Annotated in this window: 50 protein-coding genes; 26 read left to right on the top strand and 24 right to left on the bottom strand. The window is 70.3% G+C overall.

What is annotated here, in order from left to right; translation table 11 throughout:
- The first annotated feature begins 89 nt into the window (after positions 1 to 89).
- The 3 genes from VNE60_04155 to VNE60_04145 all read left to right on the top strand — a co-directional run bounded on the left by VNE60_04155 (position 90) and on the right by VNE60_04145 (position 3468).
- Positions 90 to 953 (top strand): sensor domain-containing diguanylate cyclase, encoded by an 864-nt coding sequence (locus VNE60_04155; protein ID HVB30703.1) that lies wholly within the window; start codon positions 90 to 92, stop codon positions 951 to 953.
- A 68-nt stretch (positions 954 to 1021) separates the two neighbouring features.
- Positions 1022 to 2623 (top strand): hypothetical protein, encoded by a 1602-nt coding sequence (locus tag VNE60_04150; GenBank protein ID HVB30702.1) that lies wholly within the window; start codon positions 1022 to 1024, stop codon positions 2621 to 2623.
- 5 nt (positions 2624 to 2628) lie between these two features.
- Positions 2629 to 3468, top strand: coding sequence for a sugar phosphate isomerase/epimerase (locus VNE60_04145; protein ID HVB30701.1), 840 nt, complete (start codon positions 2629 to 2631; stop codon positions 3466 to 3468).
- 30 nt (positions 3469 to 3498) lie between these two features.
- Here VNE60_04145 and VNE60_04140 read toward each other — a convergent pair whose 3' ends face one another.
- A complete protein-coding gene (locus VNE60_04140; protein HVB30700.1) occupies positions 3499 to 4314 on the bottom strand; it encodes a copper homeostasis protein CutC in 816 nt (271 codons plus the stop codon).
- Between the two features lie 158 nt (positions 4315 to 4472).
- Between VNE60_04140 and VNE60_04135 the strand changes: the two genes are divergently transcribed.
- Both VNE60_04135 and VNE60_04130 read left to right on the top strand, forming a co-directional pair.
- On the top strand, positions 4473 to 5726 hold the full coding sequence (locus VNE60_04135) for a nucleoside permease (protein ID HVB30699.1): 1254 nt from the start codon (positions 4473 to 4475) through the stop codon (positions 5724 to 5726).
- 18 nt (positions 5727 to 5744) lie between these two features.
- A complete protein-coding gene (locus tag VNE60_04130; protein HVB30698.1) occupies positions 5745 to 6725 on the top strand; it encodes an amidohydrolase family protein in 981 nt (326 codons plus the stop codon).
- Here VNE60_04130 and VNE60_04125 read toward each other — a convergent pair.
- The 7 genes from VNE60_04125 to VNE60_04095 are packed head-to-tail and all read right to left on the bottom strand — an operon-like array spanning position 6722 to position 15387.
- Complete coding sequence (locus VNE60_04125; protein ID HVB30697.1) at positions 6722 to 7825, bottom strand: serine hydrolase domain-containing protein; 1104 nt, start codon at positions 7823 to 7825, stop codon at positions 6722 to 6724. The genes VNE60_04130 and VNE60_04125 overlap by 4 nt on opposite strands.
- Before the next feature lie 19 nt (positions 7826 to 7844).
- Positions 7845 to 9086 carry a Gfo/Idh/MocA family oxidoreductase gene (locus VNE60_04120; protein ID HVB30696.1) on the bottom strand — a complete coding sequence of 414 codons (1242 nt, stop codon included), beginning with the start codon at positions 9084 to 9086 and terminating at the stop codon, positions 7845 to 7847.
- Positions 9087 to 9088: 2 nt separating this feature from the next.
- On the bottom strand, positions 9089 to 9694 hold the full coding sequence (locus VNE60_04115; protein HVB30695.1) for a gluconate 2-dehydrogenase subunit 3 family protein: 606 nt from the start codon (positions 9692 to 9694) through the stop codon (positions 9089 to 9091).
- Positions 9691 to 11385: a GMC family oxidoreductase gene (locus VNE60_04110; GenBank protein HVB30694.1), complete on the bottom strand. Its 1695-nt coding sequence runs from the start codon at positions 11383 to 11385 to the stop codon at positions 9691 to 9693. The genes VNE60_04115 and VNE60_04110 overlap by 4 nt, the downstream gene beginning before the upstream one ends.
- A 2-nt stretch (positions 11386 to 11387) precedes the next feature.
- A complete protein-coding gene (locus VNE60_04105; GenBank protein HVB30693.1) occupies positions 11388 to 12233 on the bottom strand; it encodes a DUF1080 domain-containing protein in 846 nt (281 codons plus the stop codon).
- A 45-nt stretch (positions 12234 to 12278) separates the two neighbouring features.
- A complete protein-coding gene (locus VNE60_04100) occupies positions 12279 to 13232 on the bottom strand; it encodes an EamA family transporter (protein HVB30692.1) in 954 nt (317 codons plus the stop codon).
- 31 nt (positions 13233 to 13263) lie between these two features.
- Entirely contained in the window at positions 13264 to 15387 is a 2124-nt protein-coding gene (locus VNE60_04095) for a TonB-dependent receptor (GenBank protein HVB30691.1), read from the bottom strand.
- Between the two features lie 131 nt (positions 15388 to 15518).
- On the opposite strand from VNE60_04095, the gene VNE60_04090 reads away from it, so the two are divergent.
- Entirely contained in the window at positions 15519 to 16121 is a 603-nt protein-coding gene (locus VNE60_04090; GenBank protein ID HVB30690.1) for a sigma-70 family RNA polymerase sigma factor, read from the top strand.
- Complete coding sequence (locus VNE60_04085; protein HVB30689.1) at positions 16118 to 16384, top strand: zf-HC2 domain-containing protein; 267 nt, start codon at positions 16118 to 16120, stop codon at positions 16382 to 16384. The genes VNE60_04090 and VNE60_04085 overlap by 4 nt, the downstream gene beginning before the upstream one ends.
- A gap of 18 nt (positions 16385 to 16402) precedes the next feature.
- On the opposite strand, the gene VNE60_04080 is transcribed toward VNE60_04085, so the two are convergent.
- Together VNE60_04080 and VNE60_04075 are read right to left on the bottom strand one after the other, a co-directional pair.
- Positions 16403 to 16861 (bottom strand): OsmC family protein, encoded by a 459-nt coding sequence (locus tag VNE60_04080; protein ID HVB30688.1) that lies wholly within the window; start codon positions 16859 to 16861, stop codon positions 16403 to 16405.
- Between the two features lie 7 nt (positions 16862 to 16868).
- Positions 16869 to 17201: a tRNA-binding protein gene (locus tag VNE60_04075; protein HVB30687.1), complete on the bottom strand. Its 333-nt coding sequence runs from the start codon at positions 17199 to 17201 to the stop codon at positions 16869 to 16871.
- Between the two features lie 65 nt (positions 17202 to 17266).
- On the opposite strand from VNE60_04075, the gene VNE60_04070 reads away from it, so the two are divergent.
- The 3 genes from VNE60_04070 to VNE60_04060 all read left to right on the top strand — a co-directional run bounded on the left by VNE60_04070 (position 17267) and on the right by VNE60_04060 (position 18437).
- Entirely contained in the window at positions 17267 to 17626 is a 360-nt protein-coding gene (locus VNE60_04070; GenBank protein HVB30686.1) for a (2Fe-2S) ferredoxin domain-containing protein, read from the top strand.
- A gap of 55 nt (positions 17627 to 17681) precedes the next feature.
- Positions 17682 to 17963, top strand: a complete 282-nt coding sequence (locus tag VNE60_04065) for a hypothetical protein (GenBank protein ID HVB30685.1) — start codon at positions 17682 to 17684, stop codon at positions 17961 to 17963.
- A gap of 189 nt (positions 17964 to 18152) precedes the next feature.
- Positions 18153 to 18437, top strand: a complete 285-nt coding sequence (locus VNE60_04060) for a hypothetical protein (GenBank protein HVB30684.1) — start codon at positions 18153 to 18155, stop codon at positions 18435 to 18437.
- A gap of 41 nt (positions 18438 to 18478) precedes the next feature.
- Here VNE60_04060 and VNE60_04055 read toward each other — a convergent pair whose 3' ends face one another.
- A complete protein-coding gene (locus VNE60_04055; GenBank protein ID HVB30683.1) occupies positions 18479 to 19414 on the bottom strand; it encodes a TerC family protein in 936 nt (311 codons plus the stop codon).
- 80 nt (positions 19415 to 19494) lie between these two features.
- Here VNE60_04055 and VNE60_04050 point away from each other — a divergent pair, with 80 nt between their 5' ends.
- Positions 19495 to 19722, top strand: coding sequence for a hypothetical protein (locus VNE60_04050; protein HVB30682.1), 228 nt, complete (start codon positions 19495 to 19497; stop codon positions 19720 to 19722).
- 63 nt (positions 19723 to 19785) lie between these two features.
- Here the strand turns inward: VNE60_04050 and VNE60_04045 are convergent, their stop codons facing one another.
- Together VNE60_04045 and VNE60_04040 are read right to left on the bottom strand one after the other, a co-directional pair.
- Complete coding sequence (locus tag VNE60_04045) at positions 19786 to 24705, bottom strand: Ig-like domain-containing protein (protein ID HVB30681.1); 4920 nt, start codon at positions 24703 to 24705, stop codon at positions 19786 to 19788.
- A gap of 231 nt (positions 24706 to 24936) precedes the next feature.
- A complete protein-coding gene (locus VNE60_04040) occupies positions 24937 to 27048 on the bottom strand; it encodes a dehydrogenase E1 component subunit alpha/beta (GenBank protein ID HVB30680.1) in 2112 nt (703 codons plus the stop codon).
- 519 nt (positions 27049 to 27567) lie between these two features.
- On the opposite strand from VNE60_04040, the gene VNE60_04035 reads away from it, so the two are divergent.
- Positions 27568 to 27858 (top strand): HNH endonuclease, encoded by a 291-nt coding sequence (locus VNE60_04035; GenBank protein HVB30679.1) that lies wholly within the window; start codon positions 27568 to 27570, stop codon positions 27856 to 27858.
- A gap of 20 nt (positions 27859 to 27878) precedes the next feature.
- On the opposite strand, the gene VNE60_04030 is transcribed toward VNE60_04035, so the two are convergent.
- A complete protein-coding gene (locus VNE60_04030; protein HVB30678.1) occupies positions 27879 to 29714 on the bottom strand; it encodes an NAD+ synthase in 1836 nt (611 codons plus the stop codon).
- A gap of 101 nt (positions 29715 to 29815) precedes the next feature.
- On the opposite strand from VNE60_04030, the gene VNE60_04025 reads away from it, so the two are divergent.
- Positions 29816 to 31858, top strand: a complete 2043-nt coding sequence (locus VNE60_04025) for a PBP1A family penicillin-binding protein (GenBank protein HVB30677.1) — start codon at positions 29816 to 29818, stop codon at positions 31856 to 31858.
- Between the two features lie 28 nt (positions 31859 to 31886).
- On the opposite strand, the gene lon is transcribed toward VNE60_04025, so the two are convergent.
- On the bottom strand, positions 31887 to 34451 hold the full coding sequence (gene lon / locus VNE60_04020; protein ID HVB30676.1) for an endopeptidase La: 2565 nt from the start codon (positions 34449 to 34451) through the stop codon (positions 31887 to 31889).
- A gap of 363 nt (positions 34452 to 34814) precedes the next feature.
- On the opposite strand from lon, the gene VNE60_04015 reads away from it, so the two are divergent.
- Both VNE60_04015 and VNE60_04010 read left to right on the top strand, forming a co-directional pair.
- Complete coding sequence (locus VNE60_04015) at positions 34815 to 36758, top strand: serine/threonine-protein kinase (GenBank protein ID HVB30675.1); 1944 nt, start codon at positions 34815 to 34817, stop codon at positions 36756 to 36758.
- A complete protein-coding gene (locus tag VNE60_04010) occupies positions 36755 to 38707 on the top strand; it encodes a protein kinase (protein HVB30674.1) in 1953 nt (650 codons plus the stop codon). The genes VNE60_04015 and VNE60_04010 overlap by 4 nt, the downstream gene beginning before the upstream one ends.
- Positions 38708 to 38726: 19 nt before the next feature.
- Here the strand turns inward: VNE60_04010 and VNE60_04005 are convergent, their stop codons facing one another.
- Positions 38727 to 39548 carry an alpha/beta fold hydrolase gene (locus tag VNE60_04005; GenBank protein HVB30673.1) on the bottom strand — a complete coding sequence of 274 codons (822 nt, stop codon included), beginning with the start codon at positions 39546 to 39548 and terminating at the stop codon, positions 38727 to 38729.
- Positions 39549 to 39693: 145 nt separating this feature from the next.
- Positions 39694 to 40083: a hypothetical protein gene (locus VNE60_04000; GenBank protein ID HVB30672.1), complete on the bottom strand. Its 390-nt coding sequence runs from the start codon at positions 40081 to 40083 to the stop codon at positions 39694 to 39696.
- 254 nt (positions 40084 to 40337) lie between these two features.
- Between VNE60_04000 and VNE60_03995 the strand changes: the two genes are divergently transcribed.
- The 3 genes from VNE60_03995 to VNE60_03985 all read left to right on the top strand — a co-directional run bounded on the left by VNE60_03995 (position 40338) and on the right by VNE60_03985 (position 43578).
- Positions 40338 to 41411, top strand: coding sequence for a hypothetical protein (locus tag VNE60_03995; protein HVB30671.1), 1074 nt, complete (start codon positions 40338 to 40340; stop codon positions 41409 to 41411).
- 128 nt (positions 41412 to 41539) lie between these two features.
- Positions 41540 to 42334 (top strand): alpha/beta fold hydrolase, encoded by a 795-nt coding sequence (locus tag VNE60_03990; GenBank protein HVB30670.1) that lies wholly within the window; start codon positions 41540 to 41542, stop codon positions 42332 to 42334.
- 140 nt (positions 42335 to 42474) lie between these two features.
- The gene (locus VNE60_03985) at positions 42475 to 43578 is read left to right on the top strand and encodes a DEAD/DEAH box helicase (GenBank protein HVB30669.1); all 1104 of its coding nucleotides are present in this window, start codon (positions 42475 to 42477) and stop codon (positions 43576 to 43578) included.
- A gap of 7 nt (positions 43579 to 43585) precedes the next feature.
- On the opposite strand, the gene VNE60_03980 is transcribed toward VNE60_03985, so the two are convergent.
- From VNE60_03980 to VNE60_03960, 5 genes are all read right to left on the bottom strand, one after another.
- Complete coding sequence (locus VNE60_03980; protein ID HVB30668.1) at positions 43586 to 44788, bottom strand: glycogen-binding domain-containing protein; 1203 nt, start codon at positions 44786 to 44788, stop codon at positions 43586 to 43588.
- Between the two features lie 36 nt (positions 44789 to 44824).
- Positions 44825 to 45448: a hypothetical protein gene (locus VNE60_03975; GenBank protein ID HVB30667.1), complete on the bottom strand. Its 624-nt coding sequence runs from the start codon at positions 45446 to 45448 to the stop codon at positions 44825 to 44827.
- Entirely contained in the window at positions 45445 to 46053 is a 609-nt protein-coding gene (locus VNE60_03970) for an isoamylase early set domain-containing protein (GenBank protein HVB30666.1), read from the bottom strand. Before VNE60_03970 ends, VNE60_03975 begins: the two co-directional genes overlap by 4 nt.
- Positions 46046 to 46588, bottom strand: a complete 543-nt coding sequence (locus tag VNE60_03965; protein HVB30665.1) for an RNA polymerase sigma factor — start codon at positions 46586 to 46588, stop codon at positions 46046 to 46048. Before VNE60_03965 ends, VNE60_03970 begins: the two co-directional genes overlap by 8 nt.
- 184 nt (positions 46589 to 46772) lie before the next feature.
- Positions 46773 to 47198 carry a GspH/FimT family pseudopilin gene (locus tag VNE60_03960; protein ID HVB30664.1) on the bottom strand — a complete coding sequence of 142 codons (426 nt, stop codon included), beginning with the start codon at positions 47196 to 47198 and terminating at the stop codon, positions 46773 to 46775.
- A 137-nt stretch (positions 47199 to 47335) separates the two neighbouring features.
- Here VNE60_03960 and VNE60_03955 point away from each other — a divergent pair, with 137 nt between their 5' ends.
- The 4 genes from VNE60_03955 to VNE60_03940 all read left to right on the top strand — a co-directional run bounded on the left by VNE60_03955 (position 47336) and on the right by VNE60_03940 (position 52037).
- Positions 47336 to 47587, top strand: coding sequence for a hypothetical protein (locus VNE60_03955; GenBank protein ID HVB30663.1), 252 nt, complete (start codon positions 47336 to 47338; stop codon positions 47585 to 47587).
- A gap of 13 nt (positions 47588 to 47600) precedes the next feature.
- On the top strand, positions 47601 to 48683 hold the full coding sequence (locus VNE60_03950) for an ATP-dependent 6-phosphofructokinase (protein HVB30662.1): 1083 nt from the start codon (positions 47601 to 47603) through the stop codon (positions 48681 to 48683).
- A gap of 185 nt (positions 48684 to 48868) precedes the next feature.
- The gene (locus VNE60_03945) at positions 48869 to 49327 is read left to right on the top strand and encodes a hypothetical protein (protein ID HVB30661.1); all 459 of its coding nucleotides are present in this window, start codon (positions 48869 to 48871) and stop codon (positions 49325 to 49327) included.
- Positions 49328 to 49373: 46 nt separating this feature from the next.
- The gene (locus VNE60_03940; protein HVB30660.1) at positions 49374 to 52037 is read left to right on the top strand and encodes a DEAD/DEAH box helicase; all 2664 of its coding nucleotides are present in this window, start codon (positions 49374 to 49376) and stop codon (positions 52035 to 52037) included.
- A 21-nt stretch (positions 52038 to 52058) separates the two neighbouring features.
- On the opposite strand, the gene VNE60_03935 is transcribed toward VNE60_03940, so the two are convergent.
- Complete coding sequence (locus VNE60_03935) at positions 52059 to 52715, bottom strand: CGNR zinc finger domain-containing protein (protein HVB30659.1); 657 nt, start codon at positions 52713 to 52715, stop codon at positions 52059 to 52061.
- A 167-nt stretch (positions 52716 to 52882) separates the two neighbouring features.
- On the opposite strand from VNE60_03935, the gene yjjX reads away from it, so the two are divergent.
- A complete protein-coding gene (gene yjjX, locus VNE60_03930) occupies positions 52883 to 53431 on the top strand; it encodes an inosine/xanthosine triphosphatase (GenBank protein ID HVB30658.1) in 549 nt (182 codons plus the stop codon).
- A 27-nt stretch (positions 53432 to 53458) separates the two neighbouring features.
- Here the strand turns inward: yjjX and sthA are convergent, their stop codons facing one another.
- Positions 53459 to 54913, bottom strand: coding sequence for a Si-specific NAD(P)(+) transhydrogenase (gene sthA, locus VNE60_03925; GenBank protein HVB30657.1), 1455 nt, complete (start codon positions 54911 to 54913; stop codon positions 53459 to 53461).
- Between the two features lie 86 nt (positions 54914 to 54999).
- On the opposite strand from sthA, the gene VNE60_03920 reads away from it, so the two are divergent.
- The 3 genes from VNE60_03920 to VNE60_03910 form a co-directional block, all read left to right on the top strand.
- Positions 55000 to 56208, top strand: a complete 1209-nt coding sequence (locus VNE60_03920; GenBank protein HVB30656.1) for a 4-hydroxy-3-methylbut-2-enyl diphosphate reductase — start codon at positions 55000 to 55002, stop codon at positions 56206 to 56208.
- A gap of 40 nt (positions 56209 to 56248) precedes the next feature.
- A complete protein-coding gene (locus VNE60_03915) occupies positions 56249 to 57010 on the top strand; it encodes a hypothetical protein (protein HVB30655.1) in 762 nt (253 codons plus the stop codon).
- The coding region (locus tag VNE60_03910) for an XdhC family protein (GenBank protein HVB30654.1) at positions 57007 to 57278 on the top strand (272 nt) is incomplete at its 3' end. The genes VNE60_03915 and VNE60_03910, both read left to right, overlap by 4 nt.

Below are 57278 nucleotides of genomic sequence, written 5' to 3'. Positions count from 1 at the left end.
CAGCACGAAGTCGGTGACGCCGGCCACCGCTGCCAACCGAACAAATTCCGAAGTAGCGCCCCAACCATGCCGTAGGGAAGTTCCTTGGCATGCGGTACAGCTCGCTGTCCGATCCGGAGGCCCTGCTCCAGTTCGCCCGCAACCTTGGCGAAGGGCTCTACATCACGTCCATGGACGGGCAGATCCTGGACGCGAATCCGGCCTTCCTGTCGATGCTCGGCGTCCAATCGCTGGACGAATTGGCGCCGTATCGCGCGGCCGACCTTCTGGTGGACCCGAGGCGGCGCGAGATGCAGCGCGAGATGTTGGCCCGCGACGGCATGGTAAGGAACTTCGAGTTCGACCTCCGCCGGCCCGACGGCCAGGTGCGCACCGTGCTCGACACGAGCTACGTGGTGCGGGATCCGGAATCGGGGCAGATGTACTACCACGGCGTGCTCATCGACATCACGGCGCGCAAGCAACTCGAAGCCGAGCTGGTGGAGATGAGCACGCACGACGCCCTCACCGGGGCGCTCAACCGCCGGTACCTCGACCAACTGGACGACCAGTTCAAGCGCGATCCCGCGGGACGGTGGGGCTGCATCTTCGTGGACATCGACCATTTCAAGCAGTACAACGACGAGTTCGGCCATCAGGCGGGGGACCGGATCCTGGTGCGCATGGCGCGGTTCCTCATGCGGCACGTGCGGGCCGAGGAGGCCGTGGTGCGCGTGGGCGGCGATGAATTCGTGGTCATTCTGGTGGACGCCGACGAGAGCCAGGCCGACGGCGTGGTGGAGCGGCTGCGGCAGTCGGGAGAGCGGTCGGCGCCGGTGCCGTTCTCGCTGGGCTGGGCGGCGCGCCGGCCCAATGAATCGCTCACGCGCATGATCGACCGCGCCGATCACCGGCTGCTGGCGGTGCGCGTGGTGGAGCGGCGATCCGATCCGCGGGGCCGGCAGCACCTGTAGGCGGCGATTGACCCGGGGCGGGCGCCGCGACATGCTTGGTCGGCCCTACCCCGATCGGAGATCGTCTCGTGTCACTGTTCCGTCCCGCGCGCGGCTTGGCCGCGCTCGCCGCCCTGCTGGTTGCCGCCGTCGCGTCCCGCGCCGCGGCGCAGCGGCCCGGCGCCTATTCCATCGCCTACCGGATCGCGATGCCCGTTCCGGCGTCGCATTTGTTCGACATCCAGATCGACGTTGGCGGGCTGGCCGCCGACACGCTCGCGCTGCAGATGCCCGTGTGGTCGCCCGGCCGGTACGCGCCGATGTTCTTTGCCAAGAACGTGCAGGACTTCACCGTCACGACGCCGTCGGGGCAGCCCGTGCGGTGGGAACGCACCGATGGCTCGCGCTGGCGCCTGTCCGTGAAGGGGCTGTCCGCCGTGCGCGTGCGCTACCGCTCGTACGCCGACGCGCCCATGTCGGGCACGTTCAGCGTGCTCGACACCATCCACGCCACCTGGAACGGCCCGTCGCTGTTCATGTACGTGGAGCACCACAAGCCCGACCCCGTGTCGCTGCACGTGGTGCTGCCCGCCGGCTGGCACATCATCAACGGCGACGCGGCGGTGAACGATCAGGTGGACTACCGGTTCGAGAACTACGACCGGCTGGTCGACACGCCCACCGAGGTGTCGCCCACGTTCATGGTGGACAGCTTCCGGGTGGACGGCGTGCTGTACCGCACGATGGTCCATCACAACGGCCCCACCACGCCCGACGAGCGGGCGCGGTTCGTGGGCGACGTGAAGAAGATCGTGACCTATGAGAACTCGGTGTTCGGCCCGCCGCCCATCCGCATGTACACGTTCCTGTTCCACATTGGCTTCCCGGGCGGCGACGGCATGGAGCATCTCTTCTCCACGCAGATCGCCGACCGCCGTCCCTGGGTGGACACGGCCACGGTGCTGTCCGGCGTGGGCACGGCGGCGCACGAGTATTTCCACGTGTGGAACGTGAAGCGGGTGCGGCCGATGCTGCTCGGGCCGTTCGACTACACGCGCGAGCGCTACGAACCGAGCCTCTGGGTGGCCGAGGGGTGGACGCAGTACTACGGGCAGATGGCGCTGCACCGCGCCGGCATCACCGATCAGGCGGAGATGCTCGACGCGGCGGCGGGCATCATCCAGCAGAACCTCACGGCGCCCGGCCGCAAGGAAGTGTCGCCGCGCATGGCGTCGTTCGAGGCGCCGTTCTGGGACGGCGCGGCCACCACGCAGCCGAACAATCGCCAGCAGGTGTTCCTCACGTACTACACCCAGGGCGCGGGCCGCGCGCTCTACCTGGACCTGTTCATCCGCGAGCGGACCCACGATCGGCGCACGCTCGGCGACGCGTTCGACAACCTGCGCAAGCGTTCCTGGGACCAGCCCAACGCGTCGTACTACCTGCAGGGACGCGGGTACACCGAGGACGACGTGGAGCGCGCCGTGAGCGAGGCCGCCGGCGTGAACATGCACGACTGGTTCGACCGGCACGTGGGCGGCACCGACGACGTCGATTTCGACAGCGTGCTGGCCGGCGCCGGGCTCAGGCTGGATCGCGCCGGCGCGCGGTGGACGATCGAGCTCGTGCCCGATCCGACGCCGGAGCAGCTCAGAATTCGCCAGGGATGGCTCACCGGCAACAAGGGGTAGATCGCATGGAACGGCGGGATTTCATTCGCACCGCGCTGGGCGCGGTGGCCGGCGGCGCGCTGCTGCCGGGGTTGGCGGCGGCGGAGTGGCGCGGGCGCGCGGACAGGCTGCGCGCGATCGGGCTCCAGCTCTACACGGTGCGCACCGCGATGGCCGCGGACGTCGAGGGCACCCTCGCCGCCGTGGCGGCGATCGGCTATCGCGAAGTGGAGTTCGCCGGCCTCTTCGGCCGGTCGCCCAGGGACGTGCGCGCGATGCTCGGCCGCCATGGGCTCGTAGCTCCGTCGTCGCACGTGGCCGTGCCGGCGGCGATGGACGAGTGGAAGCGCGACCTCGACGACGCGCTGGTGCTCGGCCAGTCGTACATCGTGTGCCCGTGGATCGACGAGAAGGACCGCACGACCGACGGCCTCAAGCGCGTGGCGGCGCGGTTCAACGCCGCGGGCGCGGCGGCCAAGCAGGCCGGTCTCCAGTTCGCGTACCACAACCACGATTTCGAGTTCACGCCCGTGGACGGCCGGTTGCCCTACGACCTGCTGCTGGCCGAGTGCGACCGTTCGCTGGTGAAGATGGAGATCGACATCTACTGGATGGTGAACGGCGGACAGGATCCGCTCGCGTATCTGGCGCGGGATCCGAGCCGGTTCCCGATGGTGCACGCCAAGGACCGCACCGCCGACGGCAAGATGGCGGACGTGGGCGCGGGTCGGATCGACTTCCCGAAGATCCTCGGCGCGTTCGAGCGCGCCGGGCTCACGCACTGCTTCGTGGAGCGCGACGACGCGCCGCAACCCATGGCGTCGGCGCGGGCGAGCTTCGCGTATCTGGACCGGCTGACCTTCTGACTCGGGGCGGCGTGGCGCGCGCCCGGCGCGTCAGTCGGCGGCGGTCTCGGTGGTGGGCGGCGCGCTCGCTTCGGCGCAGGCCGACACCACCTGCCGGACGAGGTCGGCCGTGGTCACGACGCGCGCGTACTCGTCGGGCACGTACGGCTTGCCCAGCGTGACGCTCTCGCGGCGGAAGCGCATCAGGCTGTCGCGGCGCCGGCTGGCGCGCACGTGCACCTCGGACACGCCGGCCTCGGTCACGATGCGGGCCACGTTGTGGTCGCTGATCCCGCCGGCGGCGGTGATCGTGCCCCGGCCCTCGGAGCGCCAGGCGAGGGCGGCCAGCGTCTCCAGCCCTTCGGCCGCCGTGGGGGCGCCGCCGGAGGTGAGCACGCGGTCCACGCCCAGCGCGACGAGGGTGTCGAGCGCCTCGAACGGGTCGCGCACGAGGTCGAAGGCGCGGTGGAACGTGGTGGACAGCGGGCGCGAGGCCTCGACGAGCAGGCGCGTGCATCGATCGTCCACCGATCCGTCGGGGAAGAGCGCGCCGAGCACGATCCCGTCGACGCCGATCTCCTTGGCGAGCGCGATGTCGCCCAGCATCACCCGCACCTCGTCCTCGTCATAGAGGAAATCGCCGCCGCGCGGGCGAATGAGCACGTGGATCGGAATCCGCACGCGTTCGCGGGCGAGGGCGATGAGCCCGGCGCTCGGGGTGGTGCCGCCTTCGTACAGGTTCTCGCTGAGCTCGATGCGCGACGCGCCCCCGGCTTCCGCCGCGAGGGCGGACTCCACCGAGTCCACGCAGGCTTCCACCAGCACGCCGGAGGCTATGGTCGGGTTCGAGATGGGGGTGACGGACACGGACCTAAGACTTCCTCTTTGATCGCGTTAACGCAAGGTATGGGTAGCGAAACTCCAACCGCGCCTTAATTTAGCCCGGCCCGCCAGTCCGACGTCGTGCATGCGGCCCCGAGCATGGGGCCACCCGCGCCCCGCCCCGTCCGGAGGAAGCAAATCCCGTGAACACCGCCCGCACGAAGCTCTCGGTGATGATGTTCCTCCAGTATTTCATCTGGGGAGCCTGGTTCGTCACCATGGGGACCTACCTCGGTACGACGCTCAAGTTCACCGATTCGCAAATCGGGCTGGCCTACGGGGCCACGGCCATCGCGGCCATCGTGTCCCCGTTCTTCGTGGGAATGGTGGCCGACCGGTTCTTCGCCACCGAGAAGCTGTTGGCCGTTCTGCACCTAGTGGGTGCCGTGGTCATGTGGGAGGTCTCGACCCAGACCACGTTCGGCCATTTCTATCCGCTGCTGATCGTCTACGCGTTGTGCTTCATGCCGACGCTCTCGCTCACCAACTCGATCTCGTTCCACCACGTGCAGGATCCGGCGCGCGACTTTCCGTACATCCGCGTGCTGGGCACGGTGGGGTGGATCGCCGCCGGCATCGTGATCGGCAAGTGGTTGCACGCCGACGCGCTGGCCCTGCCGATGCGCGTGGCGGCGGGGGCATCGGTGGTGATGGGCCTGTTCTCGCTGACGCTGCCGCACACGCCGCCGCGGGCCGCCGGCGCGCCGTTCAGCGCGCGCGATGCGCTCGGGCTCGACGCGCTGGAGCTGCTCAGGGACCGCGACTTCCTGATCTTCGTGCTCGGCTCGTTCCTGCTCTGCATTCCGCTGCAGTTCTACTACACGTTCGCCAATCCCTTCCTCAACGAGATCCGCGCGCCCGAGCCGGCGTTCATCCAGACGTTCGGCCAGTTCTTCGAGGTGCCGTTCCTGCTCATGCTCCCGTTCGTGCTGCGCCGGTTCGGCATCAAGGCGATCATGGTGGGCGGCATGCTCGCCTGGGCGCTGCGCTACTTCGCGTTCGCCAACGGCAACGCGGGCTCGGGGATGTGGCTGATCTATCTGGGCATCGTGATCCACGGCGTGTGCTACGATTTCTTCTTCGTGGCCGGCCAGATCTACACCGACGAGAAGGCGGGGCCGAAGATCCGCGCCGCCGCGCAGGGCTTCATCAACTTCGTGACCAACGGCGTGGGGTACTTCATCGGCGCCTTCGTCTCGGGCGCGGTGACCAATCGCTACGCCACCGTGAATCCGGCCTGCACGGCCGCGGCCGCCGCCGCGCAGCAGTGCACGGCGGTGGTGCACGACTGGCACCGCATCTGGCTCGTGCCGTCGGTGGGCGCCCTCGCCATCGGCATCGTGTTCGCCGTCCTCTTCCGGCCGCGCGTGGCGCCGCCACCCACGGCCGCGGCCTGACCGCCGCCTGGCACCGTCATGATCATCGACTTCCACAATCACTTCTACCCGCCCGAATACCTCGACGCCCTGCGCACCGGCGACAGTGCCGTGCGCGTGACCGACGACGCCGACGGGAACCCCTGCATCCACTATCCCGGCGACTTCAACGTGGCGGTGCGCGGGCACCGCGACATCGCCTATCGCCAGGACGTGCTCGACGCGGCGGGGGTGAGCAAGCAGGTGATCACGCTCACCACGCCGGGCACGCACGTGGAGACGCCGGCCACGGCCGTGAAGTTCGCGCGCCTGGTGAACGACGCCTTCGCGCGCGTCATCCAGGAGCGCGGCGCGCACTTCACGGCGCTGGCCACGCTGCCGCTCAACGATCCCTCGGCGTCGGTGGCCGAGTTGCGCCGGGCGATGACCCAACTGCACTTGCCGGGCGCGATGCTGTTCAGCAACGTGAACGGCGTGGCCCTGGCCGACGAGCGGTTCTGGCCCCTGTACGAAGAGGCCAACCGGCTCAACGCCGTGCTCTACATCCACCCCACCGATCCGGTGGGCGTGGAAGCGATGACGGACTACTGGCTGATGCCGCTCGTCGGGTTCCCGTTCGATACCACGCTGGCGGCCGCGAAGCTCGTATTCAGCGGCGTGGTGGAGCGGTTCCCGAACATCCGCTGGGTGCTCACGCACATGGGGGGTGCCATTCCCTATCTGGCCGAGCGGTTGGACCGCGGGTTCCACGCGTTCCCCGATTGCCGGGCCCACATCGACCGGCCGCCCAGCGAGTACCTGCGCCGGTTCTACTACGACACGGTGAACTTCGATCCCGACGCCATGAAGCTCGCGCTGGCGTTCGCCGGGCCCGCGCACCTGCTAGCCGGCAGCGATTACCCGCACCAGATCGGCAGCATCCCGAAGATGCTCGAGAGCCTGCGGGCGTTGCCCGTGTCCGACGCCGAGCGCGCCGCGATCATGGGCGGCAACGCGGCGGTGCTGCTCCGGTTGGGCTAGGCGGGCCGCGAATCGCTCGCGTCGAGCCGGAGCAGATCGCGGAGGGCGGTCAGCGCGATCCGGTCCAGGGCCGTTGCCGGGCGGAGGCGATCCTCCAGGCCCGGTGCGCGGTTGGCGAGCGCGACGACGCCCAGTCGCAACGCGGGCACGAGGGCCAGGAAGCTCCGATAGCCACCTGTGGACCCGTTGTGCCAGAGCACGAGCCGTCTGGCGCCGACGGTCTCGAAGGCGTGCCACGCGAGGCCGAGGCCCGCCGACAGGCGGCCGTCCGCGTCGCGGGTCTCCACCCGGAGGTGCTGCGCGTCGAGCAGCGCGCTCCGCAGCGGTTCCGGCGCGGCGCCGGCGCTGGCCCGCGCGAAGCGAATCAGATCGGCGGGCGTTGACCGCAAGGCGCCGGCGCCTTGGAGGGCGCCGAATTCCCAGCGCGCCGCGGGCAGCCCGAACACCCCGTGCGGCGCGGCGAACCGCTCGCCCTGATCCCGGGTGAGCGCGATGCGCGTGTCGTTCATGCCGAGCGGCGCGCAGACGTACGCGACCACGGCCGCCTCGTACGAGAGGTTCAGCCGCCGGGCGAGGGCGGCCCCGAGCAGCCCGGCGCCGAGATTCGAATAGCGCACGGGGGTCCGGTGGATGGGCGGGAGGCGGCGCGCCGGGCGATGCCGGCGGAGCGCATCGACGAGCGCGCGCTCCGTGTATCCCGCGTAGGGGTTCAACGGGTGCCGGATCCACGACCGCCCGATCAGGTTTCGCGGCAGGCGTGGCAACCCGGCCGTGTGCGTGGCCAATCTCACGAGCGTGATGTCGTCCGCCAGGCCGCGCAGTTCGGGGAGCAACTCGGCGACCGGCTCGTTCAACGCTGCGCGCCCGTCGAGAACGGTTGCGGCAAGGAGCGCGGCGGTGAACAGCTTGGTCACCGAGCCGATCTCGAACACGGTGGTCTCGCACACGGCCCGGCGATCGAAGGTGCCGAGGGTGCCGAACGGGCGCAGGCACACGTCCGCGCCGGAGATCGCGGCGACGATTCCACCGACTCCGGGACGCGCGTGTCGAATCGTCGTCGCGGCGCGATCGACGATCGCGCCGAGGTCCGATCCCATCATTCCGCGGGCACTCGGCGCGCTACGGCTTCCAAGTTCCTCTGGCCACCTTGGGCACGAACGTGTCGAGGCCGCGCGCCGGGAAGGGCAGGGTGCGCCCCTGTTCGGCGCTCTGGTACGCCGTCATCAGCAACTTCACCGTCTCCACGCCGTCGGTGAAGGTGAGCGACGGCTTCGTCCCCCGTCGGAAGCATTGCACCATGTGGCGGTCCTCGGCCTCGTAGCCGTACGTGGCCGCCTCGTTGGCCACCACCGGCATGAGCCCCATCTCGGCGTTCTGCTTCTCCACGAGATCCTCGCCCACCTTGCCCTTGACCTCGCGGCTGAAGAACAGCTTGAGCCCGCTGTCGAGCGTGTTCCACGACATCGAGTACTCGGGGCCGAGGAGCTCGGCGGACAGCCGCAGTCCGGCGCCGACGAAGCTCCAGGACGTCGTGGCTTCGCCGATCACGGTGAGGCCGTCTTTGGTGCGGAATTCCACGACCACGCTCGCGAAGTCCTCCGCGGGATGGCGCGCGTAATCCACGGCCCTGCCCATCGCCTTCCTGAGCCGCTTGGCGTACTCGGGACGCGACCACTTGAGGCTGGCGATGTGGCCCGTGACGCGCACCGGACGCAGCGAATTGCGCGGCGCGCCGGGCGTGGTGAGCAGGTGCCGCACCACTTCCACCGAGTGGCACATCATGTCGTTGAGCACGCCGCCGCCCTGCAGCCGTCCCTGCCAGAACCAGGGCATGTGCGGACCGCTGTGCTCCTCGGCGGCGCGGGCGAGATAGGGGCGCCCCGTGAGCGCGGCGCCGCGGGCCCAGATGAGCGAGCGGCCGTGCTCCACCTGCGGCGCGAACAGCTGATTCTCCAGATAGCCGGTGTTGAGTCGCACGCGCTTGACGAGGGCCAGCACCTGCTTGGCTTCGGCGACGTTGCGCGCCAGCGGCTTCTCGCAGGCGAGGCCGCGCAGCGTGCCGCGTCCGCGCTCGATGGTGTGGACGATCTCCTCGACGTTCTCGATGCGGGCCTGGTTGGGCCCGCACAGCCAGATGGCGTCGATGTCGGGATCGGCCACCATGGCGGCGATCGAGGGGTAGGGCTTGGCGTCGCCCACGTCGAGGGTGCGCGCCAGGGCGGCCGCGTCGGCGGCGCGCGCCGCGTTGGGGCTCCACACCCCGACGATGTTCGCGTCGCGCACCGCCGTGAACGCCTGGAGGTGGAAGCGGGCGTTGAAACCGCTGCCCACGATGCCGATGCCGAGTGGTTTGCCGCGCATGGTCAGTAGCTCACGCCGAGCTTGGCCAGCGCCGCCGGTGGACACCCGTTCCACGCCGGCAGCATCCGGTTACCCATGTAGCCGATGTCCTCGATGCCCAGCTTGCTCGACCAGAAGCCCGACGAGGTGAGGTCGCGGAAGCGGTTGAAGAACGCCACGCCGTGACTCATCGCGGGGGCGGCCTTGTGCGGCCAGGCCACGGCGTCGAGCAGCGCCGCGCGTTGCGCGGGCGTGCAGTCCACCCAGGCCGCGCCGTGCGCGTCCTGGCACTGGGCGTCCATCCAGGCCAGCCCGCCGCGCATCCACGTCTGGTTGTCCGGCTTGTCGAGCATGATGAAGTCCATGAACTCGGGCACGCCGGCGTCGGTGGCGGCGCCCGAGTGCCCGTCGCGCGGAATGACGTCGTCGACGAGCACGCGCACCGTGCGCCACTCGTGCGCCGTGAAGAACTTCGGCTTGTAGGGAATCCCGCTCGTCCCGGCGTCGGCCGTGGCCCGTTCGGCGGCGCGCAGCGCGCGGTCGAGGACGGGTGGGGCGAGGTTGATGGCGCCGGCCAGCGGCAATGTCGCCAGCAGCCCCAGCGCCTCGCGTCGCGTCATGTCGCTCATAGCGCCCCCTGCTTGCGCAGTTCGGTGATGTAGTCGCTGGTCCGCATGGACAGCGCGAGGATCGTCCACGTGGGGTTCTTGTCGGCCTGCGAGACGAAGGGCCCGCCGTCGGCCACGAACAGGTTCTTCACCTCGTGCGCCTGGCAGTGCGCGTTGACCACCGACGTGCGCGGATCGCTGCCCATGCGCACCCCGCCCACTTCGTGGATGATCTCGCCGCCCGCCGAGATGCCGTACCCCTGCTCGCGCGTGGGCATGGGCGACGACACCACGCCGCCCATCTGCGCGATCAGCGCCCGGAAGGTCTCCTGCATGTGCTTCACCTGGTTGTACTCGTGATCGGTCCACTTCCAGTGGAAGCGGAGCACGGGAATGCCGTACCGGTCCACGACGTTCGGGTCGATCTCGCAATACGTGCCGTCGTTGGGGATCATCTCGCCGCGCCCCGAGAAGCCGATCGAGGACCCGTAGTAGCGGCGATAGTCCGCCTTGAGCGCCTTGCCGTAGCCGCCGCCCGACGGATAGCGCTGGACCCCGCCCATGAACCCGTACGACGGCATCGACATCCCGCCCCACACCTCGATGTGATAGCCGCGCGGGAAATCGAGCGTCTTGTTGTCCAGCCACCAGGGCATGTACACGTGCATGCCGCCCACGCCGTCGCAGTTGTGCCGCACCTGGTCGGTCATCGCCGGGATGAACCCGCCCACGTCGGTGCCCGTGGTGTCGGTGATGTACCGGCCCACGGTGCCGCTGGAGTTGGCCAGGCCGTTCGGGAACCGCGTTGACTTGCTGTTGAGCAGCAGCCGCGACGACTCGAGCGCGCTGGCGGCGAGCACGACGACGCGCGCCCGCACGTGCCGGTCCTGGCCCGTGGTCTTGTCGATGTACGAGACGCCGGTGGCGAGGCCGCGCTCGTCCACCGTGACCTCCCGTCCCATGGCGTTGGTGATCAGGGTCAGGTTTCCGGTGGCCAGCGCCGGCGGGAAGAGCACGTTGGTGGACGAGAAGTTCGACGCCGTCATGCAGCCCCGGTTGCACTGGCCGCAGTAGTGGCAGGGGGCGCGGTTGTTCAGCGGCTGCGTGATGATCGAGAGGCGGGACGGAATGCACGTCACGTGCAGCTGGTCGGCGGCCCGCTTCACGAGCAGCTCGTGGCATCGCGGCCTGGGCGGCGGCATGAAGATGCCGTCGGGGGCGTTGCGCAGCCCCTCGTTGCTGCCGAACACGCCGATCAGCTTGTCCACCTCGTCGTAGTACGGCTTCACGTCGTCGTACGAGATGGGCCAGTCGTCGCCCATGCCGTCCACGCTCCGGTGCCTGAAATCGTCGGGCCCGAAGCGGAGCGAGATGCGGCCCCAGTGGTTGGTGCGCCCGCCGAGCATCCGCGCCCGCCACCAGGAGAACTCGGTGCCCGGCGCCCGCGTGTACGGCTCGCCGTCGATGTCCCATCCGCCGATGCAGCCGTCGAACTCGCCGAACGGCTTCTCCTTGGTGGACGCGCCGCGGCGCGGCGAGTCGTACGGCCACTTGAGCATCGCGCCGTCCTTCACCGGATCCCACATCGCGCCGGCCTCGAGCAGCACCACCTTGGCCCCGGCCTTGGTGAGCATGTACGCCGCCATCCCGCCGCCGGCGCCAGAGCCCACGATGCACACGTCGTACGGCGCGCGTTGTTTCTTGACCTGCATGATTAGCGCTCCTGATCGGGGAGTTCCCGAATCCAGATGTTGCGATAGCGGACGAGGTCGCCGTGGTCCTGCAAGCCCAGCGGCAGCCGGTCCGGCGTCTTCTCGTACGGTGGGCGCACCTTGTTGGCCGTGGGGCCGCTCAGCACCACGTTGTCCTGCACCAGGACGCCGTTCATGAACACCGTGAACCGCGCCGGCGCGGTGACCGCGCCGCTGGCATCGAAGCGCGGCCGATGGAAGATGATGTCGTACGCGTTCCACTGGCCCGGCGGCCGCGCCGGGTTCACGAGCGGCGGAAACTGGCCGTAGATCGACCCCGCCTGCCCGTCGGGATAGGTCGTGCTGTGGTACGAGTCGAGCACCTGCACCTCGTACAGCCCCTGCAGGAACACGCCGCTGTTGCCGCGCTCCTGCCCCTCGCCCCGGGCCGGCGTGGGCGCGCGCCATTCGATGTGCAGCTGCACGTCGCCGAACGCCTGCGCGGTGTGCATCGTGCCCGTGCCCGGCGCCACCTGGAAGTAGCCCTTGCCCAGCGTCCACTTTGCCGGGCCTCCCTTGTCATCGCGCCACTGGGAGAGGTCGTGCCCGTCGAACAGGACGACGGCATCGGCCGGCCGCCCACGCTCGGCCGCATACGGGCCGGGATCGACCACCGGCGGCTGCGGCCGGTCCATGGAATGCTGCGGCCAGCGGGTGTCCACCTGCGCGCCGGCGGGCGGTGTGGCGAGTGCCAGCGCGACGAGCGCGCCGGCCACGAGAAGCGGAACGCGCCCGGCTGCGGCGCGGCGACTGCGCATGCCCACGGAGTTCTCCTGATGCGGACGGAAGATCACGGGCGCAATATGCATCGCGTGTGCGCGTCCGGTAATCCGTCCCGCCGCGGCCGCTCGGGCTCAGTCGCCGATCGCCTCTTCCGCCACCGGCGGCGCCTGGTCGCGCCGCGCCACGGTGATCGTCGCCACACCGGCCACGATCACCGCCGCCGAGGCGAGGGTGCGCGCCGTGACCGGTTCGCCCGCCATCGCCCAGCCCAGGAACACGGCGACGATCGGGTTGACGTACGCGTAGGTCGCCACCTTGGCCGCGGTGGTCGTGCGCAGCAGATAGGCGTACGCCGTGAATCCGATCAACGAGCCGAACACCACGAGATACCCCCATCCGAGCGCCGACTTGAAGGTCACGTGCGCCAGCGACAGATGGGCCGGCTCGCCGGCGATCACCGCGGCCACGAGCAATGAGGCGCCGCCGGTGAGCAGCTGCATCCCCGTGGTGAGCATCGGCGCGCTCGGGTGCGGCGCTCGCTGCGCGATGATCGAGCCGGCGGCCCAGCTCACGGATCCGGCCAGGAGCACCAGCGCGCCGAGCCCATCCACGCCGCCGTGTCCGGTCAACTCGGCCGGACCCACGAGCAGCAATAGGCCCGCGAGTCCGATGGCCAGCCCCGCCAGGACACCGACGCCGGGGTGCGTGCCGCGCGGCCGCCACCAGTCGATGAGGACCATCCACAGCGGCACCGTGGCCACGAGCAGCGCCGCCGTGCCCGACGGCACGCGCTGCTCCGCCCACGCCACGCCGCCGTTGGCTCCCAGCAGCAGTACGCCGACCACGGTGGCGCTGCGCCACTCGCGCCACGACGGTCGGTGGGCGGCGCGGCGCCAGGTCCACGCCATCATCAGCGCGCCCGCCACGACGTGGCGCGCGCCGGCCATGAGGAATGGCGGAATGGTCTCCACGGCGAACCGCATGGCCAGGAACGTGGAGCCCCAGAGCAGGTATACGGCCGCGAACGCGATCGCGATCCGCGCGCGTTGGGCGCGCGCGTGGTCGCCCGTCATCTCGCCGATCATCGCGCGGGAATCTAGCGGGGCGGGGCCGGGGCTACGAACCCACACCCACCGAGAGGCCCACGTACACGTTCCGGCCCGGCGCGGGCTCGTAGTACCGGCCTCGCGACGCGTTGATCACCACCGAGCTCACGTACCGCTGGTCGAACAGGTTGTTCACGGCCACGAACGGGCCCACGCGCGAACCCTGCACCATGCCGTCCCAGCCCACGCGCACTCCCACCGTGGTCCACGGGGCCGTGCGCGTGTCGAGGGTGTCGTCCACGAAGTAGCTCGACGCGTGCTGCAGCTCCACGTCGGCCCACCCGCCGCGCGCCGGCGCCGGGCGCAGGTGCAGCGCGAGGTCGAGCCATTGCGGCGGGATGCCCGGCAGCGACCGGCCGGCGAGATTCCGTGACGCGGCCGTGTACTGCGTGTACCGGAAGTCGGAGTAGGTCCAGGCGGCGGCCAGCGACAGGCCCGGCACCACGCTCAGCTGCGCGCCCAGCTCCACGCCCCGGTGCCGCGACCGCCCGGCGTTGCGGTAGAACGCGCGCCCCGGCGATGCCGGCTCCTCGAACGCGGTCAGCTCGTCGCGCACGTTGGCCTGATACACGGCCACCGAGTACGTCAGCCGCGCCGCGAGCGCGCCGCGCACGCCCACTTCGTAGTTGGTGGCGGTCTGCGGATCGAGCGAGGCATTGAATCCGCCAGCCGTGTCGGGGCGGTTGGCCAGCTCGGTCGTGGTGGGCGTCTCGAACGAGGTGCCGACGTTCGCGTACACGGTCGCCGCGTCGCTGGCCCGAACGGTGAGTCCCGCCGAACCGCTCAGCGCGCGCATCAGCCGGTTGCCGGAGTCGTCGGGATTGGTGGCCGTGACCAGGCGGTCGTGCACGCGGAACTGCAGGTGATCGTAGCGCGCGCCCACGGTGAGCGTGGTGCGCGGATCGAGCCGCACGGCGCTCTGCACGAACGGCCCGAACGACGTGACGTGCTCGAGTTGGTCCAGCGAGCGCGCGCTGGTGGGCGCGCCGCCGCTGTTGCCGAAGTTCACGCGGTCGTCGCGCTGCTCCTGAACGTCGGCGCCGGCGGTCACGGTCTGTCGGAGCGCCCCGATGGTCAGCGGCCGGCTGGCCGAGCCCCGCAGCCCGTAGGCCCGGCGCCGCAGATCGATGTACGCGAAGGTCTGCGGGTTCTGCAGCTCGCGCGTGAGCCCGAACGCCGTGATCGCCGCCTGGCCCCCGCCCGCCCATCGCTTCTGCAGCGTGACGCCCGACTGCGTCTGCGTCACCGACTTGCCCGCCTGCGTGGCGAGATTGATCGCCGCCGCCGAGTCGGGATTGGCGGCCAGTTCGGCCGCGGTGAGCGCGCCGGGATTGTCGGCCCGCGGATCGTCGCCGACTTCGAGCAGCGCCGTGAGCGTCCAGTCGTCGGCCAGCGGCAGCCCGAGCCGGGCGTTGAGATTTCGCAGATCCGCCGTGCTGTGCTGGCGCGCGCCCGTGTACGCCACGCGCGACGCCGTCACCTGGGCCACGCCGCGGCCCACGGCCAGCCGCGTCGTGCTGCGCCACTTGCTCCACGGGTTGCCCAGCCCGGGCCCGTTGCTCCCGCCCGTGAACTGCACCTCCTCGGTGGCGCGCGCCGGCGGCACCGGGTCGCTCCAGATGCTGATCACGCCGCCGGCCGCGTTGCCGAATAGCGCCGACGACGATCCCCGCAGCACCTCGATGCGATCGGTCTCGCCGAGTTCGAGGTTGTTCAGCTGCCCCTGTCCGTCGGGCAGCGTCTGCGGGATGCCGTCCAGCAGGACGGTGATGCCGCGAATGGCAAACGCCGAGCGCGCGCCGAATCCGCGGATCGAGATGCGGTCGTCGAGCGAGAAGTTGTAGCGGTCGGGGGCGTACACGCCGGGCACCTGGGCCAGCGATTCGTCCAGCCCGAGCGTGGCGCGCCCGCGCGAGATCTGGCCGCGGCTCAGTTCCGCGGTGGCGTTGGGCACGCGGTCGCGGGGCATGGCCGACCGCGTGGCCGACACGGTGATCGGCGCCAGCCGCGCCGCGGCCAGCGAGTCCGCCCGCGTCGAGTCGCGCCGCCCCGCCTGCTGGGCGCCCACCGCCGGCGCGGCCAGCGCCAGGAGCAGCGCCAGGAACCCCACGGGCCGCGCTCCGCTTACTTGCACAGGAGATTCCACTGCATATGACGTGTTCCGCGTGTGCCCGGGTTGCATCTGGTGAGGCCTTGTCCACGCCGCTGCCGGCGTGGCGCCCTGGTCGCGGCCAAGATCGCGACGTTAAGTTGGGACGTCAAACCATGATTCCCGCACTCACCCCCGACTCCCCGGCCGGCCGCGACGCGGCCTTCGAGCGCGAAGCGCTGCCCTGGCTCGACGACGTGCATCGCTTTGCGTTGTCGCTCACGCGCGACGCCAGCGACGCCGACGACATCGTGCAGGACACCTACCTGCGGGCGTATCGGTCGTGGCATACCTACGCGCCCGGCAGCGACTGCCGCCGCTGGCTGTTCACCATCTGCCGCAACGCGTTTCTCCGATCCCGCGAGCGCGAGCGCCCCATGGTGGACATCGAGGACGTCGAACGGGACGTGATCGGGGCGGGGCAGGTATACGCCGCGGCGCTGGAGGACGGGTACACGGGGCTCTTCGCGCGGCTCGACATCCGGCCCGCCGTGGAGCGGGCGCTGCTGCAGATTCCGGAGCCCTTCCGGACCGCGATCGTGATCGTGGACGTGGAGGACCAGCCGTACGAAGCCGCGGCGGAGATCCTCGGCGTGCCCATCGGCACCATCCGGTCGCGGCTGTTCCGCGGCCGGCGCCTGCTGCAGGAAATGCTGCTCGTATACGCCCGCGATGCAGGACTCGCGCAGGGTGAACGCCCGCACCAGGAGGACCAATGAGCGGTGGCCAGATCCCTCCACTGCCCCCCGAGTGTCTCGAAGTGCTCAAGCACGTCTGGGACTACCTCGACGAGCGACTCACGGAACAGACCACGGAACGGCTTCGTGCGCACATCGCCGACTGCCACCAGTGCTTTGAATACAAGACGTTCCAGGAGAATTTCCTCGAGGCCGTGGGCACGCTGCAGCGGCGGCCCGGGGCCTCGCCGGATCTGCGGCAGAAGGTGTTGCAGTCGCTGCGCCAGGAAGGCTTCGCCCGCTGACCGCCCGCGGCCCGCGGTTCAGGCGCCGATCGTGGCGTGAACCGGTTCCCCCCGCTCGCCGTTCAGCACCACGGTCGTCCGGATCGTGATGTCCGGCGCCAACGACGACGCCACCGAGCAGTAACGCTCCATGGCCAGCGCCACCGCGCGCTCGGCGTGCACCCGTTCCACCTCGGCGCCGGTGACGTGATACGTGAGGTCGATGGCGACGAACCGCCGCGGCGGCGTCGGCCGCCGCTCGCCCACCACCTCGATCTCCAGCGCCGTCAGCGGCGTCCGTCGCTTGGCGAGGATGTCCACGACGTCGATCCCGCCGCACGCGGCGAGCGCGCTCAGCAGCGCGTCGGTGGGACTCTGGCCGGTGGCGGCGCTGCCGTCCAGCCGCGCCACGGGGTGGCCCGCGCGCCCGGTGTCGAACCGGTGCTCGCCCTGCCAGGTGGCGCGGATCATGCTCACGGGTTTGGTGGGGGTCGTCATGAGGTCCTCAGCCGATGCGCGTGCCGTTGGCCACCGGGTGGTCGAGATTGAGTAGCACGACCTCCGTGGCCGTGGGCATGCCGCCGAGCACGAGCACCTGGCTCTCGAACCCGGCAATGCGGCGCGTGCCGAGGTTCACCGCCGCCACCACCTGCCGGCCCACCAGGTCGGCCGGCGCATAATGTACGGTGAGTTGCGCGCTCGACCGGCGCACGCCGATCTCGGGTCCAAAATCGATCACCAGCTTGATGGCCGGCTTGCGGGCCTCGGGAAACGGCGCCGCTTCGAGCACCGTGCCCACGCGCATGTCGATGGCGAGGAATTCGTCCGGCGTTGCCATGGGCGAAAACTAGCAGCCACGGGCGGCGACGGCAGCCGCGAGTCGGCTATTATCCGGCACCTCCGATGACGCTCACGCCGCAACAGCTCGCGCCGCTCATGGACCCGTATGCCCGCCACGTGCTCGTTTGCACGGGGGCATACTGCTCCCCCGACCGCCGGGGGCTGGCCCTGTATCGCCTGCTCTCCGACCTGCTCCAGCGCGAGGGGCTGCTGTATGGGCCGCGCCGCGTGAAGCGCGGCGAGACCCCGTGCCTGGGCGTCTGCGCCGGCGGCCCGATCGTCGTCGTGTATCCCGAAGGCGTTTGGTACGCCGGGGTCACGCCGGCGCTGCTCGAACGCATCGTGGTCGAACACCTCCGCGATGGCCGCGTGGTGGAGGACGCCGTGTTCCACCGGCTCGGCAGCCCGCCCGCCGGGCCCTGACTGCAGTCGCTTGCGAGTTCCCGGTCGCAACCGCACCTTCTCCACCCCAGCTTCGGTGTCCCCGGCCATGTCCGACGAGATTCTCTACCAGCGTTTTCTGTCGCACGGCCCGGCCGTCCGCATCCGGCGCACCAGCGAGGCGGGCGCGTCGCCCGTGACGGCGGTGCTCGAAGTGGACCGCCGCGCCGGCACGCCGCGCGAGAAGGAGGGCGGCACGGCGCCCCCGCTCATGCACTGCGAGGGCTCCAGCGAGGCCGAGGTCCTGGCGCTGCTCGAACCCTCGGCGCGCGACGACCGGATCATCGCGCAGTTGATGCGCGAGAAGCAGTTGCGCTGAGCGCCGGCATCCGCCGGGCCGGAACGCGGGCAGCCGGCGCCGTGGCCGGGGGCAGGGGGGAGAGGTCCGTCCGCAGGGGCGCCTCCGCCCGCCGATTGCTCCCCCGTGGCCGGACGGCTAAGTTGCCCGCAGGCTGGCCCTTGCTCCGTTGAGATGCCTGACAAACCTATGCAGTCCCGCCGCATGTTGATGGGAGCCGCCAAGCGGCTTCTGGCCACGAGCGGCGCCGATCATCGCCGCGATCCTGACGACGACATTCCCCGACTGACCCTCAGCGCCCTCGAGAAGATCCGTATGTCCCGTTCCCGCGATCGCATCCTGAACAACCTGGACGACATGTACCGTGAGGCGTTCGAGCGTGCCAAGGTCTCCGACGACGCCTCGCAGATGACGACGCTCGATTTCGCGTACCGCCGCGAGCAGCTCTATCTGGAGATCCTGCTCGATATCCGCGACGCGATCGAGCGGCGGTAACGGTCGGCGGCCGGCGGCCGACTCGCCGCCGGCGACCCCCGTCATTCGGCGGCCGGGTGCTTTCTGGGCCAGAGCAGCGACGCCCCCACGGACACCGCCAGCACCGCCAGGATCACCGACAGCGACACGCCCGTGGGCACCGTCACCCAGTGGTCGGCGAGCATCTTCACGCCGATGAAGGTGAGGATCAGCGCCAGCCCGTATTTGAGCAGGTGGAAGCGGTCGATCACGCTCACCAGCAGGAAGAAGAGCGAGCGCAGCCCCAGCACCGCGAAGATGTTCGACGTGAAGACCAGGAACGGGTCGCGCGTGACGCCGAAGATGGCCGGGATCGAATCGATGGCGAACGCCAGGTCGGTGATCTCCACGAGCACCAGGACGAGCAGCAGCGGGGTGGCCACGCGGCGCACGCCCTCGCGCGTGAAGAATCGCGTGCCGTCGTAGTGGGGGCTGAGCGGCACCAGGCGGCGGGTGAGGCGGACCACGAAGTTCTTCTCGCCGTCGAACTCCGCCGAGTCGTCGTGAAAGGCCATGCGGGCGCCCGTGAACACGAGCAGCGCGCCGAACACGTAGAGAATCCATTCGAAGCGGGCGAGCAGCAGCGCGCCCACCCAGATGAACAGCCCGCGCAGCACCAGCGCTCCCAGGATGCCGTAGAACAGCACGCGATGATGTGCGCGCTTGGGCACGCCGAAATAGGCGAAGATGAGCGCGATCACGAAGATGTTGTCGGCGCTCAGCGACTCCTCGAGCACGTAGCCCGTGAGGAAGGTGATCGCCGTGCCCGGCTGCTCGAACACGCGCAGCAGGAGCGCGAACAGCAGGGCCAGGATCACCCAGAGCACCGTCCACAGGGCCGCCTCGCGCGGGCGCACCTCGTGGCCGTCGCGGTGGAAGACGCCTAGGTCGAGGGCGAGCATCGCGAGCACGAACGCGATGAAGCCCACCCAGAACCAGATGCTGGTGGCGATGGTCACGGGGCGGGGCGGTGGCTGGTCATGGGCGAACCGGAAAGCTAACGTCCACACCCACCGCCACCGCCTCCCCAGGCTGCCCCGTGCCCGAATCCGCGCCCCGCTCCGTCATCACGCTCCTCGTCGTGAATGCCCGCATCCGCACGGGCGATCCGCGCCGGCCATGGGCCGACGCGGCGGCGCTGGCGGGCGCGCGCGTGGCGCACCTGGGCGGCAGCGCCGAGATCCGCAAGCTCGCGCCCGCCGGCGTGCGCGTGGTGGACGCCCTCGGCGCCGAGCTCGCGCCCGAGGACCTGCCGCGCTACGCCTGAGATGCAAATGAAACGCGCGCGTCCGGGTGGACGCGCGCGCTGCCCCGAGGCCCGATTCCGGCCTCAGGGCACGTAGCAGGATGCGGGCGTGATCGCGCCGTTCGCGCCCCGGGTGATGAACGGCAGTGTCAGCGAGCTGCAATCCGCGCCCGAGTGGAACGTGCCGTTCACGTACAGGTGCCCGGTGGACCCCAGGGTCAGCGAGCCCACGTTCAACGTGATCCCGGTGGGGATGGTGAACGCCACGTTCCCGGTCCCGGTCCCGATGCTGAACCCGCCCACGATCGTGTACGAGGCGGACGCCGTGGCGTCGAGGGCCACCGACGAACTCGGATTCGCCGCGTACAGATCCCACAACTGCGCCTGCGCCGAAGCGAACCGGATGGTCTGCGGCGTGCCCGGGCCATACGGCGAGCTCTGCATCCGCATCGACGTGCCGGTGGAGTAGAAGTTGGTGGCCGAAGCCGCCGCGCCGGCCACGGTGTCTTCCACGAAGTTGCCGTACACCTGGATCGAGCCGCCGGTGAGGAGGCCGTTGGACGACTGGTCGGACGTGATGTTGAGATTGCCCTTCACGTACAGCCACTCGCTCCCCGCGGGCATCACGAGCGTGCCGTGGTGCTGCACGTTCACGTCGCCCAGGGACGTCAGCCAGTTGTTGCCGATCGTGGCGAACATCAGTGGACAGTTCACATCCACCGCCGCCGCGCTGTCGAGCCCCACCACCGTGACCGGCGCCGTGGCCCAGCCCGCGCACGACATCGTCGCGTCGCCGATCGCCAGCTTGTACGGGAACGATTGCGCGATCGTCGTGCCCGCCGTCATCATCTCCACGTATCCGCTGCCGCCGCCCAGGGAACTCCAGGCATCGGGCACAAGCGCCGAGCCGTCGAGATTGCCGTACACGTAGATCGGGTTGTTGTGCAACTCGAATCGCGTGCCGTTCTCCACGGCCAGCGAGTTCACGCTCGCCGCGGCGGCCAGCGCCGGATAGTGCCCGCCGGCCGTGGCCGCGTACGGAATGAACACCGATGTGGTCTGCGTGGGCACCGCGCCGGACGACCAGTTGCCCGGGTTGGTCCACGTGGTGTCGGACGCGCCGGTCCAGACGTCGTACGACGGCGGCGCGACCACCTCCTGGAAGGTGACGGGCGCGCCCGACAGGAGCGCCAAGCTCGGGGCGTACGCCGTTGCCTGGATCACGCACGAGGCCGCGCCCGCCGGCAACGTCACCTGCACGGCGGCGATGCCGTTGGCCGCGGTCGGCATGGTGTACACGGTGCCCAGGTTCGGCAGCGTGCACAGGTTGGCCGAGGAATTCTGGATCGTGAACGTCACCGGAACGCCGGTCACGCGGTATCCCGCCGCGTCCGTCACCAGCACCTGCACCTCGCGCGTGGCGGCGCCCACGGTGTGCGTGGAGTCGAGCTGTTCACCGGGCACGGGGGCGATGTTCGCGGCCGGCCCGGTGGCGATCGAGACGACGGCGCTGGTGTCGGCGCTCAGGCTGGAAGCCGAGAAGACCACGGCGACGGTGGTGCCCACCTGCCCATAGAGCCCCAGGCCGATGAAGCTCGCCCCGCCGCTCGGCGAGGTCGTCACCGCGCTCGTGTTGCCGATGAGCGTGGGCGACATCGCGTCCTGGAACGGAACGAGGACCGCCGCCGGCGTGATCGCGATCCCGCCAGCGTTCAGATCCCACGTCTTCGTGCTGTCGGTCACCGCCACGGCGAGTGTGGGCGTGATGGTCGTGCTGTCCAGTAGCGACCCCGTGAGGTCGGTCGTCATGCGCAGCGCGGCCGGCTGGTGTCCGATGGCCGTGAGATCCACGCCGCTCGGCGTGCCGCTCACCGCCGCTGACGCGTGCACCGTGTTCACGCCCGACGCCGCGCCCAACTGCCATCCGGGGGCCGCGGCGGCGCCGTTCAGATCGGTGACCGCGTGGGTCGAGTCCAGCGAGCCGCCGCCGGACACGACACTGAACGTCATCGTCACGCCCGGCACGCCGTTGCCCACGCTGTCCAGCACCGCGGCTTCGGGAATGTCGACCATGGCGTTTCCGGCGGCCTGATGCACGCTGTCGTACGTTACGAACACCTTGTACGGCGCGCCCGGCGTCAGATAGAAGTACGGGCTCCACGCGTAGTTCAACGTCGTGGTGGACAACGTGTTGTACGCCTGGATGTAGAACGAATTGTACGGGCCGGCCATGCCGGCCGCCTCCAGGTTCGCGAACACCGCGCGGCCGGTGGAATCGGTCATCACGACGGTGTCACCGATCAGCGTCGGATAGGGCACCACCGGCAGCGTCGGGAACACGCCGCTGCCGAACGCCACGGCGTCGCGCGATACCGAGCGCGACGGTCCGGACATGCCCCGCGCGCGCGCCGCCATCGGCGCCAACGCGGGCGCGGGCCCGCGGTTGAACGTGATCACGCCCCGCGGCGAGACGCCGGGCGCCGGCATCCGCGGCGGAGCCAGGCTCAGGCGCGGCGCGCGAACAGGCCGCGCCCCCCGCATCGCCGCCGCCCGCGATCCTGCCGGCGCGCGGTCGCACACGCCCTCGCACAATCCGGAGATGTAGATCTCCACCGGCACTCCCGCCTGCGGCACGGGATGGCCGTTCGCATCCTCCACCTGCACCACGAGCGGCAGGTGCGTTCCGCTCGCGTACGTCGTGTCGAACACGTTGGTGAACACGAGCTGCGTGCCCACCAGATGCAGGAGCGCGGTGAACGGTACGGTGTCCTTGCTCGACGTGGTCGTGAACGCGCGGATCTGCTGCGCCCCCGCGGTCCCGAGCGTCCACAGCACGGCCGAGTGACCGGTGCCGTCGGCCGCCGCCACGACGCTGGATGCCGGCGTCGTGGGGCTGGCCGGGTTCACCAGCGTGCCGCCGCCCGAATCCACCCGCCACGTGACCGACCCGCCGGGCACGGGATTCCCGCCGCCGTCCATCACCAGCACCTGCGGCCGGACGATCGTCGTGTCGCCGGGCGCGCCGGTCTGCCCGGCGCCGGCCACGTACTGCACGTGCCGCGCAGGGCCCAGCGAGACGGTGTACGCCACGCTGCTGTCGGATACCAGGCCCGGTGAACTGGCGCGCAGCTTGTACGTGCCGATGAGGTCGTTGCCCACGTGGAACGTGGCGAGTCCCGCGACCGCGCTGACCGTGGCCGCCGCCGGTCCCACGGAGTCGCGCACCGTGCCGCCCGGCGGGCCGTGGAGCACGCTCAGCGTCACTTGCAGCGTCGAGCCCGCGCCCACCGTGTCGCGGTGCCCGCTCGCGTCGAGAATCTCCACCTGGATATTGGGCACGATGTACGTGGCCGACACGACGTTGGACGGCTGCGTGACGAACCGCACGCTCGTCGCGCTGCCCACGGAGCTCGTGTCGGTGAACGTGACGCTCGCGTGATTCGGGAGCGTCGCCGACACCATGTTCAGGCCGGGCGTGTGCGCCAACGTCAACACGGTGGACGCCAGACCGAGCGAGTCGCTGGTCGAGACCGAAGGGTTCACCGTCCCGTCGCCGGTGAGCACCGCCCACGTGACGGAAGCGCCCCGGATGGGGATGTTGCCGGCATCGGTGACGCGCACGACCAGCGGCGCCGGGAGCGTGGAGCCCACCAGCCCCGCCTGCGCATCACCGGACACGATGGCGATCTTCGTGGCCACACGTGGGGCCGCGGTGGCCGTGAACAGCACCGTCGCGCCGCTCACGTCGCTCAGCGATGCCGACACGCTGTCGGTGCGCACCGTGGGGCCGAGCGTGAACGTCATGCTCGCGAGCCCGCTCGTGTCTGTGGTCGTGGAGGCGGCGGCAAGCGCGCCGTCGCCGCCCACGTTGGTCCATGCCACGGTCGCGCCGGCCACGGCATTGCCGAAACTGTCGGTCACCTTCACCACGAACGGCTGCGGCAGCTTGGCGCCGATCGTGTCCACCTGCGCGTCGCCCGACACCTTGGCCAGTTGCGCGGCGGCCGCGGCGGTGGCGGTCTCGTTGATGGCGAGATCCGGCACGCCGCTCGACGACGCGACGATGCTCTGCGCGCCCGCCGCGTGACCCAGCGTCACGGTCGTCCGGGCATTGCCCGAGGAGTCGGTGACGCCGCTGGCGGGGCTGACCGTGGCGCCGCCCGACTTTCCGGCAAACGACACCGTGATGCCGGGCACGCCGGCGCCGGATGCCGCCTGCACCTGCACCACCACGGGACTGGCCAGCGCGGTTCCCGCCGCGCTGCTCTGATCGCCGCCGCTCACCAGGGCGAGCCTGGCCGGCGGCGCCGAGACGGTGAGCGAGGTGGAATCGCGCAGGCCGTTGGGCGTGGACGCCGTGACCAGCGTCTTGCCTGGCGTCCCGCTGGGCGTGAACACGCCCGACGCCGAGATCGCGCCGAGCGACGCGTTGGCCAGCGTCCAATGCACGGTCACGCCGGCCACGGCGCCCCCGCTCGCGTCGGTGGCCGTGATGCGGTAGGGCACGATGCCGCTGATCAGGATGGCGGTGTCCCTGGGCGCGATCCCGAAATGGGCGAGGTTGGCGCCCGGCCCGACGTACGAGATGGGCACGATGGCGGCGCCCGACGACGTCGTGGCCCCGACCGTGGCGGTCACGGTCTGCGTGCCGCTGTAGAGCACCTGGTCGCCATGCCGCAGCTCGATGTGCACGTTGAGCTGTTCCGTGGGCGAATTCAGGATGACCGGCAGGTTGAGCACCAGCGAATCCGCGCCGGCGGGCACGACGATCATCGTGTCGAATGGCTCCGCCGGCGGATGATCGATGTGGATATGGATGTTGTCCACGGCGAGGCCGAAGCTGCTCAGATCGCGCAGCGTGGACGCAGCCTGCACCGAGAAGGACGGGACGATATTGATGAACGCTGGCCCGCCCTTGCCGTTGGGCGAGGTCGGACCATCGGTGCACGTGACACCGATCAGGACCAGGAGTGCGAAGGCGGTGAATCGGATGGAGGTGCGCATTCAGCCTGAACGTCGGAGGATCGGCGCCCCGCAGGGAAATGGGGCAGCCATCGTACGCGAAGCCAGAGTGCGATAACGTCTTACACCATTCGGTCGGGTGTCAAGAACGCACATCACACACCAAGAAAGCACCAAAATCCGCCGGCCGACAGGGTGCGGGGCGCCATTCACCGAACGAGGGCCGGCGGTGAGCCGGCCCTCGTTCGGTGCGGATCGGGCGCCGGCCGGCCGTCAGAACCGGGCCAACTCCTGGAACGCCGCCTTGAATCCCTCTACCTGGGGGAGAATCGCGTCTTCGAGCTGCGGCGCGTACCCCACGAACGTGTCGGCGCTGGCCAGTCGCTTGACCGGGGCATCGAGCCACGCGAAACACTCGTCGGCGATGGCCGCCGCGATCTCCGCGCCGTACCCCCAGGAGAGTGAATCCTCGTATGCCACCAACACCCGCGACGTCTTCCTGACGCTCGCGAACACGGTCTCGCGGTCCCAGGGCGAGAGCGTCCGGAGGTCGATCACCTCCACGTTCAGCCCGGTCTCCTCGGCCATCTGGTTGGCCGCCGTGAACGCGCGATGCACCGTGGCGCCGTAGGTCACCACGGTGACGTCGGTGCCCTCGCGCACGATCTTGGCCTTGCCGAACGGGATCATGAAGTTCGGGCCCGGATAGGCCGCCTTGTTGTACGTCTGGCGGTACAGGTGCTTGTGTTCGAGGAACAGCACCGGGTCGTCGCAACGGATGGCGGTGCGGAGCAGGCCGTTGGCGTCGAGCGCCGTGGCCGGGCACACCACGCGCAGGCCCGGGGTGTGCGTGAACAGCGACGCACCGGTCTGCGAGTGGTAGATCGCGCCGCGGATGTACCCGCCGTACGTCGTGCGCACCACGACCGGTGACGTGAACAATCCGTTGGAGCGCCAGCGCATGGTGGCCAGCTCGTTGCGGATCTGCATGTACGCCGGCCAGATGTAGTCGAAGAACTGGATCTCCACCACCGGCTTGAATCCGCGCAGCGACAGTCCGATGGCGCGCCCGATGATGTTCGCTTCGGCGAGGGGCGAGTTGTACACGCGGTCGCCGCCGAACTCCTTCTGGAGGCCCCACGTGACCTTGAACACCCCGCCCTTGCCCTTGACCTTGCCCAGGTACTCCTCGCGCGATACGTCGGCCACGTCTTCCCCGAACACGAGCATCTTGGGGTTGCGACGCATCTCGTCCTTCATGCACGCGTTGAGCAGGTCCACCATCGTCGTCTCATTGCCCGAGAACTGCGGGTCGTCCTCGGTGTCGAACTGCTCCGAGGTCGGATCCACGTCTTCGGAATAGACGTGCTGATAGATGGTGTCGGCGCCCGGCTGCGGCTGCGAGAGGGCGTCGTCGGTGGCGGCCAGCACCTCGGCATCCACCGCCTCCTGGATCTTGGCAATCTCCTGCGCGGTGGCGTGGCCCTGGGCCACGAGCCACTTGGGGAACTGCGTCACCGGGTCGCGCGCCGCGTCGGCGTCACGCTCGGCCGGCGGACGGTACATCACCTCGTCGTCCGACAGCGAGTGCGAGTACGGGCGGATCACGTGCGCGTGCACGAGCGCCGGTCCCTTGCGCTTGCGGGCGTGATCCACCGCCTTCTGCATGGCGGCATGCGACGCGAGCAGGTCGCAGCCGTCCACTTCCTGCACGTAGAGGCCCGGGAACCCGGACACGACCTTGGAGATGCTGCCGCCGGCCGTGTTCACTTCCACGGGCACCGAGATCGCGTACCCGTTGTCCTCCACCAGGTAGACGATGGGCAGCTTGAGGTTGGTGGCCGTATTCAGCGACTCCCAGAACTCGCCCTCGCTGGTCGTGCCGTCGCCGGTCGTGACGAGCACCACTTCGTCCTTCTCGAACCCGTCGGTGAGGTCGAGGAGCTTGGCGCGCAGGGTGGCCTCGGCGGCGCCCACGGCCTGCAGGAACTGCGTGCCCGTGGGCGAGGACACCGAGACGATGTTCGCCTCCTTCTTGCCCCAGTGGCTCGGCATCTGGCGGCCGCCGGAGTTGGGATCCTTGGCCGCGCCGACCGCGGAATAGAGCATCTCGGCGGCCGTGAGGCCCAGTTCGAGGCACAGGGCCCGGTCGCGGTAGTACAGGAAGAACCAGTCGTGCGCCGGCCGCAGCACCATGCCCGCCGCCGTGAGCACCGCTTCGTGGCCCGCGCCGGAGATCTGGAAGAAGATCTTGTTCTGGCGCTTGAGTTGGATCTCCTTGTCGTCGAGTTTGCGGGACAGGAGCATCGTCTTGTACGCGGCAAGGAGCTGGCTGCGCGACAGGTCCTGCGTGCCGCGGCGCTCCGTCTTGGTCGAAGTGGCCATGGTCAAATCCGTTCGAGGGCGGACGTTGCGCGGATGAGAGTCCATCACCCGCGCCGATCGGCTTGCTCGCTAAAGGTAGTCGCCGGTGCCGGCGCGGGGGAGCCGGGGCAGTTCCCCCACGCGCCGCCGGTCCGTGATCGCCGCGTTGCATGGATTCGTGAAAAAAACTCTTGCGCGGAACCACCCGATCTCACATTCATGGGTCCGACGGGCACTGGGCCCGCCGTCCGCCCACCGGAGGCGAATGACCACACCGGTCCGACAGCGACAATCCGTCTGTCCCGTGCGTGCGCGCCAGCGCCGCATGTGCTCCGTCCTCCGAAGCCGTCCATCCAGAGTCGGCGTGACACCCCGCGATGGGACTCCTGTCCCGTCGCGGGGTGTCGCCTTTTCCCGCGAGGTGAAATGTCCGGCCGTCGGCACTATCACCACGTCTCCCTCCCCCGCGTTCCGCGAGCGCCCCGCCGCGCCCGCCGGACCCACCCTGCCCACCAGAAGCGCGCCCTCAAGCGCGCGGCCATGCGCGACTGTGGCCGCCGCTGCGTGTACTGCGGCACGTACCTCGATCTCGAGAACGCGACGCTGGACCACGTGTATCCGCTCGCCAAAGGTGGCCCCCACAATTCCGGGAACCTCGTCCTCGCCTGTTCCCGCTGCAACCGCCTGAAAAGCGACCTGCTGCCGTATGATTTCTTCGCCCGCTTTCCGTGGGCGGGGGTCAACTTCATCCACTACGCCCGGGCGGTGCACCGCGCGCTCAAGCGCTGCGCGCGGCGTGCGGTGAGCCTGGCCTACGCGGAGGCGGCGTAACCCGACTGGCGCGCGGAGGTTCAGTAGTCGACGGGCCGCAGATAGCTCTCCCCGATCGCCGTCGGCGACAGCATCGCCACGGTGGGGAGCTTCCGCTTCCAATGGGTCCGCGCCACGCGCTTGGCCACCAGCGCCACTTCGGCGTGATCGTAGCCGCGCGCCGCGAGATCGGCGTCGCTGTAGCCGCACAGCATCCAGTTCAGGATCTCGTCGGCTTTCGCGTAGCTGATCCCGAAGTCGCCCTCGTCGGTCTGTCCCACCACGAGGTCCGCGGTCGGCGGCTTGCTCACGATCACGTCGGGCACGCCCAGGTGGCGGGCCAGCGCCCACACCTGCGTCTTGAACAGATCGCCCAGCGGATTCACGGGCGGCGCATCGTCGGCGTGCCAGGTGAAGTAGCCGAACAGCCGCTCGGTCTTGTTGCCGGTGCCCAGCGGAATGGCGTGGTGCTTGGCCGAGAGGTCGAACAGCGCGATCATGCGCATGCGCGCCATCACGTTGCCGCGGCGCGCGGCGTCGGCGTCGGGCTCCTGCTCCAGATAGCCGTCCACGGCGCCGCTGATGTCCAGCGTGCGACCCTCGATGCCGAGCGCGTCGATCACCAACTGCCCGTGCGCGCTGCTCGCGGCGCTCGACGTGCGGTACGGCATCCGCACGCCGATCACGTGCTCGGCGCCGAGGGCGCGCTGGGCCAGGTACGCGGTCACCGCGGAGTCCACGCCCCCCGACACGCCGACGATGGCCTTGGTGTAGCCCCGCTGGCGGAGCTCGTCGCGGATGAACGCCACCAGCCACCGCTCGGTGAGCGCGGGGTCGATCTCCAGCGGCACGGGTGGCCCCTGGGCCGCATCCCCGTTCACCACGGGCAACTCCGTGCCCGACACCGCGGCCGCGGGCGCGGGAGCACTCGCCGGAACGGTGGGGGGCGCCGCCGGATCGAACACCAACACCGACGGTTGGTGGCGCTCCACGCGCTCCATCGACGCGCGCAGGTGCGGCGCCATCACCTCGAGGTCGGCCAGCAGCGGCTGATCGGCGCGCGCCCGCGCCACGTCGGCAAAGTCGATCGTGTGGACCACCAGCGCTTCGGTCCACAGCGGGCCGCGCACGCGCAGCTCGCCTTTGGGGCCGGCGATCATCGCCGCGCCGGGAAAGGTGCGCCCACCCTCGCTTCCGGCAAGATTGGCCAGCACCACGAACGCGCCGTGCTCGTCGGCCATGTCGCGCGCCAGCCGCTCCCAGCGGCTCACGCTCGTCGGCAGCCCGCTGCCGTCGGCGTCGCGCCAGGGCCCGCGCGCCGGCGGCGCGGTGGGCACGAACAGCACCTGGGCGCCGTCCAGCGCAGCCACGGTGGCCGTGAGGCTGTGCCAGGCGTCCTCGCAGACCAGCATCGCCGCCCGCCCCCACGGCGTATCGAAGGCGCGGATCTCCCGCCCCCGCTCCACGAACCGTTCCTCGTCGAACAGCCCGTACGTGGGCAGGAACATCTTGCGGTGCACGTGCCGCACCACCGGGTCGGCGCCGCCCAGCGTGACGTACATGGCGCTGTTGTAGAGCTGGCCGTTCCACTGCTCGTAGAACCCGGTCATGACGTCGAGCACGCTCGCCCCCGGCACCGCGGCGCGGTACGCGGCCTGCAGATCGCGAGCCAGGGTGCCGGCGGTGACGGCGTGCTCGCGCACCCCGCCCTCGAGGAAATAGCCGGTGAGCGCCGACTCCGGCAGGCAGAGCACGTCGGGGCGAGGGTCCCGCGCGTCCACCTGCGCCATGAGCGTACCCAGGCGCGCCAGGTTGCCGGCGTAGTCGCCCTTCCGCGGGTGGAATTGGGCAACGGCGAGATGCACGAGTGGTGCCATATGGGGTATAAGCTTCGCGGGGCGTGGGTCGGCGGGCAACCATGGCCCCTGGATTGGGTATCTTACAAGTACGAATGTCGAGACCGGGATTCCTTGCTGGCATGACGGCCAGCCGAGCACTGGCGCTGGCCGGTAGCGTGCTCTTCGCGTCCGCGGTACGGGCGCAGCAGCCGCAACAGATCGCGTGCGCGCCGCGCCTGGGGCCCACGCCCACCGAAGCCTGGCAGATCGTCCCCCTGCCGCAATCGTCGCTCGTGTTCGCCCGCGACGGCTCGCTGATCGGCGAGATCGGCACCGACTGGCGCACCAACGTCGCGCTCTCGGCCCTCCCCAGGTACGTGCCGCAGGCGTTCATCGCCGTGGAGGACAAGCGGTTCTACCAGCACGACGGCGTGGACCTCGTGGGCATCGCCGGCGCGCTCAAGGACGCCGTCACCGGCGACGTGCGCGGCGCCAGCACGATCACCCAATTGGTGGTGGGCAACCTCCACCCCGACCTCATCGACCGGCGCGACCGCAGCATCGCGCGCAAGCTCCGCGAGCAGTCCGCGGCACGCGAGATGGAGAAGCACTACAACAAGGCGCAGATCCTCGAGGCGTTTCTCAACAGCATCAACTTCGGGCACCGCTGGTGCGGCATCGAGGAGGCGGCGCGCCACTACTTCGGCAAGCCGGCCTCGCAGCTCACCCTGGCCGAGGCCGCGTCGCTCGCCGCGCTCCCCAAGTCGCCGGCCGGCTACGATCCGGCGCGTCATCCGGATCGCAACAAGGAGCGCCGCAACCTGATCCTCGGCCTGATGGCCGATCAGGGGTACATCACGCGGAGCGCCGCCCAGCAGGCCCAGGCCTCTCCGCTGGTCACCGTTCCGGACGCCGGATTTGCCGTGCGCGCGCCGTATTTCGTGGACGCCGTGCGGAAGGCCGCGGAGGGCGCGGGCGTGCCGATCGCGGCCGGCGGGTTCCGCATCTTCACCACCGACAACCCGGCGCTGCAGCGGGCCGCCGACCAGGCGCTCCGCGACGGCGTGGCCAAGGTCGAGCAGCGCCCGCGCTACGATCACCCCAGGTTCGACCCCGCCCGCCCGTCGCAGACCGACTATCTGCAGGGCATGGTGGTGGCCGTGGATCCGTTCACCGGCGACGTCGAGGCGCTCGTGGGCGGGCGCGATTACGCCGCGTCGCCGTACGACCGCGCCGTGAACGCCCTGCGACAGCCCGGATCGTCGTTCAAGCCGTTCGTGTACGCCAAGGCCCTCGAGGACAGCATCACGGCCACCGCCATCGTCCCCGACACCGCGCTCCACATCACGCTCCCCAACGGCGACGTGTACGAGCCGCGCGACGACGACGGCAAGTTTCTGGGTCCGATGACGATCCGCGAAGCCCTCATCCATTCGCGCAATGCGGTGGCCATCCAGCTCGGGCAGACGGTCGGCATGGACTCGGTGGCGGCGCTCGCCCTGCGCATGGGCATCGACACGCCGATCGCGATCGTGCCGTCGAGCGCGATCGGCGCGTCCGCGGTGCGCCCCCTGGATTTCGTCACCGCGTACTCCGCCTTCGCCACCAATGGGCTGGCCGTCACGCCGCGCCTCGTCACGCGCATCGAGGACCGCTACGGACGCGTGGTGTACACGGCGCCCGACAGCACGCCCAAGCGCGTGCTCGATCCCGCCGTGGCGTACATCGTGCGCGACATGATGAAGGACGTGGCCGATCGCGGCACGGGGCAGGTGGCCCGCCAGATGGTGCCGGCATCGGTGCCGGTGGCCGGCAAGACCGGCACCACCAACGACAACGTGGATGTGTGGTTCGTGGGCATGACGCCGCGCCTCGTGGCCGGCGTGTGGCTGGGCTTCGATCAGAACAAGCCGATCGCGCTCGGCGTGGCCGGCGGCTCGCTGGCCGCTCCGGTCTGGGGCGAGATGATGGCGCGGTACTACGCCTCACGCGGCGCCGGCCAGTTCCCGCCCGTCGGCAACATCGTGGCCGCGGAGTACGACCGCGCCACCGGACAGCCGGCCACCGCCGACACGCCCGACGACCAGCGCTACATGGAGTTCTTCGTGCCGGGCACCGGCCCGCTGGCCACGCGGGCCGATCCCTGGCGCGTGGCGCAGTGGGGCGCCCTGCTCATCCACTGAGGCGCCGCCGCGCCGAGCGCCGGCGCGTTCAGCGCCCGGCGCCCGCCAACGCGTCCTCGAGGTCTTCCGCGGCGTGCGCGGCCTCGGCGCCGCCCCCCGCCGGGAGCAGCGCGATGGCGAACACTTCGTCGAGCGTCATCACCGGGTGAAAGGTCATCACGTCGCGCACGTCGGCCGGGATGTCCTCGAGATCCGCCTCGTTGTCCTTGGGCAGCACGATGTGGGTGATGCCGGCCCGATGGGCGCCAAGCACCTTCTCCTTGAGGCCGCCGATCGGCAGCACCCGCCCGCGCAGCGACGTCTCGCCGGTCATCGCCACGTCCTTGCGCACCGGCCGGTTGGACATCGCGCTCACGAGCGCCGTGGCCATCGTCACGCCGGCTGACGGCCCGTCCTTGGGGATGGCCCCGGCCGGCACGTGGATGTGCACCTCGATCGAGCCCAGCTTGTCGGCCGGGATGTGCAGCGTGTCGGCGTGCGTGGCCGCATAGGTGAGCGCCGCCCGGGCGCTCTCCTTCATCACGTCGCCGAGTTGGCCCGTGAGGATGAGCGACAGGCTGCCCCATCCGCTCACCTGCACCTTGGCGTCCTCGGGCTGTGCCGGTCCGGGCGCGAACATCCGGCGGATCGCGGCTTCGACGAACATGATGTCGCCGCCGGCGGGCGTGTAGTACATGCCCGTGGCCACGCCCACCTCGCTCTCCTCGGCGGCGCGCTCCGGATGCACGCGCGGGCGGCCGAGCAGTTCGCGCACCTCGTCGGCGCCGATGACCTTGTCGTCGACCACCTTAGTGTCGCCGGACGCCAGGCGGCGCGCCACCTTGCGCGTCACGGCGCCGATCTGCCGCTCGAGTTGACGCACGCCGCTCTCGCGGGTGTACTTGCTCACCACGGCCATCACGGCGTCGTCGGTGAACGTGATCTTCTTGTCGCCCAGCCCGTTCTCCTCGAGCTGCCGGGGAATCAGGTACTTCTTGGCGATCTCGGCCTTCTCGCGCTCCGTGTATCCCGCAAAGTCCACCACTTCCATGCGGTCGAGCAGCGGGCCGGGGATGTTCTGGATGAAATTGGCGGTGGCCACGAACAGCACTTCGCTGAGGTCGAACGGCACGCCGAGGTAGTGGTCCGTGAACGTGTCGTTCTGGGCCGGATCGAGCACCTCGAGCAGGGCACTGGCCGGATCGCCCTGGAAGCTCACGCCCAGCTTGTCCACCTCGTCGAGCAGGAAGACGGGGTTCTTGGTGCCGGCCTGCTTCATGCCCTGGATGATGCGGCCCGGCATGGCGCCCACGTACGTTCGCCGATGGCCGCGGATGTCGGCCTCGTCGCGCGCGCCGCCCAGCGCGGCCCGCACGTACTTGCGGCCCAGCGCCCGGGCGATCGACTTGGCGATGGACGTCTTGCCCACGCCCGGCGGGCCCACGAACAGCAGGATCGGCCCCTTGGCCATGGCCCGCGCCTTGGCTTCCTTTGCGTCGGTGATCGTCCGATCGTCGTCGCCCTTGGCGAGCGACGGCGTGGCGTCCTCCTTGGTGGCCTGCAGCTTCACGATCGGCATCTCGCCAGTCCGGCGCAGCTCGTCGGCCATCTGCTGCGCGCGCAGCTGGCGCACGGCCAGGAACTCGAGCACGCGGTCCTTCACGTCGGGCAGACCGTAGTGGTCCTCGTCGAGGATCGTGGAAGCGTGGTTGAGGTCGAGGTCGTCGTCGGAGCGGGCGTTCCATGGCAGCTCGGCGATCCACTCCAGATAGGTGCGGATGACCTGGGCCTCCATGGACTCGCGGCCCGACCGCTCCAGGCGGCCGAGTTCGCGCTCCACTTCGGCGCGCGCGTCCTTGGGGAGCTCCAGCTTGCTCAGCTTCTCGCGGAGCTCCTCGATCTCCTTGGACGAATCGTCGTCGCCGAGCTCCTTCTGGATGGCCTTCATCTGCTCGCGAAGGAACATCTCGCGCTGCCGCTCCCCCAGCTCCTCCTGCACCTGCGACTTGATCTCGTCCTGCATCTCGATCATCCCGATCTGCTTCTGCACGTGCACGAGCACGCGGCGCAGGCGCTCCTCGACGCTCAGGATCTCCAGCAACCCCTGCTTCTCGGGCGTGGGGAGGTCGATGTAGCCGGCCACGAGGTCGGCGAACCGGCCCGGGTCGGTGACCGCGTCGAGCACCTGGTGCACCACCTCTTCGGGCAGCCCACGACGCTCGCCCAGTTCGCCGGCGCGCTCGCGAATCTCCTTGTAGAGCGCCACGAACGCCGGGTCCTCCTCGCTCACCGGCTTCATCTCCTCCACGTCCACGACGACGGCGCTGAGATAGCCCTCGTTCGTGCTGTACTGGAGCGCCGTGGCGCGCTGCTCGCCGTTGAGCAGCAGCTGCACGCCGCCCAGGCCGCGCTGGATCTGGCCGATCCGGGCCACCACGCCCATCGAGTAGAGGATCTCCGGGGCGGGCTCGTCGGTATTGTCGCGCTGCGCCACGGCGAACACCAACCGGTCGGCCTTCAGCGCGGCTTCGATCGCCCGCAACGTGCCGGGACGCCCGGCGGCGATCGGGGCGGTGAGCCCCGGGAAGACCACCGTGCCTCGAAGCGGAAGCACTGGGAGAGTGTGTCGCTGGGCCATACGGGTCACATGCTCCGGAATAAGGGACTGCCGACTACCATGCCCAAGAGGCTATGCACACTCCGTTCCAGCCGGCTCGACCTGTGAGGTAAGTGAGAGCACGCATATACTTAGTTGCTCCGGAGCCCCGCTCGGTTGCCGCCGAAGGCGTCCGCCTACCCGCACGACTTACGACACCATGGCGGGATTTGCAACTTCGGCCCGCTAGTCTGACGTAGTGACACTGCCGAACCGGCGCGTCCTTTCCAGAAGTTTGGTGTCGTGCTAGAATGCCGTATTCCGCCCTAAAAACGAGCTCGCCGAGTGTCTGACCCCGTCGTCCCGCCTGCGGACTCCGAGATGCGCGCGCTCGTAGAGCGCGCCCTCGGTGCGCACTACGAGCTGGACGCCGAGATCGGACGCGGTGGCATGGGCATCGTCTACCGCGCGCGCGACCGGCGGCTCAAGCGCGTGGTGGCGATCAAGGTGCTCCCGCCGGAGCTGGCCTTCCGCAGCGACATCAAGACCCGGTTCCTGCGCGAGGCCGAAACCGCGGCCCAGCTCAACCACCCCAACATCGTCCCCATCTACACGGTGGACGAGGCGCAGGGCCTCGTCTTCTTCGAGATGGCCTACGTGAGCGGGGAGAATCTGGCCAAGCGGCTGCACGACCGCGGCGTGCTTCCCGTGGAGGAGGTGCGGCGCATTCTCCGCGACGTGGCCGACGCGCTTGCCTATGCCCACGAGCGGGGCGTCGTGCACCGCGACATCAAGCCCGACAACATCCTCCTCGACGCCGACAGCGGCCGCCCGATGGTGACCGACTTCGGCATCGCGCGCGCCGTGAGCGACGGCGATTCGCGGCTCACCGCCACCGGGATGGCCATCGGGACGCCGGCGTACATGTCCCCCGAACAGGCGGCGGGCGAGCGCGTGATCGACGGCCGCAGCGACATCTACGCGCTCGGGATCGTGGCCTACCAGATGCTGGCCGGCGAGCCGCCGTTCTCCGCGGGCAGCACGCCGGCCATGCTGGTCAAGCACATCTCCGAGATGCCGGTGCCCATCGCGCAGCGCCGCGCCGACGTGCCCGACGACCTCGCGCGCGCCGTGATGGTGATGCTCGAGAAGGACCCGGCCAACCGCTTCCCCTCGGCCGGCGACCTGATCAAGGCGCTCGACGGCGGCGTGATCCCCATGCCGACGTCCAGCCTCGCCCCGGGCGTGGTGGGGCTGCCGTCGGCCGCCGCCGGGGCGGCCCTGACCACGGGCATCGGCGGCACCCCGCCGTCTGCCGTCGACGGCGCATACGACGGCGGCAACTATGTGCCCACGGCCGACGATCTGCGCCGCTGGGACGCGCCGCAGGTGAAGGCGTTCCGCAAACGGGTGTGGCCGTACCTGTACGTGAACGGCGTCATCGTGGTGATGTCGATCTTCACCAGCACGAGCTTCACGTTCGTGACCGTGATCTGGAGCATCGTCCTCGCCTTCAAGTACGCCAAGCTCTGGAGCGACGGCTACGACTGGCGCGACGTGTTCCAGCAGCCGCGCGACCGCGAGCTGATGGAGGTGTTCGACGATTTCATGGAGCACGTGCGGGCGCTGGCCAGTTCCAAGAAGCGGCGCGCGCTGCTCGATGCGCGGCGCCAGCGGCGGCTGGCCCGGCGCTCCGCCGGCGCCCCGGACGCGGGCGCGATCGGCGGTCCGCGCCTGAATGACGGCACCCTCGCCCAGGCCGCTGGTCCGTACGCCGATACCGTGCGCCAGGCGATCGGCGATCGCGACGAGATCCTCCGCCTCATCCAGTCGATGCCCGCCGCCGACCGCGCGCGCGTGCCCGATGTGGAACGCTCGGCGCTCGCCCTGTACGAGAAGGTGCAGGGACTGGCGATCACGCTCGCCGACGTCGAGCACAACACCGTGCCCGGCGGCATCGCGGCGTACGAAGCGGAGATCGTCCGGCTGGAGGGCGCCGCCAATCCGCTCGATCACCGCGCCAGCGAGGAACGCGTGCACCGGCTGGCCTTTCTCAAACGGCAGCGGCGCGCCATCGCCGACCTCGAACAGAAGCGGGCCGCCGTGGCCGCCCGCCTGGAAACCTGCGCCCTGGCCCTGCGCAACATGAAGCTCGACGTGCTGCGGCTGCGCGCCGGCATGCAGACCCACCAGCACATCACCTCGCTCGCCATGAACGCGCTGTCGCTCGCCGACAGCGTGGACAGCGCGGTCTATGTGGCCGACGCGCTGGGGCAAGCCACCGCACGCCCAGGGGCCGCCCGCTCGACCGTCGAGAAGCGGTGAGCGACTACCTGCAGGATCGGCTCGTCGCGGCGGTCGGTGACCACTATCTGATCGAAGAGGAAATCGGCCGCGGCGGCATGGCGGCCGTGTACCGGGCGCTCGACCTGCGGCTCAACCGCCACGTGGCCATCAAGCTGCTGCCGCCCGACCTCGCGTTCAACGCCGACGTCAAGACGCGGTTCCTGCGCGAGGCACAGATGGCGGCGCAGCTCAACCACCCGAACATCGTGCCCATCTACTCGGTGGACGAGCGCGACGGCGTTGTGTACTTCGTGATGGCGCTGGTGGAAGGCATCACCCTCGCCCAGCACCTGCACGAAGCGCCGCGGTCGAGCTTCGAAGAGGTGCGGCGCGTGATCGGCGACGTGGCCGACGCCCTGGATTACGCGCACAGGAAGGGCGTGGTGCACCGCGACATCAAGCCCGACAACATCATGCTCGACCGGGCCAGCGGGCGGACCGTGGTCACCGACTTCGGGATCGCGCGCGCCGCGGCCGGCGACTCGCGGCTCACCGTGACCGGCGTCGCCGTGGGCACGCCCGCCTACATGTCGCCCGAGCAGGCCCTGGGCGAACGCGACGTGGATGGACGCAGCGACATCTACTCGCTGGGCGTGGTGGCGTACCAGATGCTCACCGGCGAGCAGCCGTTCAAGGCGTCGAACACGCCGGCGATGCTCGTCAAGCACGTGTCCGAGACGCCGCGGCCGATCCGCGAACAGCGGCCCGACGCGCCGGATCCCATCGTGCGCGCGGTGGAGACCGCGCTGGCCAAGGATCCCGCGGCCCGGTGGCCCAACGGTGGCGCGTTCCGCGACGCCATCCGCGCCGACACGCCGGCCACCGCCCCCTCCATCCCGCGCGTTGCGCAGCTGTCGTCCACCGGCTTCATGCAGTCGCCGGCCATGCCCCCCGCGCCGCCGGAGCCCACGCCCGGCTTCATCTTGCCGCCGCTGCCCATCGGGTACGGCCGCGACGCCTGGCGTGACTGGAAGGACGAAGTCAGGGCCCGCGCCGACGACTACCGCGGCCCCGTTCCCCTCTCGCGCCGTGAGCGGCGCGAGAGGAGCCGCGAACTTCGCCACCTGCGCCACGACGATCCCGCGCGGCCGCTCGACGAGCGCATCGCCGCCTTCCGCCGGCAACTCGTGGGCAACATGTCCACGCTCGTGCTGCTGTTCGGCATCAACATGCTCACGTCCCCCGAGTTCTGGTGGTGGCTGTTCCCAGCGCTCGCGATCGGCGTCGGCGTCGTGCGCCGCTGGGGCAACCTGTGGGCCGACGGCGCCACGCTCAAGCAACTGTTCTCGCGCGCCCAGCCCACACCGCCCCCGGCGGGCTCCCCGGCCCAACTCGCGCGCCACCAGCGCCCCGCGTCCGTCGGGCTGACGGCGGCGCCGCCGCCGCCCGAGCCGGCCCTGGTGAGCGATGCCGTCCTTGCCGGTCCCCACGGCGCCGCGGTGCGGCGCGCCATGGGCGATCGCATCGTCATCCGCGAAGTGCTGGCCAAGCTCACGCCCACCGAGCGGCAGATGCTGCCCGACATCGAGCCCACCGTGAACGCGCTCGGCGACCGCATCGCCGCGCTGGCCAGCACGCTGCACAGTCTCGATGCCGACGCCTCCGGCGCCAACCTCGGGGCCCTCGACCAGCGCATCGCCGATCTGAAACGCGAGACGCAGACCGCCGAGGGCGAACGCCGGCTGGCGCTGCTCGAGCGCCAGCGCAGCACGGTGCACGATCTGCTCACCCGGCGCGGACGGCTGCTGCCGCAGTTCGAGAGCGCCTGCATGGCGCTGCAGAACTTGAAGCTCGACCTGCTCAAGCTGCGATCCGCGGGCATCGATGCCGCGCTCGGCGTGGTGACGAGCGCCACGCAGGAGGCGCGCACGATCTCGCGGGAGATCGGCCACGTGCTCGAGGCGGCGGACGAGGTGCGCGACCTCTGAGCGCGCCCGCCGCGTCCGATCAGCGCGCGAGCAGGCCGCTGATCACCGCACCCAGCGCGGCCGGCGTGTCTTCGGGCAGGAAGTGACCGGCGCTCGCCAACACGTCCAGGGTCGCGCCGGGAATCGCATCGCGCAGCCGCTCGCCCACCGCCACCGGGAAGAACGGATCGCCGCGTCCCCAGACCACGGCGGTCGGGGCGGCGATCGATCCCAGCCGCGGCGCCAGCGCCATGGTCTGCTCGGCGTCCATCGCGCGCAGGTGCCGCACGAGCGTGGCCCGGCCGTCGGGGCCGGCGAACGCGCGGGCGTAATGTTCCAGCGAATGCACGCCGCGCTCGGCGTGCGCATAGCCGCGTTGGAGCGTGGTCCGGAGCACGGACTGCGCCCACGACGGCGGCGCCAGGCTGATCAGGGCGTGCAGTCGCCGCCACATCCGCGCCGTGCGCGTGGGCCAGGCGTCGAACGCCACCGAATTCACGAGGCACAGCCGGGACACGCGCGCCGGAAACCGCACCGCCAGCGACTGCGCGATGCCGCCGCCCAGCCCATGGCCCACCAACAGCGCATCGCGAATGCCCAGCGCGTCGAGCAGCGCGAGCACGCGGTCGGCGTGTCCGTGCACGCTCAGATCGTCGGCGGCCGGCGGATCACTCCGGCCGTACCCCAGCAGGTCGAGCACGACGATGCGATGCCCGGGAGGCAGCAGCGGGACGACATCGTTCCACAGATGCCCGGACGCCGGGAATCCGTGGATCAGCACCACCGGCTCGCCAGCCCCGCGCGTGCCGGCCGCGTAGTAGTAGAGTCGCACGCCACCGACGTCCACGAATTCACCGCGCATGGCGGACCCGTGACGGGGTGGGGCGAGTGGGGGGAGGCGGCATCGCCGGAGAAGATCGCCCGGCGCCGCGCGTTCGGCCACCTCCAACGCAGGCGGGCCGCTCCGGTCGGAGCGGCCCGCTGTGCGACGCGCGTGGCGTGTGCGACTAGCGCCCGCCGCCACCCCCGCCGCCGCGGCGACCGCGGCCCATGGCGGCCACGTTCTCGTCGAACGTCTTCTGCTGGTCCGGCGTGAGGATCCCACGCACGGCCTCCTGGTACTTCTTGTTGATTTCCATCATCTTGCCCATCATCGCCTGCCGATCGTCACCCGCGTCGTCGCGCGCCTTCTGCTGCTCGCCCGTCATCGCGGTCTTCAGGCTGTCGAACTTCTTCTGCTGGTCGGCCGTGAGCGTGATGGCCGTGGGCTGCGCAATCCAGCGATCGATCATCGGACCACGTCCGCGCCCACCACCCATGCCGCCCTGGGCCGACGCCACAGACGCGCTGCCACCCATGCACATCACTGCGAGTGCCACCATTGCCAGCTTCCGCATGAAACGCTCCTGAAAGAATGGGATCCCTGCACACAAGTGATTGCACGAGTGGGACTTAGTGTTTCCCCTCTAGCGCATCACCCGAAAAAGGCTATGCTTACGCGCCCCGCAGTTGGGGGCGGTACGACATCGCCTCACCACCCGTTTCCAGCGACGCCGTGACCCTGCCTCCTACATCAAGCATCCAGTCCCCGCCGGCACCCGACGTTTCCGGGTTGCCGGTGCCCTTGCCTACCCCTCCGGTCGCCCCCCCCGTGCGGTTCCCGCTGGGGTGGCTCCTCGAACACGCCTCGGCCGCGATCAAGTACCGGGCCCTGGTCGATGTCGCCCAGCCGGATATGTCGCCGGAGGACCGCGCCGGCTCTCTCCCCTATACGTACCGGCCCGCGCTGCTGTTGGCGTTGCTGCAGAGTGCCGACGGCACGTGGTCCCATACGATGCTCACCGTGCCCTCGGCTCGCGCTACGCACTTCGAAGGCGTGGGCACGATCACCGCCGTGCGGCGCCTGCTGGAGTACGGGTGGGACAAAGACTCCCCGCCGCTGCTCCAGGCGCGGCGCGTGCTCTTCCGGCTGCTGGCCGAGGACGATGATCCGGAATTCCTCTACGAGTTCGGCGGCCGTGCGGCGCCGGACGAAGACATGGTGCATCGGGGGCGCGGCATCCTCCGCGAGGCGGCAGCGGCGGCGCTCGCCCAGGCCGGCTACGGGGGTGATCCGCGGCTGCGCGGCGCGGCGCGGCGGATCCTCGACCGCATCAACACCTTCCTGCGCTCGCCGCTGGCCGCCAAGCCGTGGATGCGCGTGGGCAACCGGCACGTGCTGGCGCCGGACGCCGCGCCGCCGTCGATCTACGCGCTCAACATGCTGGCGCACATGCCGCTGTTCTGCACCGAGCACGCCGAGGTGATGGACCGGATCTACGCGTTCATCACGCAGCCCCTGCCGCGCCAGGAGATCGTGCAGCTGCTGGGTCGGCGCGTGGCCGCGCAGCATCACCTGGTGTTGGGCGACCATCTGCCGCACCGCAACGCCGCCGATGCCGACGTCGTGAGCGCCCTCTCCTGGCTCGAGTTGATGGCGCGGCTCGGGTTTCTCAGGCTGAACGACAATTGGTCGAAGCTGTTCGACCGGTTCCTGGATGACCGCGACGCGGATGGGGTGTGGCACCCGCACAAGGGGTTGCAGGCGGTGCGGAGCACGAACCCGTTCGTGTGGCCCATGTACCCGCTCGAGGCGGATCTGGCCGGCGAAGAACGGTGGACCGACGTGACCTTCCGATTGGGGCTCATCGCGCGCCTGGCGGGTCGGTCGATCGAAGTCATCTGACGCCGGCGGCGGGGGGCGGCACGCCTCGCGATGGCGCGGCGCCACGGCCCGGCGGCGGATCCGCGCATCTGCTCCCGGAGGAGATCTTTCCCGCGCACGTCGCGGGGATCACGGTGCGGTATGTACCGGTGCACGACGGCGTCCGCCTGCGGGTGCTCGAAGCGGGATCGCCCGCTGGCAGGCCCATGGTCCTCGTGCACGGCTGGGGCGCATCGGCATACTCGTATCGCGACGCGCTGCCGGCGCTGGCCGCGGCGGGATTCCGCGCCATCGCGCTCGACCTGCCCGGGCACGGCCTGAGCGACAAGCCGTCGGCCCTGGACGCGTACTCGCGCCCCGCGATGACCGCCGCCGTGGGCGCGCTGCTCGACGCGCTCGACGTGCGCGACGCATGCGTGGTGGGCGTGAGCATGGGAGGCGCGATCGCCCTCGGGCTGGCCATCGAGCGCCATCCGCGCGTGGGCGCCATCGCGCCCATCAATCCGGCGGGGCTCGGGAACGTGCGGTTCATGGCGATCGCGAAGGCGGTCACGCCGCTGGGGCTACGCGACCTGGCCCCGTACATCGTGTCCCGCCCGCTCGTGGACCTGTTCCTGCACCTGGCCTACTGGGATTCATCGCGCGTGACCGCGCGCGTCGTGGACGAGTACTGGGCCACGTCGCGCCAGCCGGGATATGCGGCGGCCGTGGTGGCATGTCTGCATCGATTCTCGTGGGAGCCGTATCCGGCGGCGGCACTCGCCGGCATCAGCTGTCCGGTGCTGCTCGTGCTCGGCACCCACGATCACCTGATCGCGGCCGGCGAGACCGCCGCTGGGGCGGTTCCCGGGCTGCGTACGGTGCGCGTGGCGGGGGGGCACGCCGTGAACGAGGAGTGCCCGGCCGACGTGAACGCGGCGTTGGTCGCGTTCGCGCGCGAGTAGCGACCGGCCGTGAGCGGCGTTAGCGTTCACGAACGATGCCAAGACAGAAGAAACCGAAATCGGAGCCATCCGAGCCGTCCCAGTCCCCTGAGTCATCCGAGCCGTCGGCGACGTTCGCCGGTCTGGGGCTCTCCGAACCGGTGTTGCACGCCGTGGCGGATGCCGGATATCGCGAGCCGACGCCCATCCAGTTGCAGGCCATTCCGCTCGTTCTCAAGGGCCGCGACATCATGGGGTTGGCGCAGACCGGCACCGGCAAGACGGCGGCGTTCACGCTGCCGATCGTGGACCGGCTCACGGGCGGGCCGCGCCGCACGCGAGCCCTCATCCTCACGCCCACGCGCGAGCTGTGCGTGCAGGTGGAAGAGAGCGTGCAGAAGTACGCCAAGTACGCGGACCTCGACGTGGCGCCGGTGTACGGCGGGGTACCGCTCGACCCCCAGCAGAAGAAGCTGCGGGCCGGCGTCGATGTCGTGGTCGCCACGCCGGGCCGGATGATCGACCACCTCGAGCGGCAGAACGTGGTGTTCGACGACCTCGAAGTGCTGGTGCTCGACGAGGCGGATCGCATGCTCGACATGGGGTTCGCGCCGCAGATCAACCGGATCGTGGCCGAGATTCCGCGCTACCGGCAGACGCTCCTGTTCAGCGCCACGATGCCGCCCGAAGTCGAGGCCCTGGCGCGCAAGTACCTCCGCAAGCCGATCGTCGTGCAGATCGGCATTCGTTCCTCCGCGGCGAGCACGGTGACGCACGCCGTGTACCCGGTGCCGCAGGAGCGGAAGACGGCGCTGCTGGCGCAACTGCTCAAGGAGAGCGGGATGGACTCCGTGCTCGTGTTCAGCCGCACCAAGCACGGCTCTGATCGCGTGGTGCGGGATCTGGAGCACGAGGGCATCAGCGCCACCGCCATGCACGCCGACAAGACGCAGGCCCAGCGCACCAAGGCCCTGGCCGACTTCAAGGACGGCAAGATCCGCGTGCTCGTGGCCACCGACATCGCCCAGCGCGGCCTCGACATCTCCGGGATCTCGCACGTGATCAACTATGACGTGCCGCAGCAGCCCGAGGACTACGTCCACCGCATCGGGCGCACCGGCCGCGCCGACGCCACGGGGGATGCCTTCACGTTCATGGCGCCCAACGAGATCGCGATGGTCCGCACCATCGAGCGCATGATCGGCGCGCCGATCGCGCGCATTTCCGTGCCGGGGTTCGATTTCGGCACGGTCGCCGCCGACTGAGGCCGCGCTACCGGATCACCAGCACGCCCACTTCGCCGTTGAATCCGTCGCGCATCGTGGGCGCGCCCGGGGGCGGCTGCCACTTGCCGCCGTCCACGCGCACGTTGAGCTGGTGCACGCCGGCGCCGATGGGCACCAGGGCTTCCCAGAGGTCGCGGCCGCGCTGGACCATCGCCACCGGCTCCCAATCGGTGAAGTCGCCCATGACGTCCACCGACTGCACGCCCGCGATGTGCACCTGCACGCGCTCCAGGGACGTGCCGGCCGAACTGATATCGAACTTGCTGATCGCGCTGGCGCGGGCTTCGATGGGCACGGCGCCCTCGGTCATCGCCGGCCATGCGGCAAGCATCACGCCAAGGTTGGCATAATTGCGGGCCGGCAGCCCGCGGGCCGGATTGGCCGGCTGCCGCCCGCCGCCCACGACCACCGCCATGTCGGACGAGAGCCAGACGACGGCGCTCGCCGACGCCCACCGGCGCGAATCGGGGGTGACGTCGTTGTTGTCACCAAACCGATAGCCGGTCTGCGCGTTGATCTCGAAGAACGATTTCTCCCAGTGGACCGTGCCCTGCACGTCGCTGAAATGCGACTGGCGCAGGCAGCTGTTGTTGTCCGTCTGCGTGCTGCACGCCTGCGCGGCGCCGGTGGAATCCTTGGAACTCGCGATCTTGGTGAACGCGAAGTTGGTGTAGGTGCCCGTGAGCGTGGCCCCGCCCAACTGGGTCCAGGCGCCGGCGCCCGCCACGTCCACGGCCGATACCACGGCCACGCGCCAGGGACGCGCCACGCCGGTCTCCAGCCACAGCCCACCCTTCTGCGAGAACACCAGATGGACCCGTGCTTCGGCGTCGATCTGTTCGTTCTGGTTGAGTTCGTCGTAATACGCCCGGCTCGCGTTGCCGATGAGCTGGGCGCTCAGGTGATGCCGGGTGGGCGTGGTGACCGAGGCCGAGACCTGTCCGTCGGCCAACTGCCACGACTGCCCGTTGATCCAGGCCGAGCCGCGGGCGCTGACCTTGAGCACCTGCCCGTCGTAGCGCACGTCCGGGGTGAGGCTGATGGCGCTGGCCGGGAGAAAGCCCGGGGTGGAGCTCATCAGCCCGCCCGCCTCGAGCCGCGAGACGATCTGCGCCGAGGCCTCGTGCTGCGGAATGAGCAGGACGAGGCCGATGGCGAGGACTGCGGTGCTGGGCTTCAGCTCGAACATTCGATACGAGCTCGGCATTCGGGTAACCGCGAGCCGCTACTCGGGGACCTTGGCAGGCGGCAGCCGAATCGGGATGGTACGCGCTCTATTGAGGAGCGCGTCACCCGGTGCGGCTCCCGATACTATGTCTTGTTCCACCGCCCGCGGCAAGCCCAGAAGATCGGCATCGCCGGCCCCCCCCTGCCAGAGCTGGAGGATCGCGCGGGATGCCGTGTCGCGCGGGACGCCGCGGGTGACGAGGTCGGCGAGCACCACCAGGGGCACGGTGATCGATTTTCCGCGGCCGGCGTGGCGCAGGTCGATGAGGGCCGCGGCCGGGATTCCGGCCTGCAGCGCCGCCGCTCCGGCAGTCAGTTCATCGCGATTGGCGCCCGATCCCAGGGTGGCCCGCGCCTGGCGGAGCGAGAGGAACACCGTCCGCACCACGCGGGCGATGACGGGGCCGCTCACATGCTTGCTCACCCCTTCCTGCGCCTTCGAGATCACCGGCTGCGTGGGAAGCCCCTCGGCACGCGCCGAATCGATGAGCGACTGGACCATGCGGCGACTGGCCGTGTCGAGCTTGGCCAGCGGGTCGGGGCCCTGGGCAAGGAGCGACGGAGCGGCCATGGCCACCGCGAGCAGCGCCGAGAGCGCGCACCGAACGTTGCGCCGGTTCATGTGGCCGATCCCTGGCCCACGAGCACGACCGAATTGGGGGCCCCGTACCCGTCGTCCGGAGCACGGAGCGCCGCCGGATCGGGCATCCAGGTGGAGCCCTTGGCGCCGTCCACGATGAACGCGTACACGTGCCGGCCCGGCGGAAGGTGGACCGTCACCGTCCACTTGCCGTCAGCCGTGCGCTCCATGGGCGTGGCCGACGCGCTCCACTCGTTGAAATCACCGACGAGGGAGACGTTGGACGCCAGCGGATCGCGCAACTCGAAGCGGTGGACCTGCAGTGAATCGTGGACCGGGAGCTGCGCATTCGCAGCGACAGCGGTGGGCTGCTCGGCCTGCTGGCGGCCGTCCCGGCTTGTGGTGGAGATTCCAACGAGGACCCCGATGCCCACCAGGCCGGCGGCCAGAACCGCACTCGCCAGGGGAGACAGCGCGAGCGTCCGCGGTGCCGTGAGCCACCGGCTGCCGCGGCGAGGGCGCGCCGGCAGCGGGGTGGCACGGACCGCGTCCATGATGCGCACGCGGGCGTCGGCCGCCAGTTGCACTGGCCGCCGCGCCTCCGCTGCGATCCACTCGACGTACGGATCCTGGTTGGATTCAGTCATGCTTAATGCGCTCCCATCTCTCGCGCAGACGGTCACATGCGCGTTTCACCCGCATCTTCAGCGCGGAGACGCCGACGCCGGTGAGCGCGGCCATCTCCTCGTAGCTCAATTCCTCGATGTACTTGAGGAGAAACGCCTCACGCAGCAACGGGTCCAGCTCGCTCAACACCCGCTGTACGAACTCCTCATCCTCACCCGACCACCCCGACGCCGCGTCGTCCGGCGCATTGAGCAGCAACGCCTCCTCGCGAACGAAGACCCGCTCCCGCTGCGTCCGCCGAGCCGCCAGACTCCGGCACTGGTTCACCAGAATGCGGTACAGCCACGCGCTGAACTTGTCCCGTTCCTGGTACTTGGCCAGCGCCCGATAGGCCCGCAGGAACGTGGCCTGCAGGGCATCTTCGGCGTCGTCCCGGTTGCCCAGCATCCGGACGGCGTACCGGGCGCACTGGTCGTAGTACCGATCCACCAGCGCCGCGTATGCGTCAACGTCACCGCTGAGCACACGTCGGACGTCGGCAGCGTCGTCGCTCATCTCATGAGGAATAACCCACCCCCAACGGCGCAGCGTCACATTCCTGCGTGATGTGGATCACGGGAGAGACCAATCCGTGACCTGCACGCGAACTTTTTGGAATCTAGCGCGGCACGGTGGAGGGGGGTGGCCGAGCTCCGCCGAGGGCCGGCGACCCCCTCCGGCTACGCGCCGAGCGGGTCCGCTACCGCCGCACTCGGCCCAGCCGCGACACCACGACGGTGTCCCGGACCAGGCCCCGCGCGACGATCACCGTCAGATTTGCCGCTCCCCGGCCCAGTCCGCGCCCATCGTAACTCATGGAATCGCGGGTGGCGGACAGCACGACTCCATACACAGACCCCAGGAGCCGGGTGCGGGTTCCGCGGCCCGGCACCCGGAGGTGGATCGCGGCCCCCGCGCTGTCGATCACCACCCACACCGTGCAGTGCCGGGCGAGCGCCTCGGAGCGGGCGGCCGCGAAAATGGATTCGATTTCCTGGGACGCGGAATGCGCCGCAGCCCGGTCGAGCGACGCAGCCATGTGGGGCACCGCCAGGGCCATGATCACGGCGACGAGCGTGAGCGCGATGAGGAGTTCGGGGAGGGTGTTGGCGCGGGCGGGACGCATGTGCCAACCTGGCGGGCGCGGGGCCTTGCGGGCGCACCATCTTCGCGCCGGGCGCATCGCTCCGCCGCCGCGCGCCCACCCTCGACGCCCCGCGCGCGCCCGTCCATCTTCCCCGAATACCCCAGCCCATCCCCCACATGCGCATCATTCGTCTCCTCGGACCGCTGGCGGTCGTGGTCGCCCTCGGGAGCTGCGTGGACCCGCGCGCCCAGGCCAGCACCGCGCAGGCCGTCATGGACATGAGCAACGCCGTGACCGGCATGCAGCAGGACGTGCAGGACCTCAAGGGCACGGTGGATTCGCTCCGCGCCGTGGTGGCGCACCAGGACACGCTCATCGAGCGGCTGGCCACGCTCACGCACGTACCGTGGCCGCCCCCCCGGGACTAGCTTCCGTTCCAGCATGCGCATCGCCATCTCCACGGGCGGCGGCGACGCCCCCGGACTCAACGCCGTCATCCACGCCGCCGTGCTCTCGGCGGCCCAGCGCGGCTGGGAGGTGCTGGGCATCAAGCGTGGCTACTTCGGCCTGCTGGGCGAGGACGAGGTCATGACGCTCAACGCCGACTCGGTGCGCGGGATCGCGCATCTGGGCGGCACCATCCTCCGCACCACCAACCGCGGCAATCCGTTCCGCTGGCCGGTGCAGCAGCCCGGCGGGACGGTGATCGAGGTGGACCGCTCCGATGAGTTGATCGAGAATGCGCGCCAACTCGGCATCGACGCCCTGATCTCGATCGGCGGCGACGGGTCGCTGCACCTGGCCCAGCAGCTCCACGCCAAGGGCCTGCACGTGGTGGGCGTGCCGAAGACGATCGACAACGACGTGAGCGCCACGATCAGCACGTTCGGTTTCGACACGGCGGTCAACACGGCGCTCGAAGCGATCGACCGGCTGCATACCACGGCGGAGAGCCATGATCGCGTGATCGTGATGGAGGTGATGGGGCGCCACGCCGGGTTCATCGCCCTCCACGCCGGGCTCGCCGGCACCGCCGACGTGATCCTGATTCCCGAGATCCCGTACGACATCGAGCGCGTGTGCGACAAGATCCGCACGCGCGACCGCTCGGGCCGCCACTTTTCGATCGTGGTGGTGGCCGAGGGCGCGTTCCCGCGCGGCGGCGTTCCGTATACGGTGGAGCGGGCCGTTCCGGGCGGCGAGGCGCGGCTGGGCGGCGTGGCCGAAGTGGTGGGCCGCGCCATCGAGGAGCGGACGGGCAAGGAGACGCGGACGCTGGTGCTCGGGCACCTCCAGCGCGGCGGCCAGCCCACCGGCTACGACCGTCTGCTCGCCACCCGGTTCGGGGGCGCCGCGGTGGTGGCGGTGGCCAACGAGCGGTGGGGACACATGGTAGCCCTGCAATCACCGCACATCATCACGATTCCCATAGCCGACGCCCTGCGCCAGTCCAAGCGGGTGGAGCCCGATCACGACGTGGTCCAGACCGCGCGATCCACCGGCATAAGCTTCGGCGACGCATAAACACCGCATTCGGCGTGGTTTGCGGGGGCGATTGCCTTCACCCGATCTTGGTGTGAACCTGCGGGACCGGCGCGTGTATGACGTGCCATATCGCGGATCGTCTTGCAGGTGCCGCATTCCTGATTTCGCTGTCCCCCGCTGCCATGAAGTCATCCCACCAACTCCTTGCGATCGCTTGCGGCCTGATGGCCGCGTCGCTGGCCCAGGCCCAGCGGCCGAAGTCGGCCAGCCAAGCGGTGCCTCCGGATCTCCGTCCGCCCGCCGGCATGTGCCGCGTGTGGGTGGACGGCGTGCCGCCGGGCCGGCAGCCGGCGCCCACCGACTGCGCGTCGGCGCTCCGGAACCGGCCGCCCAAGGGACGGGTGATCTTCGGGGACGACTTCGCGGCGCCTCGTTCCGCCGACCATTCGTCGGACGATCGGAGTGCCGGATCGCCGTTGAAGGGGCTCGCCCCGATGCCCCGGGGGCTGGACCAGAAGCCGGCCGACACCCGGCCGCTCGTGAAGAAGCCCGACGACGCCAACAAGAAGAAGGGCGAGGCCAGGAATCCGGACGGCAAGAAGCCCGATTCCACGCAGGCCCGGCCGCTTCCCGCGCTAGACCAGGGGTCGCCGGCTTCGATCCTGAAGCCGATTCTTTCGTAGGCGACGGGGTTCCGGCCGGGGGTGCACGAGTGCAGCTTCCGGCACCGTGACACGTTCGGTTCGCGACAGATCGCTCCCTCCCGACCACGAAGCATTCGTTCGCGGCGATCCGCCCACCGGACGGGTGATCGTCATCGCGCCCACGCGCGCCGCGTGCGAGACGATCGAGATCGCGGTGGGCCTGCACCTCGAGACCTTCCTGGAATCGCACCACGGCGAGCGGGTGCGCGAACTCGCGCGCTCGCGCCGCGGGTTCGGAATCGTGGCCGGCACCGGCACCGGCAAGACGCTGGCCATCCGCCCGATCGCCGAAGAGCTGCTCGGCACCACCGAACTGCGGGTGGGAGTGGTGAACCGCGAACGCGAGGCCACGCCCGAGACGCCGAGTTGGAACGTGGTGATCGTGACCACGGGGATCGCGCGCCGGTGGTTCGAGGACGGCGACATCCTGGGCAGCGACACCCTGATCGTGGACGAGATCCACCAGACGTCGGCCGAGCTGGAGTTGTGTCTGGCGCTCGGCAAGCGCGCCGGGTGCCGGTTCGTCTGGCTGTCGGCCACGGTGGATCCCGCGTTCTACGCGCGCTACCTGAACAGCGCCGACGTGCTCGAGGTGTACGCGTTCGATCCCGACCGCGCGGCCGACGTGCGCGTGCTCAACCGCAAGGCGCGTGATTTCCTGGACGATCGCCTGCTGCAGCAGTTCCAGAAGCAGCGGCGCGGGGTGGCCCTGTTCGTGCCCACGCGGCGCGGCGTGGAGGAGGCGGCGGGGCTGGTGCAGGAGCGGATGCCGCGCATGAACGTGGCGTTCTATCATGGCGGCGAGCCGATCCGCGTGATCCGCCCGTTCCTCGACGGGAGCGAGCGCAAGCCGTTCTTCCTGGCGATGACGGCGGCGGGCCAGAGCGCGCTCAACGTCCACGGGCTCGACACGGTGATCATCGACGACGTGCGGTTCGCGAATCTGATCGACCGCGGCCGCAACGTGCTCACGCAACTCCACCTGGGCGCCAACGAGATCCTCCAGATGGCGGGGCGCGTGCACGGGCGGGTGGCGGGCGGCCGCGTCTACATCCTCTCCGACCGCGAGATCGACTTCGCCACGCTGCGGCCCACCGAGCCGCAGTTCCAGCTGGCCGGCGATTCGGAGCGCGTGGCGATCACGTGCGCGGCGTTGGGCGTGCGGGCCGACGAACTCGATCTGCCGGTGCCCCTCGACCGGGTGGCCTACCGCGACGCGGTGGCGCTGCTGGAGCGGCGCGGCATCGTGGAGCAGGGGCGGCTGACCACGTACGGCCGCGCCGTCGAAGCGATGCCCGTGGAGCGGGTGTGGGCCGAGTTGGTGGTCAATGCCGGCGACGACATGCTGCCGTTCCTGGCCGTGATGAGTTCCGTGGAGTCGCTCCACCGCATGACGCGCGACGAGCGCGACCTCACGGGCCTGGTGGTGCCGGGCAGCGATCATCTCACGGCCTACAACGTGTACGCCGAGGCGTACACGCGGGCCGGGTACGTGGGCGAGGTGTACGGCCTGCCGCGGCACCTGTTCGACGAGCGGAGCAGCGAGACGTGGGCCGATCGCCGCGGCGTGCTGGTCAAGGCGATCGAGGACGCGGCGCTGGGCATGGCCAGCGTGTACCGCGCGGTGGGCGCGCCGCTGCCCGACCGGATGCCGCGCGCCGGCGACGAGATGCTGCGGCGGTTCCAGCAACTGCTGGCCCGCTACATGCCGTTCACGCTGGTGATCGACGAACGCACCGCCACCGGCGACGACGCGCGGGTGTCGAAGACCAGCGTGTGCGGCAGCTGGGGCGCGATCGCCGGCGAACTGCGCTACTTCGCCGACAAGTTCGGCGTGCCCCGCGCCGGCATCGAAGGCACGCAGATCCCCGCCGACCTGATCCGCGAACACGCCACGCGCCGGCCGCCCGAGCTGGCGTACGACGCGCGGCGCGGCCGGGGCACGCTGGTCATGGTGCGGCGCGTGGATTTCTTCGGCTTCGAACTCGAACGCGACGTCGAGGAGATCGACGAATTCCCGGCGGAGCTGGCGGCGCAGGCGCGGGCCCTGCTTGCCGACGCGCTGGCGCGCGGCGAATCGCGGCACCCCGCGGCGCGGCGCAACCAGCCCGCCGTGGAGCACGTGCGCGAGGCGTGGCGCCGCTCGGCGGGCCGCACGGCGCGGCTGGGCCAGGCCGAGCTGGCGGCATTCTATGCGCGGCTGCTCGACGGGGTGGGTTCGATGCGCGACTTCCACCGGGCGGCGCTGCGGTTCGACGCCGACGCGTTCGTCGCGCCGGAGGAACGCGCCCGGTTGGCGCAGCTGCCGTCGCGCGTGGAGATCCGGGGGCAGGCGGTGGAGATCCACTACGACGTGGAGGACGCGCCCGAGGGCCCGCGGGGCGTGGCCCGGCTCCGGTTGCCGGAGAAGCTGGCCCGCACGCTGGTGCTTGAGGAGCTGCCGGCGCTGGATCGTCCGCTGCGGTTCATCGTCACGCGCGGAAAGCGGGGGGCGGTGCGCGCGGCATCGCTGGATGAACTGCAGGCCTTGCTCGATCTGCCGTACAGTCCCGAGGAGCCGACGTCCGACCGGCGGAGCGAGCGCGGGCGGCGAAGCGGTGGCCGGCGCGACGAAGGGCGTTCGAGAGGCTCGGGCCCTCCGGGGGGCCGCGGCGGCAAGGGTGGCAGGGGCGGGCGCCGCGGGCGGTGACGCGCCGAGGGCGCGGCCGGCTCAGCCCCTGCCGCGGGCCCGGTGGCGCGCCGCCTTGGCGCGATTGCCGCACGTGGCCATGTCGCACCACCGGCGGCCGCCGTTCTTGGTGGCGTCGTAGAACACCCGGTGGCAGCGCGGGTTGGCGCAGCGGCGCACGCGCGGCAACTCGCCCAGGATGAGGGCATCGGCCGCCGACTCGACGAGCGGGATCATCAAACCGGCAAAGGCGTCGCCGCCCGGCACGAAGGCGCGCACGAACGCGCCGTCGGCGCGCATTTCGAGGCGCCGGGTGCCGGCGCTGCGCCCGAGGATGCGATTGATCTCGGCCACGGCGTTCAGGCGCGACTCGCGGTGGGTGCCGGCACTCTCGGCGAGGGCGCGGAGCGCGGCGCGCACCCGGCGCGCGTCGACCAGCGCGGCGCTGGCGCCGGCCGGCTGCTGCTGCGCGCGGCGCGTCATCCCGGCGGCGCGCTCGGCGTCGATCACCTGCGCCGCGTCGAGCCAGCGGACCATCGTCGCGAAGTCGAGCAGGGCGTCGGTGGCCGAGGCGTCGGCGTCGGAGTTCACGAAGTCGAGCCAGAGGCGTTCGCCCACGAATGCGAACGCGTCGCGGAGGGCCGGCGCGGCGGGAGCGGCCGATTGCTCGATCGTGGGTGGGGAAGACGGAGGGGACATGCCGCGACTAACATGACCGGACGGGCGGGGAGCGGCAAGCGACGGGACGTGGGGCGGGCAGCGGCGCGCGACCGCGGCTTGAAGCCCGCCGGCACCGGGCTGCAGATTGACGGCACCGGGAGCGGAATTCGCCGCGTCCTCGGGCTGCCGCCTCCGGATCTTCGTCGATGACCGATCGCCATCCACTCGCCGCCGTCCGTCGCGTGCTCGTGGGCTCCACCAATCCCGTGAAGATCGGCGCCGTGCGCGCCGTGCTCGCGCGCGTAGCGCCCGACGCCGAGGTGGATGGCGTTGCCGTGACGTCGTCGGTGCCCGATCAGCCGGTGGGCGACGAGGAGACGATTCGCGGCGCCCTGGCGCGGGCGCGCGGCGTGCTCACGCTGGGCGGGGCCGACCTCGGGGTGGGGATCGAAGGCGGCGTGGTGCACGAGGCGGGTGGCATGCGCACCTGCGCGTGGGCGGCCGTGGCGACGCCCGACGGGCGCACGGGGGTGGGCGGGTCGCTGGCGATGCCGCTGCCGCCGGCCGTGGCCGACGCGGTGCGCGGCGGGCTGGAGTTGGGCCATGCGATGGATCGGTTGACGGGAGCGCACGACACCAAGCGCGGCGCCGGCGCGGTGGGGATCCTCACCGCGGGCCTGGTGGACCGGCAGCAGGCGTACGAGGCGTTGGTGGCGTACGCGCTGGCGCCCTTTCTCACGCCCGAATACTGGTGACCGCGGCCGGCTCGCGCCGGCGCGGCGTCAGCTCTCGGTGATGGCCGGGTGCGAGCCGCTGGTGGGGAGACCGGCGTTGCGCGCATAGCGGCGGGCCAGGGCCTGGAGCCCGTCGTATGCCGCGTACTTGTAGGCGTCGGCGAGCGACGGATAGTTGAACACGCTCTGGATGAAGAAGTCGAGCGTGCCGCCGAAGCTCATGCAGGCCATGCCCACGTGGATGAGTTCGCACGCGCCCTCGCCGACGATCGAGATGCCGAGCACGCGCTGGTCGTCGAGGTGGAACAGCAGCTTCACGAATCCGTCCAGGTCGCCGATGATCTGGCCGCGCGGATTGAGCCGGAACGAGGCGCGTCCGATCTCGTAGGGCACCTCGCGCAGCTTGAGTGAATCCTCGCTCTCGCCCACCGTGGCGATCTCGGGAAGCGTCCACACGCCGTACGGCAGCAGCGAGGCCACGCGCTGCTTGTACTTGAGGTCGAACGCGTGGCAGACGGCGACGCGGGCCTGCTCCATGGACGTGGAGGCGAGGGCGGGGAACCCGATCACGTCGCCGGCCGCGTACAGTTGGGCGACCCCGGTATGGAAGTGATCGTCCACCTGGACGTAGCCGCGGGCGTTGGTCTTCACGCCGAGGGCCTCGAGTCCGAGCCCGTCGGTGTTGCCGTTGCGGCCGGCGCTGTACAGCACGCAGTCGGCGGAGAGCGTGGTGCCGTCGGTGAGGGTGACGTCCGCGTAGTCGCCCTGCATGGCCACCCGGGCCACGTCGCTGTCGAGGTGCACGGCGATGCCGAGTCGCGCCGTCATCTGTTGGCGCAGCGCCTCGCTGACCTCGGCGTCGAGATGGGCGAGCAGGCGGGCGCGGTTGTTGACGATCGTGACGCGCACGCCGAGGGCGGCGAACGTGCACGCGTATTCGCAGCCGATCACGCCGCCGCCGATGACGATCATGCGGGCGGGGATGCGCTCCAGGGTGAGCAGCGAGTCGCTGTCCACGACCACGGCGCCGTCCACCTCGAAGCCCTCGGGCCGCTGCGGGTGCGACCCGGTGGCGATGAGCACCACGTCGCCCGTGATCCGGCGCGTGGGTTCCCCGTACCGTTCGATGTCGATCGTCCGTCCGTCGGCCAATCGGGCGGCGCCCTGGATTGAGGTGATGTCGTGGCGCCTGAGATTGTCGTCGATGAGGCTCCATTCGGTCTCCACCACCGACCGCTCGCGCTGCATGAAATCGCCGATCGTGATGTCGTGCTTGACGCGGAGGTCCACGGCATAGAGGCCGCGCTGGCGCAGGCCGCTGAAGTAGAGCGCCGTCTCGCGCAGGGTCTTGGACGGAATGGTGCCGGTGTTCACCGCGGCCCCGCCGGGCTTGGGCGCGCGCTCGATGACGCACACGCGCTTGCCGAAATACGCCGCCTGGGCGGCGCCCTTTTCGCCGGCCGGGCCGGCGCCGATCACGACGAGGTCGTAGTGTTCGCTCATGCGGTACCGACTGAGGGGAGCCGCGGGGCGTCCCGGGGTCGGGAGAAGATAGGCCCCATCGCCACGGCGGCGCTAGATTTCCCTTCATGACGGCGCACCCGGAGTCGAGCTACTTCCGCAAGGGATTCGGTCTCAAGACCGAGGTCCAGGGCGACCTGGCCTCCGACTACGACGGACGGCTGGTGGACTACCTGCGCGCCCACGAGTACACGCTCACGGTGGGCGACGTCACGATCCGGCTGGCCCACGAGTTCGGCTTCTGCTACGGCGTGGAGCGGGCGGTGGAGTACGCGTACCAGACGCGGCGCAAGTTTCCCGACAAGCGGATCTTCCTCGTCGGCGAGATCATCCACAATCCGCACGTCAACGCCAAGCTGCGCGAGATGGGGATCGAGATCCTGCATCCGGGGCCGCGGGGGTTCGACTTCGCCGGCGTGGCGCCGGACGACGTGGTGATCATGCCGGCGTTCGGCGTCACGATCGCCGATTTCGAGGCGCTGCGCGCCATCGGCTGCGTGCTCGTGGACACCACGTGCGGCTCCGTGCTCAACGTGTGGAAGCGCGTGGAGAGCTACGCCCGCGACGGCTTCACGGCGGTCATCCACGGCAAGTACTACCACGAGGAAACGCGCGCCACCGCGTCGCAGGTGCGCAAGTACCCCGACGGCCAGTATCTGGTGGTGCGCCACATGGACGACGCCCGGCTGGTGTGCGGGTACATCGAGGGCACGGTGGACAGCGCGACGATCCTGGCGCACTTCAAGGAGTCGGTCTCGCCGGGGTTCGACCCGGCGCGGCACCTCCAGCGCATCGGGGTGGCCAACCAGACCACGATGCTCGCCCGCGAATCGCTGGCCATCGGCGAAGCCATCGGCGAGGCCATCGCGCACGCCCGCGGGCCCGAGGCGCGGGCCCGGGATTTCCGGACCTTCGACACGATCTGCAGCGCCACGCAGGAGCGGCAGGACGCGGTGCTCGATCTGCTGCAGCACCCGCTCGACGTGATGGTCGTGATCGGCGGATTCAACTCGAGCAACACGATCTCGCTCGCCGCCCTGTGCGCCGAGCGGGTGCCCACGTATCACATCGATACGGCCACGGGGATCGACCCCCAAGCGGGGACCATCCACTACCGGCCGGCGGGGATCCACAATCACGAGGCCGACCGGGCCGGCTGGCTTCCCGCCGGACCGGTGCGCATCGGCATCACGGCCGGCGCGAGCACTCCCAACAACAAGATCGGCGAGACGGTGGCGCGCATTCTGGAAACGCGCGGCCTCACCGCCGACGTCTGATTCCATCCCGGGCTCGAACCGCGGGCCCGAAGGTCGGCGTGTGAACTTCGAACAGTACATCGCCCTCGGCGATTCCTTCTCCACCGATCTCTATCCGGCGCTCGATGCCGGGGCCACGAGCGTGGCCGTGGCGCTCGAACGCACGCCGCGGGCCGGAACGCTCGCGCCGCTGGGCGCGGCGTCGCTGTTCCATCGGAACGACGACGCGCGCTGGCCCGAGTTTGCCGGCTTCGACCTCGTCACGCGGCATCCCGCCATCACGTTCCGCGATCTGGCCGAGGACGGCGCCACCATCGGCGACGTGTTCGGCGAGCAACTCGCGACGCTCGGCGAGAGCGATGCCCGCACGCTCGTCACGCTCACCATCGGCGGCATCGAGGTGACCAGCCTGCTCGTGCGCCGTCCCGCGCCGGTCATCGTCCGCCAGGCGGCCGTGGACATCGGCGAGGCGTTGGAATTCCTGATCGACGCGATCCGCCGCGCCCGCCCCAACGGCACGCTGATCGTGGCCACGGTGTGCGATCCCTCCGACGGGAGCGCGCTGCTGCCCGGCGTGGACGAGGAGACGAAACCGGTGCCGCTGGATGCGCTGGACCGGGTCAATGACCGCATTCGACGGATCGCCGGGGGCACGCCGGCGGTGAAGCTGGCCGACCTGCACGCGCACTTTCTCGGGCACGGCGTGCGCGGCGCCGAGGCGGACCGCTGGTACTGGCGGCGTTCGCCCCTCGATCCCAACGCGGCGGGCGCCAGCGAAGTGCGCCGCGTCTGGCTGAACGCGGTCAACGCGGGCGACGCATGAGCAACGATTCGCTCTCGCAGTTCCGCGCCTTCCGCGACCGCGAGCACCGGGTGGCCATGGCCACCCTGGTGTCGGCCACGGGCTCCACGTCGAGCATCGTGGGCGCCAAGACGTTCGTGGGCGAGGCCGGCGAGATCGTGGGCGCGGTGACGATCGGCGGGTGCCTGGATGCGCGCGCCGCCGAAGCGAGTGACCGCGTGCTGCGTACGGGAAGCGCCGAGTTGGTGGACATCGCGCTCGCCGACGAGGACGCCTGGGATCTGGGGCT

The organism is Gemmatimonadaceae bacterium, from assembly GCA_035533755.1.
In the GTDB taxonomy this organism is placed as follows: Bacteria; Gemmatimonadota; Gemmatimonadetes; order Gemmatimonadales; family Gemmatimonadaceae; genus JAGWRI01.
Note: the sequence above shows the minus strand (reverse complement) of the source record. Positions and strands in the feature narration are given on the sequence as shown.

What these genes read in the sequence shown, in the direction of transcription:
- VNE60_04155 (HVB30703.1), top strand. Translation starts at nt 90, where the DNA reads ATGCGGTACAGCTCGCTGTCCGATCCGGAGGCCCTGCTCCAGTTCGCC.
- VNE60_04145 (HVB30701.1), top strand. Translation starts at nt 2,629, where the DNA reads ATGGAACGGCGGGATTTCATTCGCACCGCGCTGGGCGCGGTGGCCGGC.
- VNE60_04130 (HVB30698.1), top strand. Translation starts at nt 5,745, where the DNA reads ATGATCATCGACTTCCACAATCACTTCTACCCGCCCGAATACCTCGAC.
- VNE60_04125 (HVB30697.1), bottom strand. Translation starts at nt 7,825, where the DNA reads ATGATGGGATCGGACCTCGGCGCGATCGTCGATCGCGCCGCGACGACG.
- VNE60_04120 (HVB30696.1), bottom strand. Translation starts at nt 9,086, where the DNA reads ATGCGCGGCAAACCACTCGGCATCGGCATCGTGGGCAGCGGTTTCAAC.
- VNE60_04115 (HVB30695.1), bottom strand. Translation starts at nt 9,694, where the DNA reads ATGAGCGACATGACGCGACGCGAGGCGCTGGGGCTGCTGGCGACATTG.
- VNE60_04110 (HVB30694.1), bottom strand. Translation starts at nt 11,385, where the DNA reads ATGCAGGTCAAGAAACAACGCGCGCCGTACGACGTGTGCATCGTGGGC.
- VNE60_04105 (HVB30693.1), bottom strand. Translation starts at nt 12,233, where the DNA reads ATGCATATTGCGCCCGTGATCTTCCGTCCGCATCAGGAGAACTCCGTG.
- VNE60_04100 (HVB30692.1), bottom strand. Translation starts at nt 13,232, where the DNA reads ATGATCGGCGAGATGACGGGCGACCACGCGCGCGCCCAACGCGCGCGG.
- VNE60_04090 (HVB30690.1), top strand. Translation starts at nt 15,519, where the DNA reads ATGATTCCCGCACTCACCCCCGACTCCCCGGCCGGCCGCGACGCGGCC.
- VNE60_04085 (HVB30689.1), top strand. Translation starts at nt 16,118, where the DNA reads ATGAGCGGTGGCCAGATCCCTCCACTGCCCCCCGAGTGTCTCGAAGTG.
- VNE60_04080 (HVB30688.1), bottom strand. Translation starts at nt 16,861, where the DNA reads ATGACGACCCCCACCAAACCCGTGAGCATGATCCGCGCCACCTGGCAG.
- VNE60_04075 (HVB30687.1), bottom strand. Translation starts at nt 17,201, where the DNA reads ATGGCAACGCCGGACGAATTCCTCGCCATCGACATGCGCGTGGGCACG.
- VNE60_04070 (HVB30686.1), top strand. Translation starts at nt 17,267, where the DNA reads ATGACGCTCACGCCGCAACAGCTCGCGCCGCTCATGGACCCGTATGCC.
- VNE60_04060 (HVB30684.1), top strand. Translation starts at nt 18,153, where the DNA reads ATGGGAGCCGCCAAGCGGCTTCTGGCCACGAGCGGCGCCGATCATCGC.
- VNE60_04045 (HVB30681.1), bottom strand. Translation starts at nt 24,705, where the DNA reads ATGCGCACCTCCATCCGATTCACCGCCTTCGCACTCCTGGTCCTGATC.
- VNE60_04040 (HVB30680.1), bottom strand. Translation starts at nt 27,048, where the DNA reads ATGGCCACTTCGACCAAGACGGAGCGCCGCGGCACGCAGGACCTGTCG.
- VNE60_04035 (HVB30679.1), top strand. Translation starts at nt 27,568, where the DNA reads ATGCGCGACTGTGGCCGCCGCTGCGTGTACTGCGGCACGTACCTCGAT.
- VNE60_04030 (HVB30678.1), bottom strand. Translation starts at nt 29,714, where the DNA reads ATGGCACCACTCGTGCATCTCGCCGTTGCCCAATTCCACCCGCGGAAG.
- VNE60_04025 (HVB30677.1), top strand. Translation starts at nt 29,816, where the DNA reads ATGACGGCCAGCCGAGCACTGGCGCTGGCCGGTAGCGTGCTCTTCGCG.
- VNE60_04015 (HVB30675.1), top strand. Translation starts at nt 34,815, where the DNA reads ATGCGCGCGCTCGTAGAGCGCGCCCTCGGTGCGCACTACGAGCTGGAC.
- VNE60_04005 (HVB30673.1), bottom strand. Translation starts at nt 39,548, where the DNA reads ATGCGCGGTGAATTCGTGGACGTCGGTGGCGTGCGACTCTACTACTAC.
- VNE60_04000 (HVB30672.1), bottom strand. Translation starts at nt 40,083, where the DNA reads ATGCGGAAGCTGGCAATGGTGGCACTCGCAGTGATGTGCATGGGTGGC.
- VNE60_03980 (HVB30668.1), bottom strand. Translation starts at nt 44,788, where the DNA reads ATGTTCGAGCTGAAGCCCAGCACCGCAGTCCTCGCCATCGGCCTCGTC.
- VNE60_03975 (HVB30667.1), bottom strand. Translation starts at nt 45,448, where the DNA reads ATGAACCGGCGCAACGTTCGGTGCGCGCTCTCGGCGCTGCTCGCGGTG.
- VNE60_03970 (HVB30666.1), bottom strand. Translation starts at nt 46,053, where the DNA reads ATGACTGAATCCAACCAGGATCCGTACGTCGAGTGGATCGCAGCGGAG.
- VNE60_03965 (HVB30665.1), bottom strand. Translation starts at nt 46,588, where the DNA reads ATGAGCGACGACGCTGCCGACGTCCGACGTGTGCTCAGCGGTGACGTT.
- VNE60_03960 (HVB30664.1), bottom strand. Translation starts at nt 47,198, where the DNA reads ATGCGTCCCGCCCGCGCCAACACCCTCCCCGAACTCCTCATCGCGCTC.
- VNE60_03955 (HVB30663.1), top strand. Translation starts at nt 47,336, where the DNA reads ATGCGCATCATTCGTCTCCTCGGACCGCTGGCGGTCGTGGTCGCCCTC.
- VNE60_03950 (HVB30662.1), top strand. Translation starts at nt 47,601, where the DNA reads ATGCGCATCGCCATCTCCACGGGCGGCGGCGACGCCCCCGGACTCAAC.
- VNE60_03945 (HVB30661.1), top strand. Translation starts at nt 48,869, where the DNA reads ATGGCCGCGTCGCTGGCCCAGGCCCAGCGGCCGAAGTCGGCCAGCCAA.
- VNE60_03935 (HVB30659.1), bottom strand. Translation starts at nt 52,715, where the DNA reads ATGTCCCCTCCGTCTTCCCCACCCACGATCGAGCAATCGGCCGCTCCC.
- yjjX (HVB30658.1), top strand. Translation starts at nt 52,883, where the DNA reads ATGACCGATCGCCATCCACTCGCCGCCGTCCGTCGCGTGCTCGTGGGC.
- sthA (HVB30657.1), bottom strand. Translation starts at nt 54,913, where the DNA reads ATGAGCGAACACTACGACCTCGTCGTGATCGGCGCCGGCCCGGCCGGC.
- VNE60_03920 (HVB30656.1), top strand. Translation starts at nt 55,000, where the DNA reads ATGACGGCGCACCCGGAGTCGAGCTACTTCCGCAAGGGATTCGGTCTC.